Origin of the sequence: Aeromonas sp. YN13HZO-058, assembly GCF_001921245.1 — a bacterium.
GTDB classification, from domain to species: domain Bacteria; phylum Pseudomonadota; class Gammaproteobacteria; order Enterobacterales; family Aeromonadaceae; genus Aeromonas; species Aeromonas allosaccharophila.
This window is the reverse complement of the sequence record NZ_MQSY01000064.1, coordinates 56,956-109,509: the sequence shown is the minus strand read 5'-3', so window position 1 is coordinate 109,509 and position 52,554 is coordinate 56,956. Positions and strand designations below refer to the sequence as shown.

Genomic DNA, 52,554 nt, shown 5'->3' with positions numbered 1-52,554 from the left:
GGTGACTCATGCTGAACCTTATCCCTGATGCCAAGTGGGACTCATGATCTCACATCAGGGACTTGTTCGCACCTTCCCAAGGGGTTGGCATCATCACGATGCCAACCCCTTGGTCGTTTTTGGCGACAATGAATCTAGCCTGCCAACCAGCGGTGATGACCCTCTCCTTTCTGCATTCAGAGCATGCACGCTCTCTGATAGACTGCTTCTCTTTGGCTTGTCCTTGATGGCCGAGCCCTGCGCCGTCTTGCAAAGGAGTGTTGGATGTCCGGTTGTTCCTGGTGGGATAGATCCACCGGTTTTGCACTGCTGACTATTGTGCTGTGGGCCTCGTTGGCGGCGCTGACGTCACGGGTCACCAGCGTGTCACCACTGGTGCTGGTCGGGCTGGTGCTGTTTTTCTGCGGGGTCGGGGCCTTGCCGTTCTGGCGCCAATGGCGCGCTCGCCCCATTACCTGGCTGGTGACGGTTACGGCCTTGCTGCTCTACCATCTGCTGCTTTTTATGAGCTTTCGCCATGCCCCGGTGCTGGAGGCAAACCTCATCAACTACCTCTGGCCGCTCTGCATCATTCTGCTCACCCCGCTGTTGCTGCCCGGCCATCCACTCCATGCCCGTCACCTGCTGGCTGGTGCCTTTGGTCTGGCGGGCTCCATCCTAGTGATGGTCAACGGCGAGCTGCAACTGCAGCAGGCCTATCTGCCGGGATACCTGCTGGCGCTGGGCGCGGCTGTCGTCTGGGGAGCCTATTCGGTGCTGTCACGCCGTCTACCCCCAGCCCCCGCCGTGGTCACTGCGGCAGCCTGCCTGCCCGCAGGTTTGTTGGCGCTGCTGCTCGCTCGTCTGCTCGAAGGGCCTCTGCCGCTCGCGCAGATCCCCACCAGTGACTGGTGGCTGATCATCGGGCTGGCACTGGGGCCCATGGGGGCCGCCTTTGTCACCTGGTATCTGGCGCTGCGGGATGGAGACCCACGGCGGATTGGGGCGCTGGCCTACCTGACACCGCTGCTGAGCACCTTGCTGCTGGTGTTGCTCAATGGAGAAACGCTGACCTCGCGCCATCTGCTGGCTGGCGCCCTGATCATGGGGGGCGCCCTGCTCGGTATGCTGGGCCCACGCAACAACGCGCAGGCATCCCCAGCCAGTTAACTCGGCAAAATGGGGCCACCTGACCCACGCTGTCATAAAAACGCCACCATCCCTGGTTAGGCTCGGGCCATGCTCCCCCATGGTCTGTGCTGACAGGAATCACCCCGTGAAAATCGCCCATTACGCCACCCTCTCCTCTCTGGTTCTGTTACTGGTCGCGGGAGGACAGGCGCTGGCCCTCTACCACGGCTGGCAACAGCTTGCACGAACCAATCAGGCCCAGCATCAGCACGAAACGCTGCAACAACGGGTGACCGTGACCCTGCAAAACAGTCTGCGGGACTACCTCAACAGCGGCGATCCGCAGCAACTGACCGCGGCAGAGAAGATCCGCCAGCAAGCACTCTCCTCGCTGGCCGCTCAGGATGATGCCGTGGCGGCCCCGCTCAGGCTGCAACTCGAACAGATGGCACAGCGTATCGCACACGACTATCAGGCCGCAGGCAAGCTCTCGGGCAACAGCCAACTGCTGCTGCAAAATGCAGAGAGTGAGCTGGACAGCCAGGCCATGGCGCTGATCCGCTATGGGGAGCAAGGCGCCAGCAGCGAACACGCTGCCGTAGCGCAGCAATATCGCAACGGTGCGACCGAAATCCTGGCGGGCCTGCCTCGCCTCGCCCATTTGCGCCAAAGCTATATGGAGCAGGGCAACGAGAAGCTGCTCGAGGGGATCCGCTTCGAGCTAGAGGCGCTGCAAAAACAGGCGCAAGCGCTGCAAGCTCTGCCACTGCTCGGCCTTTATGAAGAGGCGCCCGCCGATGAGTTCACGCTAGGGGAGCCGGTGCGCAAGGAGCTGGGAGATCAACCGCGCAGCGAATTGCGCTCGCTGCTGGGCCGCTATCCGCAGGAGCTGGCCAACAGCCGCACGGCGCTGCAACAGCAACAGGCTGGCCGCCAGGCCGTGCAACAAGACATCATGGCGATGTTGCAAGCGACCAGGCAGATGGGGGAGCAACTTGCCCGCAAGCGGCAAGCTGTCAATCAGGAGTTGGCCACCATCCTCGGCACGCTGGCGCTCTGTCTGGTGGTGGTCGCCCTGCTGTTTGCGCTGGTGCAACGACGCTGGCTGCTCGCCCCCTTGTTGCGACTGCGCCGTGCCTTTATGCAGCTCGATCAGACAGGGCAGGCCGAGCCGTTGCCTGCCGGGCGCGATCGCAACGAGCTGGCCGATATCGTTGCCAGCTACAACCGGCTGATCGGCCGCCTGCAACTGGATCAGCAACAGAAAGAGGGGCAGCTGTCAGCGGTATCCCTCAGCCTGCAAGGAATGGTCAGCCAGGTTGACGAGATCCACCACAGCACCCGCACCACCGAACAGGTGGTCGACGAGAGCGGTCAGATGATGGATGAGCTGAACCAGCTGGCCGGAGAGGTCCATCAGGTCGCCGCCGACATCGCCCGGCATGCCCACCATAACGAACAAGCGATGAGCCAGAGCGAAGATCTGGTGGGTAGTATGCTGCACGCCACTCATCAGACCGGACTGGCAATTGATGAGAGCGATGAGGCGCTGCAAGCCCTCACCCGCTCGGTTGCCGATGTGACGGCCATTGTCGATGTGATCGGTCATATCGCTCAGCAGACCAACCTGCTGGCCCTCAACGCCGCCATTGAAGCGGCCCGCGCGGGGGAGCAGGGGCGCGGCTTTGCCGTGGTCGCCGATGAAGTGCGCCACCTCTCGGCCAATACCCAGCAATCCCTCAACCAGATCACCGATATTCTGGGGCGTCTGACCCAATCCGGTGAACAGCTTGGCACCGTGCTGAACCGGATCACCAGCGAGTCAAGCCGCCAGCGGGCACAGGCGGAGCAACTGCGCCAGACCACCCGGGCGGTACGGGAGATCGCCCGCAACACCGCAGTCATCGCCCTGCAGGGGGCCGACAACGCCAAAAGTCAGGAGCACAAGCTGGCCAGTTTTGCTGATCTGATCGCCCGTATCCATCAGCATGCCCGGCAGGTGAGTCAGCTCTCGGTGCAGGTTTCGTCCCATATCCATCATCAGGCGCAGCAGATCCCCCGCATCCTCGGCCAGCAAGGCTGACCTTGCTTCTTATCGCCCACTTCCCTGCCAAGCGACTTTCCCTCCCTTGGCGGGAAAGTTTTTTTGCGCCACAAAATTATCTGTTACCTGCCGGTTAACTGCGCCCTTCCCCGCTGCAGTATGAAAACCCGCACTGGCGCTGGTCGCAGCCACAAGAAAACGCTTTCATTACCGTGATACCTGCCACGAGGCTGTTTACGACCTTGCCCATGATTATTTGCACTCGGTCATACTTTTGAAACGTTGAGGGAACTTTTCATTGATATTTCGCACCGCGAACGTACTCTTGGAGTTGTCCGATAGCCAAGAATCGGAACATAAAAAAACAACATGTGATGATCAGGACTGCGAACTACAGATGTGCCAAGACATCCGGGTTTGCAGGTAACCAAGACAAGATTTTTTGCCCTTCGGGGTTTTGATTGCAATGCCAATACCGAGCGGTAGGCCTGATGCCAACTGCCGGAAAAAAAAGCTAAGTCCATAAAATCAGGAGCAATAAAAATGGAAAAAGTGATCTTCAAGCGCGCCGCTTTGAGTGCCGCTGTGGTAGCCGCTCTGGTCGCCCCCGGCATGGCATTGGCTGCTCAGGACATGATGAGCCCAACCTACGGCAAATCCTATGAGGCCTTTGCCGATGATGCCAAACTGAGCGGTGGCCTGTTCTACTTCCAGCGTGAGCGTGACCGCAAACAAGGTGCAGGTGACGGTCAGTACCACACCAATCTAAGCCACTCCACAGCTCAAGCTGCTCTGAACTTTAACTCTGGTTATGCGTGGGACACGATCGGTGTTGATGTAGGCGGTTTTGCAGCGGCTAACCTTGCTGTTGACGAAAGTAACCCTGTTAACGAAGAGAACGAGTTCTCTTTCTGGGGTAACAGCTGGTCACAAGGTGATGGCCATTCTGAAAATGGCGCCAGCCTCTCCAATGCTGCACTGAAACTGAAATTCATGGACGGTGCAATCACAGCCAAAGGTGGCCTGACCCAGCTTTATGTCCCGGGTGTAATGGGCGTTAACTGGTCTTATCAGCCGGGTACCTATCGTGGTGGCCAAATTGAAGGCAACTTCGGCGGTCTCTACCTGACCTATGCTATCGCAGATGAATACAAAGCCCCTTGGTTTAAAGACACCAATGGTTTCTCCAAAGCCGGTAACTACGCGGGTGCAGCTAATCAATACTCTGACGAAAATCAAATCGATTACATCCATGCTCTAGCCGCACGTTACACCTTCGAGAATGGTACTGCTGTGACTGGTTCCTTCGGTCAGTCCGAAGGCTACATGGACAGCTACCACTTCAAACTGGCTCACAAGTTTGACGTATTGGGCGGCCTCTCCACCAGCTATCAGTTCTACGGTTCTGACACCGACAATAATGACTACGATGGTCTGGCATGGCAACAAGCGCTGACTGCGGCTTGGAACTACGCCCAGTACGGTTTCCGTCTGGAAGGTATGTGGACCAAGGCAGAAGGCGACATGGGTAACTACCTGCCCCGTCTGACAAAAGGCTACGGCAACTCCCAGGGTGCCAACGAAATTTGGTGGGACTCCCGCTCCGACTGGAACGAAAACAACGAGAAAGCGCTGTTCTTCGGCGTGACTCGCTCGCTGGATGACTTGGTAGGTGCGCCTGGCTGGTCTGTCGGTGTATCCGGTGCCTACGGTTGGGATGCCGAAGATGGTTATAGCACCGTCACTGGTGGTAAAGAGTGGGCCGCCAACTTTGATGTTATGTACACCGTACAAGATGGCAAGCTGAAAGGCACCCTGTTCAAACTGCACTACACCGATTACAACAACGAACAGGACGAAAAGGGAAGCTGGTACTACCCGAACATGTTCACCTCCGAGCATGACGTCAAGTTCCACATCATCATGCCGTTTACCATCATGTAATCAGGCAATACGATGTCAGCAAACCGGGCCACTTGGCCCGGTTTTCTTTTTTCCGGTTAGCAGGCTAACATGCGAGCCGGATAAGGGTTTTATCCGCTCACCAGCCCGCACGCATCTGTCAGCAGTCACAAGGACGCCATCATGCCCCGTTTTGTTCTGATCACCGGTTGTTCCAGCGGAATTGGCCTCGCCGCCGCACAGGCGCTGGGGCAGCACGGTTTTACCGTGATCGCCTCGGCGCGCAAGGCGGAAGATGTGGCCCGCTTGCAGCAACAGGGATTGCTGGCGGTACAGCTGGATCTGGCGGATCCCGCCTCCATAGAGCTGGGTGCCAGTGCGGCGCTCCATCTGGCGGGCGGGCGCCTCTATGGCCTGTTCAACAATGGCGCTTATGGCCAACCCGGGGCGCTGGAAGATCTGCCCACCGAGGCGCTCAGGGAGCAATTCAATACCAACCTGTTTGGCTGGCACCATCTGATCCGTCAGGTGCTGCCGCCGATGCTGGAGGCCAAAGAGGGCCGGATAGTGCAGAACAGCTCGGTACTGGGGCTGGTTGCCATGAAGTATCGCGGCGCCTACAACGCCAGCAAGTTTGCGCTGGAAGGCTATAGCGATACCCTGCGCCTCGAACTGGCGGGAAGCGGGGTACACATCAGCCTGATTGAACCGGGCCCCATCGATACCCGTTTTCGTGCCAATGCCCGCAGCGCCTTCTTGCGCCACATCGATCCGGCCCAGAGCCGCCATCAGTCGGCCTACCGCCAGACCCTGACGCGGCTGGAAAAAGAGGGGGCCACCAGCGGCTTTACCCTCTCCAGCGAAGCCTGCATCCCGCCGCTGCTCCATGCGCTGACCCACGCCCATCCCAAGGCGCGCTATCCGGTGACCACTCCGACCCGGCTGTTTGCCTTCCTGCGACGGGTATTGCCCACTCGCTGGCTCGACAAACTGCTGGCCAAATCGGCCTGATCCGGTGATTGACGACAAGCATCCTGCCGCCCGGATTGGGTTAGCTGTATAGCGGCGTGATCCAATCCGCCAACCTTGTTTATCCCGCTCTTCAATAGTGCTCACTGTTGCTGTAGTAGGCACTCTTGACCAGGGGGATCACCTGCACCACCACATAGGTCTGCTCCCCCAGTACCTGCTTCAGATGGCGCGTAATAAGGCGCGCGGCGGCATCCTGCATCTCCTGCGGCCGTTCGAACCAGTGCAACTCGACAAACGGAAATCCCGCCTCTGGCTCACCGTTACGGATCCAGCAACTCTCCACCCGCTCCATGGTGACAAACTCCGGCTTGCCGCCGGTCAGCTCGCAAAGCTCGGCCAGCAGCGGGACGCTCACCTGTTGCAGGGTATCGAGCGTCACGGCGCGAAAACGAAGATGGGGCATGGCAAACCTCTTGGTTATCTGAAATGAGGACTTATCATAGGAGCTATTGTCAGCAAGAGAAGTCACCCGGCGCATATTAAGGATCCCCAATGAGATTTCATCGCACCCTCTTTGCCTTCCTGCTCTGCCTGCTGCTACCGCTGCACGCTTTTGCCGATCCCGCCTTCTATCGGGTGAGCAAGGGCAACCAGCAACACTGGCTGCAGGGCTCCATCCATGCGGGCAAGCCAGCCCTCTATCCGCTGCCCGAGCCGGTCGAGCGCGCCTGGATGCAGAGCCGAGCACTGGTGATGGAGGTGGACATGAACAGCATCACGCCGGATCAGTGGCAACAGACCGGCTCCCTCACCCAACTGGTGGATGGCAAACCGCTCAAGGATCATCTGCCTTCCGAGCTCTATCAACGCACCCTGATGGCGGGCGCCCGCTATGGCATCGACGAGGCGACCCTCGCCACCCTGCGCCCCTGGTTTGCGGCCATTACCCTGACTCAGGCCGCCATGGCCCGCTCCGACTTCAAGAGTGAACTAGGGATAGACCAGCACTTTGCCACCCGGGCCGCCAGAGAGGGCAAACCGGTGGTGGGCTTTGAAACCCTGCTGGAGCAGCTCGGTTATCTGGCCAGCGTGGGTGACAACCAGACCCTGATGCTCGCCAGCACCCTGGATGAGCTACCGATGCTGGAGAGTGGGTTCGCCGCCGTGATGAAGGCGTGGCAGCAGGGAGATGAGGCGACGCTTATTAATCTGCTCAAGGAGGAGATGGCGCCCCCCGCGCTACAGAGCTGGATGGAGCAGACCCTGCTGGCCGAGCGCAACCACAACTGGCTGAAAAAATGGTCCACCCTGCCCAACGAGAGCTTTATCGTGGTAGGCGCCCTGCACCTTTACGGCGAACAGGGGTTGCTGGCGTTGCTGGAGCAGCAAGGGTGGCGCATTACCCCGCTCACCACACCGGGCCCTGTGCAGGCTCGGTAGCAAGGAGTCCAGTGAGAACGATCACAGATCGTGCTGGTCATTAAACAACCTGCAAGGGAGTTGATCGGGATCATCCCGGACGGGGCAAAGAGGTATTTATCATGCCTGTCATCAACCGGGTGACAGGAGCAATAAAATGGACTTTTGGCTGGACCTGATGTTTGGCAACAGCGTGGGATTGATGTCGATGCTGGTGATTATCGGCACCTTCTTGCTCATCAGCTCTTACGCGGCCTACTTCATCTACAAGGTAATGCACTCGCAACCGCCTCATTCACAGCAACCCCATTCTCAACAGCCCAAAGAGGGAAAATAATCCTCTGACCACAGGCGGCAGCTCACACTGACCGCCTGTGCTGTTTTATTGTTCGCGACTGTGATTCCCGGGCCAGACGGCACCAGTGCCCATACGTTGCCCCCTCTTATCCCCTTCCCCCTTTCCCCGTTTTCCGTGCCGGTTGCGGCCGTTATAATGGCCGCCACTTTTTCTTATGGGGAGCCTGCCGTGTCTCATAACGACGAACTCTCGCTATTTATGAATGAAGTGGCCGACGTGCGGCCCATTCGCAGCGACAACATCCATCCCCATGCGGCCAAATCCGTCCCGACCGAGGCGCAGCTCGCTCGCCGTCAGGCTGCCACCGCCGAGCAACTCGCCCTCGACCACCTCACCATGGAGGCCATCGAGATGCGCGATCCGCACGAGATCGTCGGCTTCAAGCGTGATGGGGTGCAGGAGGGGGTCTACAAGAAGCTGCGGCTCGGCAAATACGAGCTTCAGGCCAGCCTGGACTTGCACCAGAAAACCCTCAACGAAGCGCGCCAGACGCTGGTGCAGTTCATTGCGGATTGTGAAGTCCGGGATATCCGCTGCCTGCTTATCCTGCACGGCAAGGGGGAGCGCAGCACCCCGCGCGCCCTGCTGAAAAGCTATGTCAGCGCCTGGTTGCCGCAACTGCCCGCCGTCATGGCGATCCACAGCGCCGAGCGTCGCCACGGCGGCAGCGGTGCCCTCTACGTGCTGCTGCGCAAAAGCGAACGCAAAAAAGCGGAAAACCGCGAACGGCACCAGAAGCGGCTCGGCTAACCCGCCTCTCGCCCCCACGCCTTTGGCCCGCCTGCGTGAAGGTGGTCAACGATGCGGCGGCGGTGTTAGCATCGAACGGCCCCGATCATGCCAGGTACGGGGCGGCATACCATCAGGGACGATAACAAGGACAATCCCATGTCATATCAAAAGCTTGAACAACATCAGCAGCAGATCCACCGCTTTAGCCACCTCGCCGCCATCTGCGGCTGGGATCAGGCGGCCATGATGCCGGAAGGGGGCAACGATGCTCGCGCCGAAGCGATGGCCGAACTCGGTCTGCTGATCCACCAGAAGCGCACAGCTCCCGAGCTCGGCGACTGGATAGCCAAGGCCGAGAGCGAGCCGCTCGATGAAGTGCAACGCGCCAACCTCGGCGAGATCAAGCGCCAGTGGCAAGATGCCAGCCTGCTGCCCGGTGAGCTGGTCGAAGCGCTGTCGCTGGCCGGCAGCAAGTGCGAGCACGCCTGGCGCAGCCAGCGCAAGAACAACGACTGGGCCGGTTTTGCCCCCAATCTCGAGGAGGTGGTGAAACTCTCCCGTGACGTGGCTCAGTTGCGAGCCGATGCGCTTGGCGTGCGCCCCTACGACGCCATGCTGGCGCTCTATGAGCCGGGCATGACCAGCGCACGGCTCGATCAGATTTTCGGCGATCTCACCAGCTGGCTGCCGAACCTTATTCAAACCGTGAGCGAACAGCAAAAGGGCGATGCACTGCTGCTGCCGCAAGGCCCCTTCCCCATCCCGAGCCAACAGGCGCTCGGTCAGGAGGTAATGGGACTGCTCGGCTTTGATTTCGCCCACGGTCGCCTCGATGTGAGCAGTCACCCCTTCTGTGGCGGCGTGCCGACCGATGTGCGGATCACCACCCGCTATAACGAGCAGGAGTTTGTCTCCAGTCTGATGGGCATAGTGCACGAGACTGGTCACGCCCGTTACGAGCAGGGGCTGCCGCGCCATCTGCTGGGTCAGCCGGTGGCCGAGGCGCGCTCCATGGCAATCCACGAGAGCCAGAGCCTGTTTTGCGAGATGCAGCTGGGCCATCATCCGGCCTTCCTCACACTGCTGGCGCCACGCATTCGTCACCACTTCGACGAGCAGGCGGCGTTTGCGCCGGACAATCTGGCTAGGCTCTACAGCCGGGTCGAGCCGGGCTTTATCCGGGTCGATGCGGACGAGGTGACCTATCCGGCCCACGTTATCCTGCGCTACGAGCTGGAGCGTGATCTGGTGGAAGGGAAGATCGAGGTGGCCGACATCCCCGAGCTGTGGGACGCCAAGATGCAGCAGTGGCTGGGGCTCTCCACCAAGGGCAACTACCGCAATGGCTGCATGCAGGATATTCACTGGACCGACGGCTCGTTTGGCTACTTCCCGAGTTACACCCTGGGCGCCATGTATGCCGCCCAGCTGCGCTTTGCGCTCGAAAAAGAGCTGGGCACCATGGGTGAGGTGATCGCGGCGGGCCGTCTGCCGGAGATCTTCGGCTGGCTCGGACGCAACATCTGGTCACAAGGGAGCCTGCACAGCACCGACGAGCTGGTGCGCCGTGCCACCGGTGAAGCGCTCAACCCGCACTGGCTGCGCCAGCATCTGGAACAGCGCTACCTGAAGTAATGAGCGCAGTAAGCTAACAGCAGAACGGGGCCCTTTTTAGTTGACCACTACAGGGCCCCGTTTTTATGGCGGTTCATTTTTATGGCGGTGCATGGCACAGCACGCCCCACCACCATGCTGTAAAAAGAGAGGATTCAGAGGGGATCAGGGGAACCCAGCAACTCGCGCAGTTGCAGGATATTGCCTTCAGGATCGAAGGCGTTACGCACCACAAAGCCGGGCCCATTCCACTGCTGTGGCAGCAGGCCGCCGCCGAGATCCGCCGCCTTCGCTTCTGCCCAGGCAAGGCTGGGGACAGTGAAGAACAGCTTGATGGCCCCCTCTTCCCGCAGTTCTGGCGGGCGGTTGATAACGACCTGCTCGGCATAGGGCACTGGAATGGCGTGGATCAGCAGCTGGATATCGCTGTTTTCCAGCACCACCAGCTGCTCATCCTGACTGCAGACCACCATCTGCAGCAATGTACGGTAAAACTGGGTCAGCAGGCCCGGATCCTTGGCATAGATCAGGGCACCGGCACGAGCGGGGCCTGGCATGGAGCACTCCTCAATAGTGAACGGCTGGGTGGACAGATCTCCACCTTCTCACAGTTGCGCGCCCCGTTCGATCCTTTTTAGCGGCTCGCCAGCCTCACTGCACAAAGTGCCACTGCCGCAGTGCCAGTGTCGGCGGCGGCCCCTGATCCTCACCCATATCCGCCATGCCCAGCGCCTCGTCATAATGCACCCCGCCCGCACCGCTCTCGGTCAGATGCTTGGCGCGCACTGCCCCGTACAGACCGCCACTCCCGGCGATCTTCATCTCGGTGAGCGGAGCATAGAGGGCGGCATAGAGCGGGGTATTGCCTGACAGCTTGACTCCATCCTTGCCACTGTATGCGGAATAGATGGAAATCGCCGGATTACCTGCCGGTGTCAGCCCCTGCTTGCCTGCCGTGACCTCGGCTCCAGCCCCGAGATCGATCTTACCGCTGACGATCAGGGTCAGGCTGCTGCCCGGCTCGACCGTCAACTGGTTACTGCCACCCATGGTGAAATCCTTGCCGATCAGCAGCACCACATCCCCCTTGATGGTGAGCTTGGCATCCGACCCCATATTGAGGCTATCGAGCTGATACACGGTCTGCTCCTTGCCAAACAGCTCCCCCTTACCGGGTAGCGGCAGCCCGGGCTTGTTCTGGTTACTGCTGGTGACCGAGCCGGTGGAGGGATCCGTAGTCAGCACCATCTGCTGGGTGGCCCCCAGCGTCAACGGGCCATTCGGTGGCAAATTGGCCAGCTTGGGAGAGTTGGGCAGCGCGGCCACATTGAGCGGGTCACACACCTGCCCGGCTACCGGTGGCAGCTTGGGATGGGTGCGGTATTGGGGGTCCAGATACTTCTGGTTCGCCTGATCGTTGAAACTGCCCGCACCACCATAACTGAGCTTGCCACTGTCGATGCTGGTGCCCCAGTCCATGGAGACATTGCCATTGACCGCCACCTGGCCACCGATGCGCCCCCCTTTCAGAGTCAAACTGCCGCCCCCTTTCACATTACCGGAGACCCGGACAATCTTGTCCGAAGAGGGAGAGATAATGACGTCGCTCCCGGCATTCACGTTGCCGGAGATAGGGGAAGATCCGTTCAGGGTCACCGAGCCGGTCGCCCGCACATCGCCCCAGATGGGGGAGTGACCATCAAGCACCACATTGGCCTTGTCGCTAACGGTCGCCACCTTGGCATTCTGGTTGATATTGGTGCCGCCATATTTACCCTTACGCGAGTCATAGCTATCGATAAGACCGCTGCCGGAGAGGCTCAGCCCTTCACACGCCACCACCGAGTCCTGAAAGATGAGATTGCCGGGTTCGCGCTTGAGGGCAAACAGCGCGTTGAGGCTGGCATTTCCCTCCAGATAGCGGCCATGGCTCTGCAGCGCCAGCTTGCTGTCGGCTTCAGTATCAAGCTGCTCGATGCTGAAGCGGCTACCCGCCATCGCCCCTTCGCCCTTGCCCGGCACCTTCTGCACCAGCCGATCCCACTCGATGCGCGGTTCGGCGCCAAGCGCCTGATGCAGGGCGCGATAGCTCTCATTCATGCCCTGCTCGGCACTCAGCTGCGCATTGATCTTCTTGTGAAAATTGCCGCTCAGGCGAGTCTGCAACTGGTTCTCCTGAATGCTGGTAAACACCAACAGACTCGACAGCAGGCTCACCACCAGCACCACCAGCAATACGGCTCCCCGCTGCCTCTTCAATCCCTTGTTCATCCTGCTCCCCCAGTTGTGGCGTTGGCACCGGATGTGGCCAGCGCGGCCGCCCAGACCGCCTTGCGACGGGCCACCTGCACCTCTACCCCCGGCTCCAGATAGCCGGGCAGCCCTTCGGGCAAGATGCGGATATTGACCAGCGTCCCCTGCTGGCCGAATTCAAGATCCTGAAGATGCGCCAGCAACAGGCGCGCGCCGTCCCCGTCATCGCAACTGAGTACCGGCGGCGTGAAGCGGTATTGCTCGGTAAAATCGGCGGTTTTCTGGTTGCCAAGGCAGGAGAGCACCTGACTGCCCCCCTCCACCTTGAAGACGAGCGTCAGGCGATCAGGGGTGACGGCAATCAGTTGATCCGCCTGCTTGATGCTGTTGGTAAAGGTCAGCGTGGCAAAGCGCAGCACTTCGTTTGCCTGCTCCAGCGCCTTGCTCTGCTCGACCGTACTCTTGATGGGCACGTACCCGGCAAATATCGCCAGTATCAGCATCAGGCCGAGCACCATGGAGATCATCAGCTCGACGAGACTGACGCCTCGCTGTCGGGAAGGAATGCTCAGCATAGGGGGGGAAATCCTGCGTTCAACTCTACCCGCTTGGCACCGGAGACTCGCTTATCCTGCCACTCGATAGCGACCACAAAGTTATCGCTGTAGCGGTTCGGCAGCACCAGCCGGTGGCCATCATGCAGGGTGAAACGGGCGAGAAAATCGGCCTGGGTGAACCGTTCCGGCTTGCGCTGCACTTCGCACAGCGAGCTCCAGATCTGCTCCACGCTGTTGCTCGCCTCGATCGTGGCCAGCGTGCTCTGCAGGCTGTAGTGCGCCTGCTGCAACGAGACCATCTGCCCCTTGGCGAGACCGAGAAACACCATCACCGCCAACACCATGGAGACCATGATCTCCACCAGATTGAAACCCTGCTGGCGAGCAGGCGCGGCGTGTCTCATGAGCAGCTCCCTTGCAACAGCTGACCGCTCGGCGCCACACAGAGCACGCGCTGATCACCGAGTCGATTGGCCAGAGTGATCTCGGTGTGGCGGCTGCTGCCGGTTGGCGCGATCCGGATCGGCTCAAACGGCTTGATCACCACGCCGCCAGCGGGTGCTGCCGCCTGACGCAGCAACTTGCTATCAACCATCACCTCCCAACCGCCACTCTCGGTGCCCTGCAGCACCACCGGCAGAGTCAGCTTGACCGCCTCGCTACGGGCAAAACGGTAGGCAGAAGCGAGCTCGATAGCAGAGCGATCGAGCCGCTCGGCCGCGAGGCGCTGACTCATGGAGGGCACCGCAACCAGCAGCAAGATGGCGGCAATGCCGACCGTGACCATCAACTCAATCAGGGTAAATCCGCGCACGTTCATCTTATGATCCCCAGCAGTCATGACGGTTGGCCGCGCGATAACCGGTGTGATCGAGCGTCAGAGTGCCGCACTCATCCTGTTGTCGCGTCGTAGGAATGGCTTTGAGCAGATAGTCGCCAGCGTCTTGCTGGCTGTAGCTGAACTGGTAGAAATCCGTGCTGGAAGGGGGGTCAAACGTGTCTGGATAACGGCCCTGTTGGGTATAGATACGCTCGAGGGCGAGCGCCTGCTCCAGCAGTTGCTGCTGCGCTTCATAACGACGTCCCTGTTGCAGATACCCCTGATATGCAGGTAGCGCGATGGCCGCGAGAATGCTGACAACCGTCATGGCGATCAGCAATTCGATCAGACTAAACCCCCGGCAATGGGGCCATGCCGTACAGTCGTTCACTTATCATCCTTGGCAAGTGTTGTTGTTATTGGTCGGCCGCTGGCCGTAAAGAGCGCGACTTAATAATCACTAAAAATTAACTGACTCGATTGAACAACACAAAACCGTTCATCTCAATGGGAAAAAGATAATTATGTGATCTGTTATCAATTTTTAATCAGCTTGCAACACCACTAATCTCGCAAGGAAAATAAAGTTGAGTCAATCCCCCTGCCGAGTCGCTCCGGGTGAAACGACGGGGTAGCCGATTTTTGCTATCCCTGTCCGTTTCTGGCTAGTCACGGCCCCCGCGTCCCCTTACTCTCTTGCCATCTGTTCCAGCAAAATATCCCAGCAAAGGCGCCATGCAATGAATGCAAAGCCAAGCCCAGAGTCGTCACACGATGAGCGGATCAACGCCCTCAGCCGCGAACAGTGCCACGCCGCACGGCTCGCCCGCGATGCGCGCTTCGATGGCCGCTTCTTTACCGGCGTGATCTCGACCGGCATCTACTGCCGGCCAGTCTGCCCGGCACGGCCACCGCACGAGCACAATGTGCGCTACTTCCAAAGCGCCGCTGCCGCCGAGCAATATGGGCTGCGCCCCTGTCTGCGCTGCCGGCCGGAGCTGGCCCCCGCCGCCCGTGGCGATCTGCCGGGTGAGCTGGCACGTCTGCTGGCGCACATCGATCGTGGTGAGCTGGCTGATGGCACGCTCGCCGAACTGGCTGCAGAGGCCGGAATAAGCGAACGCACGCTTCGCCGCCAGTTCGAGCAGCACCTCGGCGCCTCACCAAAACAGGTAGAGCAGACGCGCCGCCTGTTGCTCGCAAAACGGCTGCTGACCGAAACCGGGCTGCCCATCACCGACATCGCGTTTACCGCCGGTTTTGCCAGCATCCGCCGCTTCAACGATGCCTGGCTGAACGCCTATGGGATGGCCCCACGCACCTTGCGCCAGCAGGAGGACTGTAACGAGACGGCTGACGACAGTGTTTCGGAGCCGCGCGGCGCAACCCTGACGCTGCAACTGCCCTACCGCCCCCCTTATGACGTGGCGGCCATGCTGGCGTTCTACCGGCTGCGGGCGATCCCCGGGCTGGAACGGGTGGATGGCGAGGTGTATGAGCGGCGCTACCGGGTCGGCGATCAGGTCGCGCTGGTGCGCATCGCGCAGGGCAAGGGGCATAGCCTGCAGCTCACCGTCCATGACCTGCCGCTCGCGGCGCTGCCCGATCTGCTGTATCGGGTGCGCCGGATGTGGGATCTCGATGCCGATATGCAGCGGATCGGCGATCGGCTCGGTCAGGATCCGCTGCTAGCCCGTTTGCAGGCGCGCTGGCCGGGCGTGCGGCTGCCCGCCGGCTGGGATGAGTACGAGGTGATGCTGCGCGCCATCGTCGGCCAGCAGGTATCGGTCAAGGGGGCCATCACCCTGCTCGGGCGACTGGTAGCCCGCACCGGGGCGCAATTCGGAGTGGCGCAACTGCCGACCCCCGCCCAGTTGTGCGAACTCGATCTCGACGGTATCGGCATGCCCGGCAGCCGCCTTCGCACCCTGCGGGGAATGGCCGAGGCGCTAGCCAGCGGCGAACTGACCCTCACGACAGCCAGTGACGAGCAGTTGCTGGCGCTACCGGGCATAGGGCCGTGGACAGTCTCTTACTGGCGGCTGCGCTGCGGGCTGGATACCGACGCCTTCCCTGCCTCCGATCTGGTGCTGCAAAAGGCACTGGGAGGCGGTGCCAAGCTGCCGGTGAAGGAGGTGTTGGCGCAAAGCGCGGCGTGGCAGCCGTGGCGCAGCTATGCGGCCAGCTGGCTGTGGCATGCCATGAGTGAAGCGCCCAATTTGCTGCTCCATGCCACCAGCAACGAACAACAGCCAGATACCCGACAACAGGAGAGAACCCCATGATCCGCTACAATATCCTGCCGACCCGCTGCGGCGATCTGCTGGTCGCCATCAATGAATCTGGTCTGGTACACGTAGACTTTGTGGCGGGCCTGCGGGCACTGCCCGATATGAGTGGCTGGCAACAAGAGCGCGAGGCTCTGGCCCCATTCCTCGCCGAATTTGACGCCTATTTTGCCGGTCGCTTGCAGCGTTTCTCCCTGCCCCTTGCCGCTCGCGGCACTGCTTTTCAACAAGCGGTGTGGCAAGCGCTGTGCGACATCCCCTACGGCGAAACGCGCAGCTACAGCGATATTGCCCGCGCTATCGGCAAACCCGATGCAGTGCGGGCAGTGGGCGCGGCGAATGGCCGCAATCCGCTCTCGATCATCGTCCCCTGCCATCGGGTGATCGGCCAAAACGGCAGCCTGACCGGCTATGCGGGGGGATTGGAGATCAAAAAGATGTTGCTGGATCTGGAAAATAGCCAGCGTAATGCCACAACAAGCCACGCTACCTGAATATCACACGTTATATGCTATACCTCGTCATAAATGATAATTGAGAGCACATGGCGCAACGTTAAATAACAAAACAGGTATGATAGCCTTCACATTAAGGTAATGGCGCAACATCCAACAACCATGCCCCAACGAAAACACAACAATTGAAATGGAAATTTCCTTTCCGTTCCAGATTATCAAGTGTGATTGCCATTCATTTTTACCCTCTGCTCAATTAGTATTATGCTGACCACAAACCACTTTTAATGACCGTTAGCGAATCCATATTGAATGAATAAAAATGACCGACAACGCCTGATCAAAACGCGCCTGATAATTGATAAAGAAGTCAGTGTAAAAGCGTTGGCCGGTACTTTTTCTGTGACCGAAAGAACGATCCGCAATGATTTACAAGCGCTAGCTGACAAGCGTCTTTGCGAAATGTTCTATGGCGGTGCCAGATTGATCAAACATGATGAAGACATCTATTTTGAATCAACATCCATCAACAATATATCGACTCTGCTTGAGGCTCCCTCCACCACCAAGGCCAGGAGTTACCCTGCGGTAAGCAGGGCCAATGAAACCTCTCCAGAGATTTATATATTGGGATCATTCAATATTGACATTGTATTAGAAGTAAATGAATTTCCAAAAGTTGGGGAAAGTGTGCTGGCACACTCTACTAAATATTATGGTGGTGGCAAGGGAGCAAACCAGGCAATTGCGGCTGCAAAAATAAATGATCAGGTCCACCTGACCATCAAGGTAGGTCAGGACCTGTTTGCCGATAGAGCCAAAAACTACCTGGCGAATGCCAATATTGCCTCATTGAATATTCTTGAGGATGCAGAGCACCCAACGGGTAATGCCATCATTCTGGTATCACAACCCTCTGGCGAAAATAAAATTGCAATTAACTTGGGTGCCAACAGCCACATCACAGTGGATGATATCATTCATGATCTCGATTATATTCGTGACTGTCGCGTTTTTTTGACCCAACTGGAAAACAACTTCAACATCATGTCACTTGCAATAACTTATGCAAAGAAAAGTGGTGCGACGACCATTCTCAACCCGACGCCATATAATGATAGCGTGAAGAAAATATTGCCTTTTGTCGACATCATCACCCCCAATGAGATTGAGGCATCTGATTTGTCTGGCATTGTTATCAATGATCATGAATCAGCCAGACTGGCGGCAGAAAGAATATATAAGCTGGGGGTTAAACATGTCATCATCACGCTGGGTGATAAAGGGTGCCACTATTTTAACGGGAACCGCCACTTTCATTTGGCTGGGCACAAGGCAGCCGTAATTGATAGCAGCGGGGCCGGCGACTCATTTAATGGATCGCTTGCTGCCTCTATCGCCAATGGTAAATCGATTGAAGATGCACTGATTTTTGCCAATGCGTTCGCTTCATTGAAAGTCGAACGTCGTGGAGCATCAAATATGCCAGACACATCTCTGGTTGAAGCAAGGTTATCCACAAATAATTTGTAACAACACACTGCAACCAAATTAACTGCCAATCTATTTACACTATTACTGACAGAGGTATTTATGTTAGTCATCCACTCGTACTCCATTGCGATTATCATGTGTATTATTACCATGATATGTTGGGGCTCTTGGGCCAACACCACCAAGCTGGTTGATGAAAAGAAATGGCCATTCCAGTTATATTATTGGGACTATTCAATCGGCATCCTGTTGTTTACCTTGCTGCTGGCGTTCACGTTAGGCTCGTCCGGTGATGAAGGTCGCCACTTTATAGCCGATTTACAGCAAGCTGATTGGCAAAACTTTGGCCTGGCCATCCTCGGTGGCATCATTTTCAACCTGGGTAATATCTTGCTGGTGGCCGCTATTGCGCTGGCGGGAATGGCTGTTGCGTTCCCGGTTGGCGTCGGGATTGCACTGGTACTTGGCGTTATCGTCAATTATCTGGCCGTACCGGTTGGCGAACCTTATGTGCTCTTTATCGGCGTAGCCTGTGTCACCGTTGCGATTATCTTGACTGCTATTGCTTACGGCCGTCTCAAGCAGCAGCAGAGCGCAAAAATGCGTGGTTTGATCACTGCCATCATTGCCGGTGTGGTCATGGGCTGGTTCTATCGCTTTGTCGCAGCCTCTATGGCCGCTGATTTCTCTGCACCGGCAGCCGGTTTGCTCACTCCGTATTCCGCGCTGGTCTTCTTTGCCATTGGTGTACTCCTCTCCAGTTTTGTCTGGAATACCATCATGATGAAGAAGCCCATCTCTGGCCCGGTTATTAATGGTAGCGATTACTTCAAAGGGACCGTTAAAGAGCATGCGGTCGGTATTCTCGGTGGCATTATCTGGAGTATTGGCATGAGTTTCAGCATTTTGGCCTCTGGCCCGGCTGGCTACGCTATTTCCTATGGCCTCGGTCAGGGTGCAACCATGATTGCCGTTATTTGGGGTGTCTTTGTCTGGCGTGAATTTGCCAGCGCACCAGCCGGAACCAACAAGCTCATCAACGCTATGTTTGCTTTCTATATTTTTGGCATTGCTCTGATCATCGCCGCGAATAGCATTTAATACAGGATAACTATCATGTTGAATAATAAAATTGTCGTTCTGGGTAGTACCAATCAGGATCTGGTTAACAAATCCAGCCATCTGCCAAAAAAAGGCGAGACCATCATCGGCTATGAGTTTTTCAGCGCTCGCGGTGGCAAAGGCGCCAACCAGGCAGTAGCCGTCAGCAACATGGGCGGTAAACTCAGTTTTATCTCCTGCCTGGGTAAAGATGATTTTGCCAACCAGTTGATCGCGGATTATCAGCAATCCGGTATGGATACCAGCAAAATGGTTCAACTGGACGATGTGGCCACCGGCTTGGCCCTTATCATGGTCGATGAGCAGGGCTGCAACTGCATCAGTGTTGCCCCCAACGCCAATGCCATGCTGACCAAAGAATTTGTAACCGAGCAACTCGATAGCCTGCGCCAGGCAGACTACCTGCTGATGCAGCTGGAAACGCCGATTGATGGGGTGGAGCTGGCAGCCAAAGAGGCCCACCAGGCCAATACCTATGTGATTATCAACCCGGCACCCGCCAAACCCTTGAGTGATGATGTCTATCCCTATATCGACCTTATCACCCCCAACGAGACAGAAACCGAGATCCTGACCGGCATCAAGGTGACTGATCACGCCAGCGCAGAAGCGGCCGCCACCCTGTTGCAGCAAAAAGGGGTCAAGAATGTGATCATCACGCTGGGTGAGAAGGGGGCGTATCTGCAAAGTGCCGATGGCATCAAGGAGATCATTGCGGGCTTCCGGGTCGATGCCAAAGATACCACCGCTGCTGGCGATACCTTCAATGGCGCATTAACCGTTGCGCTGAGTGAAGGGAAATCCTTGCGTGATGCCGTGCTCTTTGCCCACCGTGCCAGTGCCATCTCGGTCAGCCGCATGGGGGCGCAAAGCTCCATTCCGAACAGGGAAGAGGTCGAACAGTTCAACCATTAATGCCACAAACAAAAGCCCCGGAGTCATGCTCCGGGGCTTTTTATTTCTTCCTGACCCGCTCTGATTTAACAGAACTGCGGTTTGGAAATCACCTCTTCAAACTCCCCATCACCTGCATTTCGCAGCGGTTGCAGTCAAAACGCAGGCGGAAGGTGTCTTTACCCATCTTGAGCTCCAGCGGCTCGGCCTTGAGACCGGGCACCTCTTTCGGGCAGAGGTTCTGGCTGTAACGGATGCAGTGCTTGGTGATCATCAACACCACTTCACCCTCCTCCTTGTTCGCCTCGTAGGCGGGGGCAATACGCTCCACCCCGTGTTCGCGGAAGAACTGCTCGGCGGCGCTGTTCAGTACGTTGCCAAGATAGGAGAGACGGTGCTGGGGATAACTGATATCCCGCAGGGCGATGCGTCGCTCGGGACGCTGGTAGCTGGCCACGCGCGCGGCCTCCAGCGCGGCGATTCCGTCCCGACGCAAGCCGTTGAGCTGTGATGCGGCGATAAATAGCGGGTGAGTGAATGCCAACTCAATCTTGCGCGCCACAAACAGGGTATTGCCGAGTTTGCCGAGCTGGTCACGCGCCTGTTGCAACGCCCGCTCCGAGTTGTCGGCAGGCTGTTTGTCACAGGGAAGCGTCACCGCGGCACTAATGCCCTGCTCATCGGTAAGCGTGAGGCTCACGCCCTCATCGCACTCTGCCAGCACCATATCGACCCGGATGCGGCGATCCGCGCTCGCCTTTTCCAACATCTTGCTGAACGCCTGATCGTGGTTACGGTAGATTTCGGTGCCCACTTTCAACCCCGGCATGCGTTCTGACAGGAGTAACTGCTTACCTTCGACCTTGTTGAGGCGCATCCCCACCAGCTCGTTGTTCGGCTTGAAGAAGCCGAGACCGTCGCCGTTGTTGAGGCTGACCTGCTTGCCGTCGATCTCGATACCGTCACGCGTCACCTTGGTGACACGCCCCAGCGGCTCGCCCACATATTTCGGACTCTTGGTGGAGTCGATCCCTTGCTGACGACCATTGAGGAAGTAGTCGGTGCTACCGCGGTTGAAGCTCTTTTTCGGATCCGGCTCGAAGCTGTAGCTGCAACGACCTGCCGAGGCGGGCACCAGATCGGTGCGGCTGTCGAGAATGGCGTCGAGCTTTTTGCGGTACCAGGCGGTGACGTTCTTGACGTAGTCGAGCCCCTTGAGGCGCCCTTCAATCTTGAAGGAGCGGATCCCCGCCTCGATCAAGGCCTCCAGGTTGTCGGTCTGATCCATATCCTTGAGCGACAGCAGGTGGCTGTCGGCCACCAACACTTCACCATCCGGCTTTTGCAGCGAGCAGGGCAGACGGCAGAGCTGAGCACACTCACCGCGGTTGGCACTGCGGCCGGTACGGGCGTGGCTGATGTTGCACTGGCCGCTGTAGGAGACGCAGAGCGCGCCGTGGATAAAAAACTCCAGCTGCACATTGGTCGCCGCACTGATCTCGCGGATCTGCGCCAGCGACAACTCGCGAGCGAGCACCACCTGAGAGAAACCCACATCCTGCAGAAACTTCACCTTCTCCGGTGTGCGGTTGTCGGTTTGGGTACTGGCATGGAGCGCGATGGGAGGCAAGTCGAGCGCCAGCAGTCCCATATCCTGCACGATCAGCGCATCGGCACCGGCTTCGTAAATCTGGTGGGTCAGCCGTCGGGCCTGCTCCAGCTCGTGATCGTGCAGCAAGGTATTGAAGGCGACAAAGACCTGGGCACCGAAACGGTGGGCGTGACGCGCCAGCGCTTCGATATCCTCGAGGGAGTTGCCCGCCGCACTGCGGGCGCCAAAGGCCGGGCCCCCCATATAGACGGCATCGGCACCATGGTTGATGGCTTCGATGCCGTAGGCGAGGTTCTTGGCCGGAGCCAGCAGCTCCAACCGGTTGTTATAGCTTAACGGGTGCTTGTTCTGGTGCATGGTCTCGGGATCAGGGCGGACAGCAAATGGGCGCTACTCTAGCCCATTCACCACCCGCCTGCCTTGATCCCGCTTAAGGTATCCCAAAAATGCAGGATTAGAGAACCACCTTGATTGCCAGCAACAGATCGCCCACGAGAGGACTAAAGCACCACCTTCAAGGCCAACCCAAGCAGCACCAGACCGCTCACCTTGTCGATCACGAAGGATTTGGCTTTGAGCCACGCCAGTACGGGCCCACGCGAGAGCACCAGCGCCACCAGCACGTACCAGACGGCGTCGATCCCGCCAGCGGTGAGCATCATGATGCCCCCTTCGCTCCAGCCGGTATCGGCTCGCACAAACTGGCTGAACAGGGCGATAAAGAAGACCGCCAGCTGGGGATTGAGGAAAGCCACCATAAAACCTTCAAAGGCGCCTTGCCGACCACGCAGCTGGTGCACCTCTTCACTCGCTTCACCACTGACTGGTTTTGCCAGCAAGGCTTTCACCCCGAGCCAGGCAAGAAATGCGGCGCCGCCGTAGCGGATCAGATCAAACAGGATCGGGGTCTGGGTGATCAGAATGGAGAGGCCAAGCGCGGTCACCAGCGCATAGATACCGACTCCGAAGCCGTGACCGAGCGCGGTGGCGACGCCGTGACCCTGCCCGCCCTGCACCGTGTTGCGGATGATCAGCGCCAGACTCGGCCCCGGGCTGATGGCGCCCATCACGCAGATTGCGGCCAGTGCCAGCCAACTCGTCAGTTCCATGCTTTTCCTCTTTTGTGCTCGATATGATGACCTGCACTCAGGGTACGGGCTGAGCCATTATGCCAGTAGTGAAAGTTATGAATAGAACCCATAACTGATGGCTATAGCACCACACAACTGACTGGGGCTAATCACCAAGATCGAGCTGCTTGCGACTCTCGCCGACGGTGCGTTGCAGGTGATCCCGCAGGAAGGGGTAGGCCAGCTCGCGAAACCAGCGGTGGGCTGAATCCTGATGGTGACGCTGGTGCCACAGCAGATGATACTGCTGGTCGCGGGTAGCAAAGGGCAGATCGACAAAGGTGAGCCCATGACCGCAGGAGAGCTGCCAGGCGATATGAGCCGGGGTGGTCATCAGGCAATCGGTGCGCAGCAACACCTCCACCGCCGCCTGAAAGAAGGGAACTCTGGCAAACCAGCGCCGACTCAGTCCCTGCGGCGCCAGCACCTGCTCCACCGGGCTGTCCTTGTCACCACCGCCACTCACCTGCAGGTGAGGCCAGGCGAGATAGTCATCGAGACTCAGCGCCTTGCCTGCCAGCGGATGGTGACGTCCCATCAGCACCGCCAGCCGATCTTCCCCCTGATGCAGACCACGGATCTGATCCGGTACCTGCTCGGTGATGGTGGAGACCAAATCGAGCTCGGACTGCCACAGCTGCGGCAGCTGACGCTTGTCCCACAGGCTGTACTCCAGCGCCGCCAACGGCGCCTCGTTGGCGAGCGCGGCGCAGATATCGGGCAGAATATGTTGGGCAACGTAATCAGAAGAAGCGAGCCGAAATACCCGCTCGCAGCGGCTCGGGTCAAACCCGGGCGCTTCGTAGAGCCGCTCCAGCGCACCGAGAGAATCCGCCAGCTGGGCAGCCAGCAGTTCGGCACGCGGCGTCAGCAGCCAGCGTTGCCCCTCCCGCACCAGCAACTCATCGTCAAACTCGCTACGCAACTGGGCAAGCTGCTTGCTGATGGAGGGTTGGCTCAGGTGCAGCAGCTCGGCGGCGCGGCTGATATTACGGGTCTCCAGCAGCACCTTGAGGGTCGGCAGCAAGTTGAGATTGACTCTGAGCAAGGGATACCCTCATCGGTGGCGAAACGCCTATCTTAGGGCAGACGAGCCCCGCGTTTTAAGCAAAATTTCCTGCCATGTTCAGCACGTTGCAGCCCTTTGCGGCCAGCTGACGCAGCTGCTCGCCCTGCACATAACCATGACCACAAGATGACAGTGGTTGTCTCGTACGGCATAATTGCACGATTTTCCGCCCGCGGGCGATCCACTTTGAGAAGCGGTAACAAGATGAAATACGCCAATATCACCGGCTGGGGCAAATGCCTGCCTCCCTCCGTGCTGACCAACGATGACCTCAGCACCATCATGGATACGTCAGACGAGTGGATCTATCCGCGCACCGGCATCAAGGCTCGCCGGATCTCCCATGTCAGCACTTCGGATCTCGCTACCCTGGCCGGTCGCCGCGCGCTCGCTTGCGCCGGTCTGGAAGCCAGCGATCTCGATGGCATCATCCTGGCAACCGCCACCCCGGACAACCTGCTGCCAAGCGCCGCCTCTGCGGTGCAGAAGAAGCTCGGGGCCGTCAACGCCGCCGTGTTTGACCTCAACGCTGCCTGTACCGGTTTTGTCTACTCCCTCTCCGTCGCGACCTCGCTGGTGCAGACCGGCATGATGAAGAAGGTGCTGGTGATTGGCGCCGAACGCCTCACCTATCTGCTGGACTGGGCACGCCGCGATACCGCCGTGCTGTTTGGCGATGGCGCCGGTGCCGTGGTGATCGAGGCAAGCGAGCAGGAGTGTGGCCTGATTGCCAACAAGCTCGGCTGTGACAGCGAAGCGCGGGAGATCCTGCACGTACCGAACTTCGGTACCGATCGGGTGCGTTTTGCCGATGTCGACGGCCTGTTCACCTTCAACTTCGAAGGCCCGGAGATCTTCAAACGCGCTGTGCGCGGCATGGGTGAAGCCACCAGCACTGTATTGGCGCAGGCCGGTATTGCGCCGGAGCAGGTCGACCTGATCGTCCCCCATCAGGCCAACATCCGCATCATCGAGACCCTCGCCAAGCGGATGAACGCGCCGATGGAAAAGGTAATGGTCAACATCGAAAACTACGGCAACACCTCCGCAGCCACCGTGCCCATCGCCCTGTGCGAAGCGCTGGAGCAGGGCCGCGTCAAGCCGAACTCCTATCTGCTCACCGCAGCCTTCGGTGCCGGTCTGACCTGGGGTGCCGCCATCATCAAGTGGGGTGATCGTGTTACCCCTATCAGTAAGTGCGAGGCTGAACTGCCCCCGTGCGACAAGAGCGCGCTGGAGCTGATTGCCCACGCCGTCGAAGGTTGCCAGAAGGCCCACGCCAACGAGGCCTGATCCTCATCAGGAGCCTGAACCGTCAGGCTCCTACTCTTCTTTTTTTCCCCCACCTCTCTCTGCTCCCCCTTCGCAATGCTCTCGATACAGCAATCGCTGATACAAACAAATCCGATTTGCAGCCAATTTATTTTTTTCCGCTAACCTTATTGTGCCAACTATAAATAAAGAAAAGAGCTTCAAGGGGCACCATGACTGTTGCAGTCCCGCTTCTTTACCTCTTACCAAATAATTGCACAGGGATAAGCTACGTATGGCACAACACAAAAGTGGCGTGAACACACCGCTTTGGGAACCGGTTTGCTGGATTTGCTGCATCGGGCTCGGTCTGCTGAGCTGCCTGTTGCTACAACTCGCCGATGCGCTGTCACCTCTCTACCTGCTGCTCAATGTGCTGGTTGCCATTGCCGCAGCCCTCTGGACATCGAGTCACTTCCATCAGCACATACACCGCAATCGTACCGAACAGATAGAACCCGCCGCTACGAATGCCATCGCCCATTCCATCGTCGGGCTGGAACAGGTGTGCGAGAAGGCGCTGCCCATCTGGTCCCAACAGATTGAAAACTCTCGTCAACAAACCGAAGCGGCGATGATTGACCTGACCCAGCGCTTCAGCGGGCTTGCCAACAAGCTGGAAGAGGCGGTCAATGCCTCCCATCTGGCAGCCGGCGAACTGGGTGATGCCAATTCCCGTGGCATGGCCGGCGTCTTGAGCGAGAGCCAGCGGCAACTCAATGAGGTGGTTGCCATCCTGCATTCCGCCCAGGCCAATCGGGACGCCATGCTGGGTGAGATAAAAAGCCTCACCACCTACACCATAGAGCTCAACACCATGGCCATGGATGTGGCCAAGATCGCCTCCCAGACCAACCTGTTGGCCCTAAACGCCGCCATTGAAGCGGCACGGGCAGGGGAAGCCGGTCGTGGCTTTGCTGTGGTAGCTGATGAAGTGCGTAACCTCTCCCGCCTCTCCAGCGAAACAGCCCAGAAGATGACCGACAAGGTAGACACCATCAATACCGCTATCGGTCGCGCCTTCCAGATTGCCGAAAATGCTGCCGCACGGGATCACGCCTCGGCGCTCAATTCGGAGCAGACCATTGAACAGGTGCTGGCTCGTTTTCGCCATGCCACCGACAGCCTGGCGGAATCCGCCTCCCTGTTGCAAAACGAGAGCACCGATATCCATCGCGAAATCTCCAGCGTCATTGTCTCGCTGCAATTTCAAGACCGGGTCAGCCAGATCCTCAGCCACGTCAGACAAAACATGGAGAGCCTCTCCAGCCACCTGATCGCTTCGGAGCAACACAGCAATTCATCTGGACCAATCCAGATCGATGCCAATCGCTGGCTGGCAGAGATGGAGCTCTCATACGCCACCGACGAGCAGCGCAATATTCACCATGGTCGCACCACCCGTTCTACCAAAGCGCAACCAAGCAGCGCCGACATCACATTTTTCTAGGAGATAGATATGGGCAAAACGATCCTGATCGTGGATGACTCGGCAACCATTCGCCAAGTCGTGGGCATGACCCTCAAGGGAGCCGGTTATGAGGTCATGGAAGCCTCTGACGGCAAAGATGCGCTCAACAAACTTGATGGCAAGAAGATCAACCTGATCATCAGTGACGTCAACATGCCGAACATGGATGGCATTACCTTCGTCAAAGAGGCCAAAAAGCTGGCCAGCTATAAATTCACCCCCATCATCATGCTGACCACCGAATCGCAAGACAGCAAGAAGCAGGAAGGACAAGCCGCAGGAGCCAAAGCCTGGGTGGTGAAGCCCTTCCAGCCCGAGCAGATGCTGGCCGCTGTCGCCAAACTCATCATGCCGTGATCCGAAGCGCATCATGCAACTACAGAGCGAGCGGCTCGACAACAAGGTGGTGGTGACCCTGCCGGACGAGATCACCATCTATACAGTCAGCGAGCTGAAAGAGGCCCTTTCGCCCTTATTGCATCAGGGGCTCGAACTGGAGCTGAATCTGGCGGCGGTATCCGAGATAGACAGCGCCGGGCTGCAACTGCTGCTGGCGGCAAAGAAAACCGCACTGCAGCAAGGTTCCTCCCTGGCGCTGGTCTGGCATAGCCATGTTGTGCTTGAACTGCTGGAGCTGTGCCAGCTCTCGGCCTTTTTTGGCGACCCCACCCTCATCACCCATGGCGAACGGCCCTGAGCCAGCATGACAAGGAGTCACCGTGAGCATCGATCTTGATCAGGCTTTACAAACCTATATCGCCGAGGCACGCGAATTGCTCGAAGAGATGGAGTCAGCGCTGCTCTCACTGGAGGCTGACCCTGACAATAGCGAGCTGATTGGCGCTATCTTCCGTGCAGCTCACACCATCAAGGGGTCGGCTGGCCTGTTCGGTCTGCAGCCCATCGTCGGGTTTACCCATATCGTCGAGGATCTGCTCGACCAGATCCGCAATCAGCAGCTCACCGTCACCTCCCCTCTTATCAAGGATCTGCTGGAGAGCAGTGATCACATCCAGACGCTCATCAGTGTCGTTGCGGAACAGGGCAGCATGTTAAGCGATGGTGATGCCAACCAGGATGAACGGCTGAGGCTCGCCCTCACCCGTCATCAGTGCGTCCCCCATGCCACGCTGCCAGATACGGTGCATAAGCCGGAACCCAGGATCGAAAAAGAGGGGGGCATTACCAGCTCAGCCTCCTTGTGGCATATCTCCCTGCGTTTTGGTCCCGATGTACTGCGCAACGGCATGGATCCCGCCGCATTTCTGCGCTATCTCGGCACACTCGGAACCCTCTGCTCGGTGGAGACCATCCATCAGGCGCTACCGGATTGGGAGCAATTCGATCCTGAGAATTGCTACCTCGGCTACGAGATAGACTTCGACTCGCAGGCAGACAAGACGGCCATCAGCGATGTCTTTGAATTTGTCCGAGATGACTGCCAGATCACCATTTTGCCGCCCCACAGCAAGATCGCCGAGTTCATCAACCTGATCGAGTCGCTACCGGAAGACAACGCCATGCTGGGCCAGTTGCTGGTCAACACCGGCGCACTGACCGCAGAGGAGTTGGCCAACGGTCTGCAGGCACAACAAGCCACCCCGGCTGAACAAGCGCCCAAACTCGGGGAGATCCTGATTGCGCAGGGAGCAGTCAATGAAGCCGTGGTCGATGCAGCCCTGAAAAAACAGAACCAGACCAAGGAGAGCAAGAGTAAAGAGGGTCGTTACGTCAGGGTACATGCCGACAAGCTGGACGATCTGATCAATCTGGTCGGGGAGCTGGTGGTCGCCAGTTCAGGGGCCAATCTGCTGGCCCAACGCACCCGAGAAAGCCAGCTGCAGGAAGCTACTTCGGTCATTGCCATGCTGGTGGAAGAGATCCGTGACAGCGCGCTGCGCCTGCGCATGGTGCCTATCGGCGATACCTTCAACCGCTTCCAGCGGGTGGTGCGCGATGTCAGTCAGGAGCTGAACAAAGATATCACTCTGGTGATCTCCGGAGCCGAGACCGAACTGGACAAGTCGGTAGTAGAGAAGATCGGCGATCCGCTGATGCATCTGGTCAGAAACTCGATGGATCACGGCATCGAATCGGCAGAACAACGGCTGCTGGCAGGCAAATCCCCCCGCGGCACCCTGAATCTCAACGCCTATCACGACTCCAACAATATCGTCATCGAGATTCGGGATGACGGCGCCGGTCTCAACAAAGCCAGGATCCAGCAAAAAGCCATCGAACGCGGTCTGATCAGCGCAACCACCACGCTGACGGATCAGGAGATATACAACCTGATCTTCGAGCCGGGGTTCTCCACCGCCGAGTCGATCACCAACCTCTCCGGTCGCGGGGTGGGCATGGATGTCGTCAAACGCAACATCACTGCCCTGCGTGGTACGGTCGATCTCGACAGCATCCCGGGAAAAGGCACCCGTGTGCAGATCCGCCTGCCGCTTACCCTCGCCATCATCGACGGCTTCCTGGTGCGAGTCTGCGACACCCACTACGTCATTCCGCTCGATATGGTGATCGAGTGCGTTGAATTGACCCAGAGTTCACTGGCAGACACCCAGGGGCGCAATTACATCAATTTGCGTGGAGAGGTGCTGCCCTTTATCCGCCTGCAACACTACTTCGATACCAATGGCAGCAAGGGGCGGCGCGAGAACATTGTCGTGGTCAGCCACGCAGGCAAAAAATCCGGACTGGTGGTGGATGAACTGCTGGGAGAATTCCAGACCGTCATCAAACCGTTGGGGAAATTGTTCCAGCGCCTGCAGGGCATCAGTGGCTCAACCATTCTGGGGGGAGGAGAGGTCGCCCTGATCCTCGACATTCCCTCACTCATCCAGCACGCGATCACCCTGGAATCCTGTCAGCTCAACAACTGACGGTGTCGCGCAACCAACCTCAATCCAGCCTCAACTGAGGGGGCCATCATGTTTAAAAACTCCACCATCAAATTGCGCCTCATCGTGCTGCTCTGCCTGCTCTGCCTGCTGCTGCTGGCCGTTGGCGGCCTCGGGTTATACAACATGCAGAGCAGCAATACCGGGCTACAGCGCGTGTACAACGACAGGGTGGTTCCCCTCAAGCAGCTGAAGACCATCTCCGACAGCTATGCCGTCTCGATCATCGACAACCTCAACAAGGCTAATGCGGGGCTGATCCCGGCAGAAGAGGCGTTGAATCAGATAAAACAGGCCCAGCAGACCATCAAGAGCGAGTGGCAGCACTACCAATCCACCACTCTCACCCCGGAGGAGCAGCGCTTGTCAGCCGAGGCGAGCACCCTGTTCAACGCGGCCGATACCGATATTGGCAAGCTGGAGAAATTCCTCGCCACCCAGCACGGCATGATTGCCGGCATGCTGAACAATTTTGACGGCACCCTCTATGGCTCCATCGACCCGATAGGCAACAAGATCACCGAGCTGGTGAACCTGCAGCTCAATGTGGCCAAGTCGGAATATACCGCGGCGCAATCCTGGTATGACGTGATGCTGATAACCATGGCGGTGGTTATCGCGGTCGGCATCGTGCTCGCCGCCTGGTTTGGCACCCTGCTGATCAAGAGCATCATCACTCCCATTGAGCAGGCCCTGCGTGTGGCCAATAGTCTGGCCGATGGCAATCTGGATGTATCGATCAAGATAGAGTCCAATGATGAAGCGGGTCAGCTCTTGATGGCGATGGACAACATGGTCAAGAAGCTGGGGGCCTTGATCACGGATATCGAGACCCTGGTCACCGCCGCCGTCGAGCAAGGAGACTTCAGCCACAAGATTGCACTGGAGGATCGCCAGGGCTACATCAAACGGGTATCCGAGCTGCTGAATCGCCTCTCCCATGTCACGGATACCAGCCTGGAAGATGTGATGCGCATCGCCACCGCACTCTCCAAGGGGGATCTGACCCAGCGGATCGATGAACCCTACCCCGGTATTTTTGGCCAGACCAAAGATGGCCTCAACCAGACCATCACTGCGCTAACCAATATCATCGAAGAGGTTCGTAACGCCGCCGACAACCTGACCAATGCCTCCAATCAGGTGAGCAATACGGCGCAGGCATTGAGTCAGGCCACCAGCGAGCAGGCGGCCAGTGTGGAGGAGACCAGCGCATCTATCGAACAGATGAGCGCCAGCATCAACCAGAACACCGAGAACGCCAGGATCACCGACAGCATGGCCAGTAACTCGGTGCTGGAGGCCACAGAAGGGGGTCAATCCGTGCAACAGACGGTGACGGCCATGCAGCAAATCGCCAGGAAAGTCAGCATCATCGATGACATCGCCTACCAGACCAACCTGCTGGCCCTCAATGCGGCCATCGAGGCGGCTCGCGCCGGAGAGCATGGCAAAGGCTTCGCGGTAGTTGCCGCCGAGGTGAGGAAACTGGCGGAACGCAGCCAGATCGCGGCGCAAGAGATTGGCGAACTCTCCTCCGACAGCGTCAGCAAGGCAGAGCGGGCCGGCAGCCTGCTGGAGAAGATCGTCCCCTCCATTCGTAAAACCTCTGATCTGGTACAAGAGATTAATGCGGCTTCCGGGGAACAGGCCAGCGCGGCCAACCAGATCAGCCTGGCCATGAGCCAGCTCAATCAGGTCACGCAGCAAAATGCAGCCAGTAGCGAGGAGCTCGCTGCCACGGCGGAAGAGATGAGCTCGCAAGCCAGTGAACTGCAACAAACCATGGCCTTTTTTGCACTGGAAAAACGCCCCCAGGTTAATGCCAGAGTTCATGAGGCCAACCACAAGGGGGTACCTCCCAGAGGCAGTTTCATCGCACCGCCACAACGGGCCAGCCAGCCCAATCAACCATCATCCCATGCCATTGATGAAGCGGATTTTGTCCGTTTCTAACCGGAGGCGACCATGCATACACCCACCGACATCACGGTGCCATCAGCGGCCGCTGACGAGAGCAGTGGCGATGCTCAGTACCTGACATTTCTGATCAACAACGAGATGTTCGCCATCAATATTCTGGGGGTCAAAGAGATCATCGAATACGGCAATATCACTCCGATCCCGATGATGCCCGGTTTTATTCGCGGCGTAATCAATCTCAGAGGAGCGGTCGTGTCGGTCGTCGACTTGAACGCCCGCTTTGGCAATGCCCCGTCGCTCATCACTCGCCGAAGTTGCATCGTCATCATTGAGGGGATGGCCCCACAGGGCGATGAACCTGTGGGTCAGGATATAGGCGTCGTGGTGGATTCCGTATCGGAAGTGCTGGGTATCCCACAAGCAGATATCGAGCCCCCGCCCAGTTTTGGTGCCCGCATCCGGGCCGACTTTATCAGCGGCATGGGTAAGGTCAACGGCAAATTCGTCATCCTCATCGATACCGAAAAAGTGTTGTCACTCGATGAGATGGCTCAACTCAGTGAACTGGCCCAGCCACAGGCAAGGTTGCCACAAAGCAACCTGCAACCCTCCTGAACAGGCCCCCATACTCCACGACATGCAGCATAAGGAAACGCTCATGACCCACTCACTCTTTGGCAAACTATTCGGAAGCCGCGCGGCCGAAGCAAGACAGCAGGCCCAACTACTCAATGCTATCGGGCAATTACAGCGCACCATTGAAGACGATCAGGCTCCGGCTGCAATCGAACTTTCCGGACTGGATAGCCCGCTGCGTGAAGTGGCCGTCGCGGTCAACGACGTGATTGCCCTGTTGAGCGGCAAGCTGGAGCAAAGCCGGCACGAGATCAGGAATAGCCAGGTGCTGCTTCATGAAAACCGGCTGGTTCGCAAGGCACTCGACTGCGCCAGCACCAACGTGATGATCGCCGATACCGACCTCGACATTATCTACATGAACGAGGCGGTGACCGGCATGCTCAATCAGGCTGAAAGCGACATCAAAAAAGAGCTCTACAGCTTCAATGCCAATCAGCTGATGGGCGCCAATATCGACAGCTTTCATAAAAATCCCGGCCATCAGCGCGCCATGCTGGCCAAACTCAACAGCACCTACCGCACCCAGATCCAGCTGGGGGGACGCACCTTCTCCCTGATTGCCAATCCGGTCTTCAACGATAGCGGCGAGCGACTAGGCTCCGTGGTCGAGTGGGCAGACCGTACCAAGGAGGTGATGATAGAGAAAGAGATGTCCGACATCGTGCAGGCCGTGATCAATGGCGAGCTGCACCGCCGGATGGAGCTGACGGGTAAAAGCGGCTTCTTTCAGGCAATGGGGGAAGGGATAAACCAGATTGCCGAAGTGATCGACAGTACCCTCAACGATGTTATCCGGGTCGTACAGTGTCTGGCGAAAGGGGATCTGACCCAACAGATAGAGGCTGATTATCCCGGTATTTTTGGCACCACCAAAGATTCGCTAAACACCACTATCGCCTCGCTGACCAAGATTGTCACCGAAGTGCGTGGCGCCTCTGACAATCTCTCCAGTGCCGCCGAGCAAGTCAGCGCGACTGCCCAGTCGATCAGCCAATCCAGCAGTGAACAGGCCTCCAGCATGGAAGAGACCAGCGCCTCCATCGAGCAGATGAGCGCCAGCATCAACCAGAATACCGACAACGCCCAGGTCACCGATGGCATGGCCAGCAAGGCAGCCAAAGAAGCCGTCGAGGGAGGGGAAGCGGTCAAACTGACCGTCGATGCCATGAAACAGATCGCCAGACGGATTGGCATCATCGACGATATTGCCTACCAGACCAATCTGCTGGCGCTCAACGCCGCCATCGAAGCGGCGCGCGCCGGCGATCACGGCAAGGGCTTTGCCGTAGTGGCGGCGGAGGTGCGCAAACTGGCCGAACGCAGCCAGGTTGCAGCACAGGAGATTGGCGAACTGGCGTCAAGCAGCGTCGAGATGGCGGAAAAAGCCGGTCGTCTGCTCGATCAGATGGTGCCCTCCATCAACAAGACCTCGGACCTGGTGCAGGAGATCAGCGCCGCCTCCAATGAACAGTCCACCGGCGTCAGCCAGATCAACCTGGCCATGAATCAGTTGAGTCAGGTTACCCAGCAAAATGCCTCTTGCAGCGAAGAGCTGGCTGCCACAGCGGAAGAGATGAGCAGCCAGGCCGAGCAACTGCAGCTGGCCATGGAATTCTTTACCCTGGAGGCCCACACCAAAGAAGGCAAAGCCACCTCGCACCTTCACCCCACTACCCGAGGGCGCTTTATGAACGAGAACAATGCCAACAGTCGGGAGCGGGCCTCCACCACACAACGCCCCATCAACGACGGCGATTTTGTCCGGTTCTAGTCACGGGAGAGGCATTGCCTCTCCCGCATCCGACAACACAGGTAGAGGGACAGGGTTTTGTATCAAACCCAGCTGCATGATGACGAGTTCTCCCGCTTCCAACGCTGGCTTCATCAAACGGCGGGGATAGAGCTGTCTCCAGCCAAGAAGGCGCTGGTTGCCAGCCGCTTGGCAAAACGGCTCTGCCACTATGAGCTGGACAGCTATGACGACTACTTCCAGCTCATCATGAACGATCGCAGCAGCGAACTGCAGCTGGCGCTCGATCTGCTCACCACCAACGAAACCTACTTTTTCAGAGAGCCAAAACACTTCGAGTTTCTGACCCGGGAGGTGCTTGCACACTTCCCGAGTGAACGCACCTTGCGGATCTGGAGCGCAGCCAGTTCATCCGGAGAGGAGCCCTACAGTCTGGCCATGACCCTCGCGGAGAAACGTGGCCCCCTCAACTGGGAGATCCTGGCCTCCGATATCTCGTCCCGGGTGCTGGAACAGGCGACGAGCGGCCGTTACCCCATCGAGCGGGCGCACAACATTCCCCTGCCCTTTTTAATGAAATACTGCCTCAAGGGTGTTGGCCTGCAGGAGGGGATCTTCATCATCGATCGCAAGTTACGGGACAAGGTGCAGTTTATGCAGATCAACCTCAATCAGGATCTGCCGGACATCGGCTTGTTTGACGTCATCTTTATCAGAAACGTGATGATCTACTTCAACAAGGAGACCAAGGGGCAAGTGTTGCAGCGGCTGGTGCCCAAACTCAAACCCGGTGGCTATCTGCTGGTCAGCCATGCAGAGAGTTTGCATGGCTTGCATCATGGACTGCAGCTGGTATCTCCCTCCATTTACCAGAAGAGATAAATCATGGCTCGGGAGGTGATTCTGCAACCCGGTGAACTCTTCTTTGGCAAGGAGGATGTTGTCCTCAAAACCGTGCTGGGCTCCTGCATTGCCATCACCCTGTGGCATCCGGAACAAAAGATGGGCGGTATGTGCCACTACATGCTGCCAACTCGAGGGCGGCCAACCACCCTGTTGGATGGCCGCTATGCCGATGAAGCCATCACCTTGCTATTACAAGCTATTGCGCAATATCCACCCCCTCTCGACGAATACGAGATCAAATTGTTCGGAGGCGGCAATATGTTCGACCAGCCACACTACGCCAAACGCGATAACAATGTGGCCACCAGAAATATTGAGGCAGCCTGGCAGCTGACCCGACACCTTGGGCTCGATATCAAAGCCCACCATCTTGGCCATAGCGGCCACCGAAGCCTGATTTTTGAACTCAGTAACGGTAGTGTCTGGCTCCGCCATCATCGTCTGCCACATCAACGGGAGTCGCGAGAATGAAGCAGATCCGGGTCATGCTGGTGGATGATTCCGCCGTGGTCAGACAGGTATTGCAAGCGGTGCTGGATCAGGAGCCCGATATCCGGGTGATCGCCACAGCATCGGATCCCCTGTTTGCGCAGGAAAAACTGAAGAAAGAGTGGCCTGACGTCATCGTGCTCGATGTGGAGATGCCCCGTATGGATGGCATCACCTTTCTCACCAAGATCATGGCGGAGCACCCGACGCCAGTGGTGATCTGCTCCTCCCTCACCGAAAAGGGGGCCGAGACCACCTTGCAGGCGATGGCTGCCGGCGCGGTGGACATCATCACCAAGCCGACCATGGGGATAAAAAGCTTTCTGCAAGAATCTGCCCACGACTTGGCTATGGCGGTACGTGCTGCGGCCCAGGCTAACCTCAAGCGCGTGGGCAAGCCCCCCTCTGTGCCAGTCAGCGCCAAGCTGAACGCCGATGCCATGCTGGCACCCAATCAGCACGCCATGGCACAAACCACCGAGCGGCTCATCGCCATCGGTACCTCGACCGGTGGCACCCAGGCCCTTGAGGCAGTACTGACGGCCCTGCCCCGGGTCAGCCCCGGCATTGTCATCGTGCAGCACATGCCGGAGAAATTTACCGCCATGTTTGCCGAACGGCTGAACGGGGTCTGCCAGATAGAAGTGCGTGAGGCGAGAAACAATGACCGGGTGATCCCCGGGCTGGCGCTGATTGCCCCTGGCGGCAAACATATGCTGCTCAAGCGCAGCGGTGCCTACTATCACGTCGAGGTGGTCGACGGGCCGCTCATCAACCGCCATCGTCCCTCGGTGGATGTGCTGTTTCGCTCTGTCGCCAAATATGCCGGCAAGAACGCCACCGGTATCATCATGACCGGCATGGGGGATGATGGCGCACGGGGATTGCGCGAGATGCTGGAGGCTGGTGCCAACACCTATGCCCAGGATGAGGCATCCTGCGTGGTGTTCGGCATGCCCAAGGAGGCGATCAAGCTGGGGGCTGCTCGCCATGTGCTTCCCTTGCAAGAGATGCAGTACGCCATCCTCGGCAGGTAATCATATATCCCCTTATTACACATAAAAAAAGTCCGGCTCCCCAAGGGGAGCCGGACTTTTTACATCAACCGGCACAGGTCCGGTATCAGGCGAGCAGATTACTCCGCAGCAGGCGCTTCTTCAGCGGCCGGAGCAGCCTCAGCAGGTGCAGCCGCTTCGGTCGGGGCGTTCGCTTCCTTGATGGAGAGACGTACGCGGCCCTGACGATCCACTTCCAGTACCTTCACCTTGACCACGTCACCGATGGTCAGGTGGTCAGCCACGTTCTGTACGCGAGCGTCGGTGATCTGGGAGATGTGTACCAGACCATCTTTGCCCGGCAGGATGTTGACGAATGCACCGAAATCGGCCAGACGGACAACTTTACCTTCATAGATGCGGTTCACTTCGATCTCGGCGGTGATGGCCTCGATGCGACGGATCGCTTCCATGGCGGCTTCGTTGGCCACGGCGGAGATACGTACAGTACCGTCATCATCCAGCTCGATGTTGGTGCCGGTCTCTTCGGTCAGCGCACGGATCACGGAACCACCCTTACCAATCACATCCTTGATCTTCTCGGGATTGATCTTGATGGTGTGGATACGCGGTGCGAAATCGGAGATCTGGGCACGCGGAGCCTGGATAGCTTCATCCATCACTTTCAGGATGTGCAGACGAGCGCCACGAGCTTGCTTCAGCGCAATCTCCATGATCTCTTTGGTGATGCCTTCGATCTTGATGTCCATCTGCAGCGCGGTGATACCTTCGGTAGTACCGGCCACTTTGAAGTCCATGTCGCCCAGGTGATCTTCGTCACCCAGGATGTCGGACAGCACCACGAAACCTTCTTCTTCCTTCACCAGACCCATAGCGATACCGGCAACGGAGGCCTTGATCGGCACACCCGCGTCCATCAGCGCCAGGGAGGAACCACAGACAGAGGCCATGGAGGAGGAACCGTTGGATTCGGTGATTTCAGACACCACGCGCACCACGTACGGGAACTCGGCGGCGCTCGGCATCACCGCAGCAACGCCGCGCTTGGCCAGACGGCCGTGACCGATTTCACGACGCTTCGGGCTACCCATCATGCCGGTCTCACCGACGCAGTATGGCGGGAAGTTGTAGTGCAGCATGAAGCGATCGGCACGGTTGCCGGTCAGCTCGTCGATGTTCTGCGCGTCACGCTCGGTACCCAGAGTGGCAACCACGATGGCCTGAGTTTCACCACGGGTGAACAGGGCAGAGCCGTGAGCACGGGGCAGAATGCCGGTACCTACGCTCAGGGCGCGGATCATTTCCGGATCGCGACCATCGATACGCGGCTCGCCACGTACTACGCGACCACGAACGATGCGGCTTTCCAGGCTGTGGAACTCTTCGCCGATCTTCTTGGCATCTTCTTCCACGCCGGACGCAATAACTTGCTCAACCACACGGCCCTTGATGGCAGCGATGGTTTCATAACGTACAGCCTTCTCGGTGATGCGGTAGGCTTCACCCAGCTCGGCAGTCGCCAGCTCGGCAACCTTGGCTTTCAGCGCTTCGTTGACGGCAGGCGGAGTCCAGTCCCACGGCTTGGTGCCGACGGCAGCGGCAAACTCGTTGATCGCATTGATCACAGTCTGCATCTGGTCGTGACCAAATACCACGGCGCCCAGCATCACCTCTTCGGAGAGGATGGCCGCTTCGGACTCAACCATCAGTACTGCGTTGGCAGTACCGGCAACCACCAGATCCAGATCGCTCTGCGGCAGTTCGGTGGTGGTCGGGTTCAGCACATACTGACCGTTCATGTAACCCACGCGGGCTGCCGCAATCGGGCCGCCAAACGGGATACCGGAGATGGCCAGTGCAGCAGAGGCACCGATCATGGCAACGATGTCGGGGGATACGGCCGGATTCACGGACATAACGGTCGCAACGACCTGAACCTCATTGAGGAAGCCTTCCGGGAACAGCGGGCGAATAGGACGGTCGATCAGACGGGAGATAAGGGTCTCGCCTTCGCTCGGACGGCCTTCACGACGGAAGAAACCACCCGGGATACGACCAGCAGCATAGGTACGCTCCTGATAGTTGACGGTCAGCGGGAAGAAATCACGGCCGTGATCGGCCTCTTTCTTGCCAACTACGGTCACAAATACGCAGGTATCGTCCATGCTGACCATTACGGCCGCAGTGGCTTGACGGGCCATCACACCGGTTTCCAGAGTGACGGTGTGTTGACCGTACTGGAATGACTTTACAATAGGATTCACGTGAATTTCCTTTTTACAATTTGGCTCTTTAAATTCGCGCACAAGTATACTTGATTCGATGCAAAAGGTAAGCGGCGACGCGAATTCTGTGAGGCAGGCAACGGCTTGAAGAGCAATAAAAAAAGGGGAACCTGATGGTTCCCCTTTTTCGCGAAATCTGATGGTCGATTAACGACGCAGACCCAGCTTGGCGATCAGAGCAGCGTAACGCTGAACGTCTTTACGCTTCAGGTAGTCCAGCAGCTTACGACGCTGGGAAACCATGCGCAGCAGACCGCGACGACCGTGGTGGTCCTTGGAGTGCTCTTTGAAGTGACCTTGCAGATGGTTGATCTGGGCAGTCAGCAGGGCAACTTGCACTTCGGGGGAGCCAGTGTCGTTGGCGCAACGAGCGTTGTCAGCAACGATGGAAGCTTTGATCTCAGCATTTAGAGACATGGTATTACTCCGGTAGAGTGTTTAAAGGTTCACAGCCAATCTCTAATTCAGCCGTGAAATGAGGGCGGTATCATAATCGTCCCCGCCCCTTTACGCAATGATAAAGACGCGCGCAGGCAAAGTGATACCGATACCGCCCGAGGAGGATCACTCCTCGTTGTTATCGTCGTGATAACGCACCAGTCGCTTGGGCGCGACGCGGCCATCATCATCAATCTCGCCAACCCCGATGAACTCGCGCTCCGGGCCGACCGTCATGCGAACCTGACCGCTTTGCGGCGCACCGGCCACCTGCACAGCCTGGCCCTGATTCACATAGGCAGCCACAACGGCCAGCATGTTCACCTCTGGCAGGGAAGCCACGGCGGTGTCCATCGGCAGCAACAGCGGATCCAGCTGCTCACGCGGCGGGATGCTCTCGGCCTTGGCCTGCTCGAAGATGCACTCGAGTTGCTCAAGCGTCAGCATCCGATCATACGGATAGCTGGCAACCTGGGTACGACGCAGTTGGGAGACGTGAGCACCACAACCCAGCACTTCACCCAGATCATCCACCAGAGAGCGGATGTAGGTGCCCTTGCTGCAGTGCACTTCGAGGCGCACTTCATCACCTTCAAAGCTCAGCAGTTTGAGCTCGAATACGGTGATGGGACGGGCTTCGCGCTCAATCTCGATGCCTTCGCGGGCATATTCGTAGAGCGGACGACCGTTGTGCTTGAGCGCCGAGTACATGGATGGCACCTGCATGATCGGACCGCGGAACTGGTCCAGCGCCTCGATCAGGGTACCGACTGCCACGTTCACCGGACGGGTGGAGACCACCTCGCCATCGGAGTCGCTGGTGTTGGTGCGCTCGCCCAGCTTGGCGGTCACCTCATAGCGCTTGTCCGCTTCCAGCAGATACTGGGAGAACTTGGTGGCCTCGCCGAGGCAGATCGGCAGCATGCCGGTTGCCAACGGGTCCAGTGCGCCGGTGTGACCGGCCTTGGCTGCGTTGTAGATGCGCTTGACCTTCTGCAACACATCGTTGGAGGTCAGGCCGGTCGGCTTGTCCAGCAGCAGAATGCCGTGCACATCACGGCCCTTGAAACGACGTCTTCGGGTCATCTCAGGCTTTATCCTCAGTCGTATCATCCGGTGCGGATTCAGCTTCTTCGTCACGGCCGGATTCGGCCATGCGACGCTTGTCTTCACGCACAGTGTTGGTCACCAGGTTGGAGAGACGCATCCCCTCGACTAGGGTCTGGTCGTAGTAGAAACGCAGCTCGGGCACCACGCGCAGACGCATGGCGCTGCCCAGTAGGCTACGGATATATCCAGCTGCTTCGGTCAGACCCAGCAAGCCTTCCTTGATGCGCTCGGCATCATTTTCCAGCTGCAAGAAGGTGACGTAAATCTTGGCATAGTTGAGGTCACGGGACACTTCCACATCGGAAACGGTCACCATGCCGATACGCGGGTCTTTCACCTCGCGCTGCAGGATCAGCGCGATTTCACGCTGGATCTGCTGTCCGACCCGACGGGTCCGGCTGAATTCTCTGGCCATATTCTATCCTGCGATAAAAGGGGGCCGCGGCCCCCTATTTTGTCTGACTCTTGGCTTACAGAGTCCGTTGAATTTCAACAGTCTCGTAAACTTCGATCTGGTCGCCTTCGCGCACGTCGTTGTAGTTCTTGACCGCGATACCACACTCGTAGCCATTACGAACTTCGTTGACGTCATCCTTGAAGCGGCGCAGGGATTCCAGCTCGCCTTCATAGATAACCACGTTGTCACGCAGAACGCGGATACGGTTGGAACGCTTGACCACACCTTCGGTGACCATACAGCCGGCAACGGCGCCGAACTTCGGAGACTTGAAGACGCTACGCACTTCAGCCAGACCGATGATCTCCTGACGATACTCAGGGGCCAGCTTGCCGCTCATGGCCTGCTTCACTTCGTCGATCAGGTCATAGATGACTGAGTAGTAACGCAGATCCAGGCTCTCGGATTCGATGACCTTGCGCGCAGAAGCGTCGGCACGGACGTTAAAGCCCACCAGGATGGCGCTGGAAGCAGCTGCCAGGGTCGCGTCGGTTTCGGTGATACCACCTACGCCGGAACCCACGATCTTCACCTTCACTTCGTCGGTGGAGAGTTTGACCAGCGCATCGCAGATCGCTTCCACAGAACCTTGTACGTCGGCCTTGATCACCACGTTCACTTCGGACACTTCGCCCTCGGTCATGTTGGCGAACATGTTTTCCAGCTTGGCCTTCTGCTGGCGAGCCAGCTTGACTTCGCGGAACTTGCCCTGACGGTAGAGCGCCACTTCACGGGCTTTCTTCTCGTCACGGACAACGGTGGCTTCATCACCGGCAGAGGGAACACCGGACAGACCGAGGATTTCCACTGGCAGGGACGGACCCGCTTCCTTGATCTCGCGACCCAGTTCGTCACGCATAGCGCGAACACGGCCGTACTCGAGACCACACAGCACGATGTCACCCTGACGCAGGGTACCTTCTTGTACCAGTACGGTAGCAACCGGACCACGACCTTTATCCAGGAAGGATTCGATCACCACGCCGTTGGCCATGCCATCGACTACCGCTTTCAGTTCCAGCACTTCAGACTGGATCAGGATGGCTTCCAGCAGATCGTCGATGCCTTCGCCAGACTTGGCGGATACGTGCACGAACTGGCAGTCTCCACCCCAATCTTCGGACATGACGTTGTAACGGGCCAGCTCGGTCTTGACGCGATCCGGATCCGCTTCCGGCTTGTCGATCTTGTTGACCGCAACAACCAGCGGCACAGCGGCTGCCTTGGCGTGCTGGATTGCTTCGATGGTTTGCGGCATGACGCCGTCATCGGCAGCAACAACCAGTACCACGATATCGGTCGCCTTGGCACCACGAGCACGCATGGAGGTAAACGCCGCGTGACCCGGAGTATCCAGGAAGGTGATCATGCCACTGTCGGTTTCGACGTGGTAAGCACCGATATGCTGGGTAATACCACCGGCTTCGCCAGCAGCAACCTTGGCTTTACGAATGTAGTCGAGCAGCGAGGTCTTACCGTGGTCAACGTGACCCATGATGGTCACGACCGGTGCGCGCGGCTTGGCTTCGGAGGTCTCGTCACGATCGGACAGTACCGCCTCTTCCAGCTCGTTCTCACGACGCAGCACAACCTTGTGACCCATCTCCTCGGCGACCAGCTGAGCGGTCTCCTGGTCGATCACCTGGTTGATGGTGGCCATGGCACCCATCTTCATCATCGCCTTGATGACTTCAACGCCCTTGACGGCCATCTTGTTGGCCAGCTCGGCCACAGTGATGGTCTCGCCGATGACGACGTCGCGGTTCACCACGGCAGCCGGCTTGTTGAAGCCGTGCTTCATGGCGTTCGGCATGGCGACCTTGCCACGCTTGCCTTTACGGGCACGCGGGTTGCGAGAGTCGCGGTCATCTTCACGACGACCAGCCTTTTTCGGGGCTTTGACCGCTGCGGCAGCGGTACGACGACTGGTCTCTTCCTTCCGATCCAACTCGTCTTCTGCGGCTTGCGCATGCTTGTTGGTGGTCAGGTGGTAGTCGCTGCTCTCTTTGGCGCGAGCGGCCTCTTCTTCAGCCCAACGGGCCGAGTTCTGTTCCGCCATGAGACGAGCCTCTTCGGCTTTCTTCGCGGCGAGTTCTTCAGCTTTTTGCAAAGCTGTTTGTTCCTGTTGGCGCTTCAGTTCTTCTGCTTCGCGCTTGGCCATCTTTTCTGCCTCTTGCTGAGCTGTGCTACTGGCTGCTTTGGCGGGCTGTGGAGCCTGTCGAGCCTTTGATTGTGCCTCGATCCGCGCCTTTTCCTCAGCTTCACGACGAGCTTGCTCAGCCTCACGGCGAGCCTTCTCTTCAGCGTCGAGGCGAGCCTTGTCTTCGGCCTCACGACGAGCTTTTTCTTCTGCTTCCAAACGCGCTGTTTCCTCGGCTTCCGCCTGACGCTGTTCATCTTCCAGCGCCGAGCGTCTTACATAGGTGCGAGACTTGCGCACTTCTACCTGCACTTCCTTGTTCTTGCCGCCAGACCCCTGAACACTGATGGTGCTCTTGGTCTTGCGCTGCAAGGTCATGCGGGCAGGAGCGGCGACCTCGTCACCTCCATGCTGTTTCTTCAGGTGTGCCAGCAGAGCCTGTTTCTCAGACTCGCTAACCATGTCGTCGGCCTTGCTCTTGCTGATACCGGCATCGACAAACTGCTGGAGAAGACGATCAACCGGTGTGTCGATGTCAGTGGCAAGTTGTTTGACTGATACTTCTGCCATTCATTTTCCTCCGTTTGATCTTACTCGGACTGCTCTTCTCCGAACCAACAGATATTGCGAGCAGCCATAATGAGCTCACCTGCCTTCTCGGCAGTCAGCCCTTCAATATCAGCAAGGTCATCGATACCTTGCTCAGCCAAATCTTCCAGGGTGCCCACGCCACGGCCCGCCAGAGCGTAAGCCAGTTCGCGGCTCAGACCGTTCAGATTGAGCAGCTCTTCGGACGGCTCGACGCCATCGAAAGACTCTTCTTTGGCCAGCGCCTTGGTGGTCAGGGCATCTTTGGCGCGCTTGCGCAGCTCTTCGACCATGTCTTCATCCAGACCGTCGATAGCCAGCAGCTCGTTGACCGGAACAAAAGCGATCTCTTCCAGAGTAGAGAAGCCCTCTTCCATCAGCAGACCGGCGAAATCGTCGTCGATGTCCAGGGTGCTGGTGAACAGGTTCATGATGCGGTCGTTTTCGGCCTGGTGCTTGGCACGCATGTCCTCAACGGTCATCACGTTCAGCTCCCAACCGGTCAGCTGGGAGGCCAGACGCACGTTCTGACCATTGCGACCGATGGCCTGCGCCAGGTTGGCAGCTTCCACGGCGATATCCATGGTGTGGTTGTCTTCATCAACGATGATGGAGGCCACATCGGCAGGCGCCATGGCATTGATCACGTACTGGGCCGGGTTGTCATCGTACAGCACGATGTCGGCACGCTCACCGCTCAGCTCGGCGGAGACAGCTTGCACACGGGCACCACGCATACCGATACAGGCACCGATCGGGTCGATACGACGATCGTTGGTCTTCACCGCGATCTTGGCGCGGGAACCCGGGTCACGGGCAGCGCCCATGATTTCGATCATCTCTTCACCGATTTCCGGTACTTCGATACGGAACAGTTCTTTCAGGAAGTCCGGGCTGGAACGGCTGACAAACAGCTGGGAACCACGGGCTTCCGGACGAACTGCGTAGAGCAGGCCACGGACACGGTCGCCCGGGCGGAAGGTTTCACGCGGCAGCATGTCATCACGGAAGATCACGGCTTCAGCATTGCTGCCCAGATCCAGGATGACGTTGTCGCGGTTGCTCTTCTTGACCACACCACTGATGATGGTGCCTTCTTTATCTTTAAACTGATCAACTACTTGTGAACGCTCGGCTTCGCGCACTTTCTGCACGATAACCTGCTTGGCGGTCTGGGTAGTGATACGGTCGAAGGTCACAGAGTCGATCTGGTCTTCAACATACTCACCGATCTGGATTTCCGGCTGATCAATCTGCGCCGCTTCCAGGGTGATTTCAGCGTAAGGGTTCTCCATCGCGGCTTGATCCGCAATGACGACCCAGCGGCGATAAGTGTCGTAGTCACCGGTCTTGCGATCGATCTCGACCCGAACTTCAATCTCGCCTTCATATTTCTTCTTGGTCGCAGTCGCCAGCGCGGTTTCCAGAGCCTGGAAAATCTTCTCGCGGGGTACCGCCTTCTCGTTGGATACTGCGTCAACGACCAGCAAAATCTCTTTATTCATATCCGATAGCCTCGTTAACCAAAGTTCGGCACTATGTTCGCTTTTTGGATATTGGTGAAAGCCAACACGTCGTCCTTACCATCTACTGTCAGGGTGATCATGTCGCCTTGCACAGCTTTGATTACGCCTTTGAACTTGCGGCGGTTATTTGTTGCCATCCGAAGCGTTACCGCCGCCTCTTGGCCAACGTATTTTTCGAAATGGGCAACCTTGAACAGCGGACGATCCATGCCGGGGGAGGATACCTCGAGGTAGTACTCCTCGGTGATGGGATCTTCGACGTCCATGATGGCGCCAACCTGATGGCTGACCTCAGCACAGTTCTCGACAGTCACACCCTGCTCGCCGTCGATATAGACACGCAAGGTGGAGTGTTTACCCGCACGGATAAACTCAATACCCCAAAGTTCAAAACCCAAGGCAACGACCGGAGCCTCGAGCAGATCGGTCAAACGTTGTTCCAACGTAGCCAAAGTCACCCTCCGAAAAACAAAAAAAGGGCATAAAGCCCAGATAGAGATCGATACAGAGTAAATTGCACATAACAAAAAGCCCCGATGTCAAATCGGGGCTTGGCGCTTTACCCTGATTGTCGCCTCGCAGCGACCGCCTTCCTGAGCGTAGGAAATGCGTGAAATTTGGTTGCGGGGGCCGGATTTGAACCGACGACCTTCGGGTTATGAGCCCGACGAGCTACCATGCTGCTCCACCCCGCGTCCGAAATCGTGCGAGATTATAGCCATTTCAATCTATTCATACAAGAGTGACTGGCTATAATACACTCGGTTACCCGAGCTCACTACTTAATTGGTGCCGTGGGCGGGACTCGAACCCGCACACCCTAGAGCACTACCCCCTCAAGATAGCGTGTCTACCAATTCCACCACCACGGCAAAACTCACTTACTGGGGAACGTCAGTATCTTTGTTCACTGGCGCTTTGGTCTGCTCAACCTGTTGGGTTTGTTGCATATTTTCCCACTCACTACCCTGTTTTACCTTGTTGCTGGACATAGATCCGAGCACCAGGCTGATAACGAAAAACAGAGTAGCCAAAATTGCTGTTGTTCGGGTCAGGAAACTGCCTGAACCACCGGAGCCGAATACTGTGTTCGATGCCCCTGCGCCGAAGGAGGCGCCCATATCAGCCCCTTTACCTTGCTGAATCATCACCAGACCAATCAAAGCCAGTGACACCAACAGATAAACGACTAAAAGAATCTCGTACATTTAACTTGCACCCTTTGCCGCTTCAACAATTCCTAAAAACGCATCGCTATCGAGGCTTGCTCCGCCAATCAGTCCGCCATCAATGTCGGGCTGGGCAAACAAATCTCTCGCATTGGTCGGCGTTACGCTCCCACCATAGATGATTCTAACTTTCTCACCTATTACCGGAGTATCCTCCGCCAAGCGACCACGTATAAAGGAATGAACCTCTTGTGCCTGCTCGGGTGTGGCGCATTTACCTGTACCTACAGCCCAAATCGGCTCGTAGGCGATGATAGCATTATCGAAAGCCATCGCGCCATTTTTCTCTATGACGATATCCAGTTCTTCGGCGATCACCTCGAAGGCTCTTCTCGCCTGCCTCGCTGCACCTGACTCACCTAAACAGAGGATGGGAATCAAGCCTGCCGCTCTGGCTGCCGCAAACTTCTCTGCGACGATAAAACTGGTCTCACCAAAGAGACGCCTGCGCTCGGAGTGCCCTACCAATACGTAACGACACCCTGCCTCAACCAGCATCTGACACGAGATTTCTCCTGTGTAAGCGCCAGTGTCGTGCTGACTCACATTCTGAGCCCCCAACTTTATTACTTTCTGCTCATTGAGCAGTGAAGCGGTAAAGTCGAGATGCACATGGGAAGGACAGAGAACCACATCTACTTTTCCGTCAACGCCGTTCAGACACTGACTCGTAAACTGCTCTAACTGCGACCTACTACCGTGCAACTTCCAGTTGGCTGCTACAAACGGCTTGCGATGTCCCATCGGCAACTCCCTTGCGAAAGCGGGGCTGATAATATCCAGAGGATGCTCAGCTGACAAGTGCTATTTTTAAATTTTCGAATCGTTTGAACAAGATACAACCAGGGCGGCTAAAAAGCCGCCCTGGTTGTTCATTAAAACGCCGATTCGACCTGTTTGGCGATGCGTTGAGCCATGTCACGCACCTGCGGTTCATGCTCACCTTCTACCATGACCCGGATCAGCGGTTCGGTACCGGATTTACGCAACAGCACGCGGCCACGACCCGCCAGCTCCTGTTCCACCTTGGCAACCTCATCCATGACAGCATCAGCAGCCAGCGGATCCTTGCCTTCGGCAAAGCGAACATTGACCAGTACCTGCGGGAACTTGCTCATGCCGGAGCGCAGCTTGGCCAGCGGCATCTCGGCACTGCGCATGGCGGTAAGCACCTGCAAGGCGGCCACGATGCCATCACCCGTGGTGGTCTGATCCAGACAGATAATGTGGCCGGAGTTCTCGCCACCGATGCGCCAGCCCTTCTCTTCCATCATCTCCAGCACGTAGCGGTCACCCACCTTGGCACGGGCAAACGGAATGCCCAGGGTCTGCAGTGCCAGCTCCAGGCCCATGTTGGCCATCAGGGTGCCGACGACACCGCCTTTGAGGCGACCATTACGCAGGGCATCGCGCGCGATGATATAGAGCACTTCGTCACCGTCGATGAGATAGCCGGTATGGTCAACCATGATAAGACGGTCACCATCACCATCGAAGGCCACCCCCAAATCTGCCTTGCACTCCTGCACCTTGGCAACCAGCGCCTCGGGCGCAGTCGAACCGACACCATCGTTGATGTTGAGGCCATCCGGGGCACAACCCATGGTGATCACGTCGGCACCCAGCTCGCGGAAAACCGACGGCGCAATGTGGTAAGTGGCTCCGTGGCCACAGTCGACCACCATTTTCACCCCATCCAGATTCATGTGGGAGGGGAAGGTGCTCTTGCAAAATTCGATATAGCGACCGGCGGCATCGTCAATGCGCACCGCTTTGCCAAGCTCGGCAGACTCGACGCACTTGAGCTCGTGATCCAGCTCGGCTTCGATAGCCAGCTCGACATCATCGGGCAGCTTGGTGCCGTCGGCGGAGAAGAACTTGATGCCGTTGTCATAGAAGGGGTTATGAGAAGCGCTGATGACGATGCCGGCTTCGGCACGGAAGGTGCGAGTCAGATAAGCCACCGCCGGTGTTGGCATCGGCCCCATCAGAATTGCCTTGAGGCCCGCCGCGGAGAGCCCCGCTTCCAGCGCAGACTCCAGCATATAGCCAGAGATGCGGGTATCTTTACCAATCAGCACCTTTTTGGTGCCCTTCTTGGAGAGCACCTTGCCGGCAGCCCAACCTAATTTCATCACGAAATCAGGAGTGATCGGGAATTCGCCAACCTTGCCGCGCACACCATCGGTACCGAAATACTTTCTTGCCATTGTCTGTTCTCTTTATTATCTGGAAATAAAATCTTGTCCCGTCATTGCCAGCCAACCGACGCGCAATGCGTCCATGGTCTCCCGTACATCGTGTACCCTGATGATGCGAGCCCCATGCTGCATGCCGATAAGGGCGCATGCCAGACTGCCCGCCAGACGCTCATCCACCGGACGGCCCAGCAGGTTGCCTATCATAGACTTTCGCGACATCCCCACCAATAGCGGCAAGTCATAATCAAGCAGTTCCTTTTGAGCCGCCAACAGCTGATAGTTGTGTGCAAGGGTCTTGCCAAAGCCATATCCCGGATCCAGCAACAGGTCTTCACGACGGATCCCGACTGCCAGACAAGCCGCAATGCGTTCATCAAAAAAGGCGCGCACCTCCCCGATCAGATCGTCATAGTGGGGCTCGACCTGCATGGTTCGCGGCTGCCCCTGCATATGCATCAGGCAAACAGGAACAGCAGCCTCTGCCGCTGCCTGCAGTGCTCCCGGCTCTTGCAGCGCCCGCACATCGTTGATCAGATGGGCACCCGCCTTGCAACCCTCCCGCATCACTGCCGCTTTGGAAGTATCGAGGGAGATCATCACGTCCAGCTCACGGACCATCTGTTCCACGACAGGAATGACCCTGTCCAGCTCCTCCTGCTCGCTCACATCGGGCGCACCAGGACGGGTTGACTCGCCACCGATGTCGATGAGGGTCGCACCGTCAGAGACCATCTGCCGCGCATGGGCCATCGCCCGTTCAAACTGGTTGAAATTGCCGCCATCGGAGAAGGAGTCGGGCGTTACATTGAGGATCCCCATCACATGGGGACGATCGAGGGAGAGGCTAAGGCCCTTGCTGGTTAACTGCATTTTCACGTCCATCTAATAAAGAAAAACCCCGGGCAAGCCCGGGGTTTGGAGAGTCACGATTATTTGGCCGGAGCGTCGTTGGCTTTGTCGATAGTGACATCCGCCACCTGAGCAGCCTCATCTGCTGGCTTGGCCTCGGCAGCCACGGTGGAACCGCCTTGCGGGGTATCACCGTGCTCGTCATGCCAGTTGCTCGGAGCACGAACCTCGCGACGCGCCATCAGATCATCGATCTGTTTGGCGTCGATGGTCTCGTACTTCATCAGCGCATCTTTCATGCTGTGCAACACGTCCATGTTATCCAGCAGGATCTGCTTGGAACGGGCGTAGTTGCGGTCGATGACCTGCTTGACCTCGGCATCGATAACGCGAGCGGTATCGTCGGACATATGCTTGGCCTTGGCCATGCTGCGACCGAGGAACACTTCACCATCTTCTTCCGCGTAGAGCATTGGGCCGAGACGCTCGGACATACCCCACTGAGTGACCATCTTGCGTGCAATCTCGGTCGCCCGCTCGATGTCGTTGGAAGCGCCAGTCGATACCTTCTCGGCACCGTAGATCAGCTCTTCCGCCAGACGACCACCGTACAGGCTGGAGATCATGGACTCCAGGTGCTGCTTGGAGTGGCTCCAGCGATCCTGCTCCGGCAGATACATGGTCACACCCAGTGCACGACCGCGCGGAATGATAGAGACCTTGTACACAGGGTCATGATCCGGCACCAGACGACCAATGATGGCGTGACCGGCTTCATGATACGCAGTCATCTCTTTTTCGGACTCTTTCATCACCATGGAGCGACGTTCTGCACCCATCATGATCTTGTCCTTGGCCTTCTCGAACTCAGCCATGGAGACCACTCGGCGGCTCTCACGGGCAGAGAAGAGGGCTGCTTCGTTGACCAGGTTGGCCAAATCCGCACCGGAGAAACCGGGGGTACCACGGGCAATCAGCGCCGGATTGACGTCATCCGCCAACGGAACTTTGCGCATGTGCACTTTCAGGATCTGCTCACGACCACGGACATCCGGCAGACCGACCACAACCTGACGGTCGAAACGGCCCGGACGCAGCAGAGCCGGATCCAGTACGTCAGGACGGTTGGTGGCAGCAATGACGATGATGCCTTCATTGCCTTCAAAGCCGTCCATCTCGACCAGCATCTGGTTAAGGGTCTGCTCACGTTCATCGTGACCACCACCCAGACCGGCGCCACGCTGGCGACCGACCGCATCAATTTCATCGATGAAGATGATGCAGGGGGAGGATTTCTTGGCCTGTTCGAACATGTCACGCACCCGGGAGGCACCGACACCGACGAACATCTCCACGAAATCGGAACCAGAGATGGTGAAGAACGGTACCTTGGCCTCGCCCGCTATGGCCTTGGCCAGCAGGGTTTTACCTGTACCGGGAGGACCAACCAGCAGCACACCGGTCGGGATCTTGCCACCCAGTTTCTGGAATTTGCTCGGGTCGCGCAGATAGTCGACCAGTTCCTTCACCTCTTCCTTGGCTTCATCGCAACCTGCAACGTCAGCAAAGGTAGTCTTGATCTGATCTTCGCTCATCAGGCGAGCCTTGCTCTTGCCAAACGACATGGCACCTTTGCCACCGCCGCCCTGCATCTGACGCATGAAGAAGACCCAGACACCGATCAGCAGCAGCATCGGGAACCAGGAGATGAAGATAGAGGTCAACAGAGACGGCTCTTCCGGCTTCTCGCCCATCACTTTGACATTGTGATTGAGCATGTCGTTGAGCAGCTGGGGATCCGGCGCAGGGATGATGGTGGTGAATCGTTCACCAGTACGCTTGACGCCATTAATGACCTTACCGTCCATCCGCACTTCACGGATCTGCTCTTGGGTCACCTCTTTAACGAAGCTGGAGTAGTCCAGCTGGCGACTGGTGGTATCGCTGGGGCTGAAGCTATTGAACACCGACATCAAAACGACGGCGATGACCAGCCACAGGATTAAGTTTTTCGCCATGTCACTCAAATCAGTAACCTCGCAGACTGACAGTTAACGATGAAGGTTAGGGTACTACAGTTTAAAACCGGTAGCCACAATGTAGACTTCCCGTGATCTGGCGCGGGATGAGTCTGGTTTACGAATTTTGACGGCGGAGAAAAGTTTACGAATTTCATTGAGATAGGCATCAAAGCCCTCTCCCTGAAACACCTTCACCACGAAACTGCCGTCACTGCGCAATACCTGATTGCACATGTCCAGCGCCAGCTCGACCAGATACATGGCGCGAGCCTGATCCACCTGCTGGGTACCGCTCATGTTGGGCGCCATATCAGACATCACCACATCGACCTTGTCGGGACCCACTCGCTCCAGCAAGGCGCCAAGCACAGTTTCCTCCCGAAAGTCCCCTTGCAGGAAATCGACACCAGCAATGGGATCCATCGGCAAAATGTCACATGCGATGACGCGACCCGAATCACCAACCTGTTCAACCGCGAACTGGGACCAACCACCGGGGGCGGCTCCCAAATCCACTACGGTCATGCCATTTTTCAGCAAGCGATCCTTGCCCTGGATCTCGTCAATCTTGAAAACAGCACGAGAACGCAGGCCCATTTTCTGGGCTTTTTTGACGTATTGATCGTCGAAATGTTCTTTTAACCAGCGAGTTGAACTGGGGGAACGTTTTTTCTGGGTCATGATAATCGACTTTAAAAAACCACAAGGGTTATTAGTATTAAGGGCTAAGTGGGGGTAGAATACGCCCCTTTCAACCCTGACTTATGAAGAAATTGCGATGATTCTCAACAATAAACAGAAACAGTACCTCAAGGGCCTTGCCCATAGCCTCAAGCCTGTCGTCCTGCTGGGTCAGCATGGTCTGACCGAAGGTGTACTGGCCGAGATCGATCTGGCACTGAACCATCACGAGCTGATCAAGGTTAAGGTTGCCTCTGAAGATCGCGAAATGAAACAACTGGTTATGGATGCTATCGTCCGTGAAACCGGTTCAATCAAGGTGCAGAGCATGGGTCATGTGCTGACCATTTATCGTCAAGCCAACGAACCCAAAATCCAGCTGCCCCGCAAGTAAAAGGAAAGAGCATCGCTCTTTCCTTATTCCACTTCTTCCCGAGTCGCTTGCCAAAGTAGTCGCAAAGCCCTTAACCTGCGATGAATACTTCCGGACACGCATTATGGCTCACCATCCCATTCTGACCGACGATGAGCTGGCCATGCTGCGGGACTTGGGGAGCAATCAGGACCCCCATGTTCTGAGTGGTCACCTCGATGCCCCCATGCTTGGCTTGCTGCAAAAAGCCGAACACCTTGTACTCGAAGCTCGCTTCGCATGCCATCAGCTGCGTTTTCCTCTGACATTTACCCAAGGGGAAGACGGCTTTGTCGAGCCTCGGCTATCTGCACCTGTCATCAGGGAGCTGGGATTTGCGCAACCGCGCGCCTGGCGT

General features: G+C 57.6%; 49 protein-coding genes and 2 tRNA genes (1 of these 51 only partly in view). 26 read left to right on the top strand and 25 right to left on the bottom strand.

Going from position 1 to position 52,554, the window contains the following annotated elements; translation table 11 throughout:
- Positions 1-264 precede the first annotated feature (264 nt).
- The 4 genes from BSP75_RS17785 to BSP75_RS17770 all read left to right on the top strand — a co-directional run bounded on the left by BSP75_RS17785 (position 265) and on the right by BSP75_RS17770 (position 6,067).
- Positions 265-1,149 carry a DMT family transporter gene (locus BSP75_RS17785; protein ID WP_075114082.1) on the top strand — a complete coding sequence of 295 codons (885 nt, stop codon included), beginning with the start codon at positions 265-267 and terminating at the stop codon, positions 1,147-1,149.
- A 106-nt stretch (positions 1,150-1,255) separates the two neighbouring features.
- Positions 1,256-3,193, top strand: a complete 1,938-nt coding sequence (locus BSP75_RS17780) for a methyl-accepting chemotaxis protein (RefSeq protein ID WP_075114081.1) — start codon at positions 1,256-1,258, stop codon at positions 3,191-3,193.
- 504 nt (positions 3,194-3,697) lie between these two features.
- Positions 3,698-5,098, top strand: a complete 1,401-nt coding sequence (locus tag BSP75_RS17775; RefSeq protein ID WP_075114080.1) for an OprD family outer membrane porin — start codon at positions 3,698-3,700, stop codon at positions 5,096-5,098.
- A 141-nt stretch (positions 5,099-5,239) separates the two neighbouring features.
- The gene (locus tag BSP75_RS17770; RefSeq protein WP_005343603.1) at positions 5,240-6,067 is read left to right on the top strand and encodes an SDR family oxidoreductase; all 828 of its coding nucleotides are present in this window, start codon (positions 5,240-5,242) and stop codon (positions 6,065-6,067) included.
- A gap of 91 nt (positions 6,068-6,158) precedes the next feature.
- On the opposite strand, the gene BSP75_RS17765 is transcribed toward BSP75_RS17770, so the two are convergent.
- Entirely contained in the window at positions 6,159-6,491 is a 333-nt protein-coding gene (locus BSP75_RS17765) for a DUF1904 family protein (protein WP_075114079.1), read from the bottom strand.
- Positions 6,492-6,580: 89 nt separating this feature from the next.
- Between BSP75_RS17765 and BSP75_RS17760 the strand changes: the two genes are divergently transcribed.
- The 4 genes from BSP75_RS17760 to BSP75_RS17745 all read left to right on the top strand — a co-directional run bounded on the left by BSP75_RS17760 (position 6,581) and on the right by BSP75_RS17745 (position 10,172).
- Positions 6,581-7,468, top strand: coding sequence for a TraB/GumN family protein (locus BSP75_RS17760; RefSeq protein ID WP_075114078.1), 888 nt, complete (start codon positions 6,581-6,583; stop codon positions 7,466-7,468).
- Between the two features lie 136 nt (positions 7,469-7,604).
- Complete coding sequence (locus BSP75_RS17755) at positions 7,605-7,784, top strand: DUF3149 domain-containing protein (RefSeq protein ID WP_005338733.1); 180 nt, start codon at positions 7,605-7,607, stop codon at positions 7,782-7,784.
- Positions 7,785-7,973: 189 nt separating this feature from the next.
- On the top strand, positions 7,974-8,555 hold the full coding sequence (gene smrA, locus BSP75_RS17750; RefSeq protein WP_075114077.1) for a DNA endonuclease SmrA: 582 nt from the start codon (positions 7,974-7,976) through the stop codon (positions 8,553-8,555).
- Positions 8,556-8,693: 138 nt separating this feature from the next.
- On the top strand, positions 8,694-10,172 hold the full coding sequence (locus BSP75_RS17745; RefSeq protein WP_075114076.1) for a carboxypeptidase M32: 1,479 nt from the start codon (positions 8,694-8,696) through the stop codon (positions 10,170-10,172).
- 134 nt (positions 10,173-10,306) lie between these two features.
- On the opposite strand, the gene BSP75_RS17740 is transcribed toward BSP75_RS17745, so the two are convergent.
- The 6 genes from BSP75_RS17740 to BSP75_RS17715 form a co-directional block, all read right to left on the bottom strand.
- Positions 10,307-10,708 (bottom strand): VOC family protein, encoded by a 402-nt coding sequence (locus tag BSP75_RS17740; protein WP_075114075.1) that lies wholly within the window; start codon positions 10,706-10,708, stop codon positions 10,307-10,309.
- A 94-nt stretch (positions 10,709-10,802) separates the two neighbouring features.
- Complete coding sequence (locus tag BSP75_RS17735; RefSeq protein WP_075114074.1) at positions 10,803-12,422, bottom strand: polymer-forming cytoskeletal protein; 1,620 nt, start codon at positions 12,420-12,422, stop codon at positions 10,803-10,805.
- Entirely contained in the window at positions 12,419-12,979 is a 561-nt protein-coding gene (locus BSP75_RS17730) for a prepilin-type N-terminal cleavage/methylation domain-containing protein (RefSeq protein ID WP_075114073.1), read from the bottom strand. The genes BSP75_RS17735 and BSP75_RS17730 overlap by 4 nt, the downstream gene beginning before the upstream one ends.
- Complete coding sequence (locus BSP75_RS17725) at positions 12,973-13,365, bottom strand: prepilin-type N-terminal cleavage/methylation domain-containing protein (RefSeq protein ID WP_075114072.1); 393 nt, start codon at positions 13,363-13,365, stop codon at positions 12,973-12,975. The genes BSP75_RS17730 and BSP75_RS17725 overlap by 7 nt, the downstream gene beginning before the upstream one ends.
- The gene (locus BSP75_RS17720; protein WP_075114071.1) at positions 13,362-13,781 is read right to left on the bottom strand and encodes a GspH/FimT family pseudopilin; all 420 of its coding nucleotides are present in this window, start codon (positions 13,779-13,781) and stop codon (positions 13,362-13,364) included. The genes BSP75_RS17725 and BSP75_RS17720 overlap by 4 nt, the downstream gene beginning before the upstream one ends.
- Before the next feature lies 1 nt (position 13,782).
- Positions 13,783-14,172 carry a type IV pilin protein gene (locus BSP75_RS17715; RefSeq protein ID WP_075114070.1) on the bottom strand — a complete coding sequence of 130 codons (390 nt, stop codon included), beginning with the start codon at positions 14,170-14,172 and terminating at the stop codon, positions 13,783-13,785.
- Positions 14,173-14,521: 349 nt separating this feature from the next.
- Here BSP75_RS17715 and BSP75_RS17710 point away from each other — a divergent pair, with 349 nt between their 5' ends.
- The 5 genes from BSP75_RS17710 (at position 14,522) to rbsK (ending at position 20,055) form a co-directional block, all read left to right on the top strand.
- Positions 14,522-16,066, top strand: a complete 1,545-nt coding sequence (locus tag BSP75_RS17710) for an AlkA N-terminal domain-containing protein (RefSeq protein ID WP_075114069.1) — start codon at positions 14,522-14,524, stop codon at positions 16,064-16,066.
- Entirely contained in the window at positions 16,063-16,563 is a 501-nt protein-coding gene (locus BSP75_RS17705; protein WP_075114068.1) for a methylated-DNA--[protein]-cysteine S-methyltransferase, read from the top strand. The genes BSP75_RS17710 and BSP75_RS17705 overlap by 4 nt, the downstream gene beginning before the upstream one ends.
- A 273-nt stretch (positions 16,564-16,836) precedes the next feature.
- Positions 16,837-18,057, top strand: a complete 1,221-nt coding sequence (locus BSP75_RS17700; RefSeq protein ID WP_075114067.1) for a PfkB family carbohydrate kinase — start codon at positions 16,837-16,839, stop codon at positions 18,055-18,057.
- A 60-nt stretch (positions 18,058-18,117) separates the two neighbouring features.
- A complete protein-coding gene (locus BSP75_RS17695; protein WP_075114066.1) occupies positions 18,118-19,119 on the top strand; it encodes a GRP family sugar transporter in 1,002 nt (333 codons plus the stop codon).
- 15 nt (positions 19,120-19,134) lie between these two features.
- Positions 19,135-20,055 carry a ribokinase gene (gene rbsK / locus BSP75_RS17690; RefSeq protein ID WP_075114065.1) on the top strand — a complete coding sequence of 307 codons (921 nt, stop codon included), beginning with the start codon at positions 19,135-19,137 and terminating at the stop codon, positions 20,053-20,055.
- A gap of 88 nt (positions 20,056-20,143) precedes the next feature.
- On the opposite strand, the gene BSP75_RS17685 is transcribed toward rbsK, so the two are convergent.
- From BSP75_RS17685 to BSP75_RS17675, 3 genes are all read right to left on the bottom strand, one after another.
- Positions 20,144-22,003, bottom strand: coding sequence for a U32 family peptidase (locus tag BSP75_RS17685; protein ID WP_075114064.1), 1,860 nt, complete (start codon positions 22,001-22,003; stop codon positions 20,144-20,146).
- 143 nt (positions 22,004-22,146) lie between these two features.
- The gene (locus BSP75_RS17680; RefSeq protein ID WP_075114063.1) at positions 22,147-22,755 is read right to left on the bottom strand and encodes a LysE family translocator; all 609 of its coding nucleotides are present in this window, start codon (positions 22,753-22,755) and stop codon (positions 22,147-22,149) included.
- 127 nt (positions 22,756-22,882) lie between these two features.
- Positions 22,883-23,824, bottom strand: a complete 942-nt coding sequence (locus BSP75_RS17675) for a LysR family transcriptional regulator (RefSeq protein WP_075114062.1) — start codon at positions 23,822-23,824, stop codon at positions 22,883-22,885.
- Between the two features lie 225 nt (positions 23,825-24,049).
- Between BSP75_RS17675 and BSP75_RS17670 the strand changes: the two genes are divergently transcribed.
- The 11 genes from BSP75_RS17670 (at position 24,050) to BSP75_RS17620 (ending at position 36,280) form a co-directional block, all read left to right on the top strand.
- A complete protein-coding gene (locus tag BSP75_RS17670) occupies positions 24,050-25,138 on the top strand; it encodes a ketoacyl-ACP synthase III (protein ID WP_075114061.1) in 1,089 nt (362 codons plus the stop codon).
- A gap of 253 nt (positions 25,139-25,391) precedes the next feature.
- Complete coding sequence (locus BSP75_RS17665) at positions 25,392-26,606, top strand: methyl-accepting chemotaxis protein (RefSeq protein WP_075114060.1); 1,215 nt, start codon at positions 25,392-25,394, stop codon at positions 26,604-26,606.
- Between the two features lie 9 nt (positions 26,607-26,615).
- Positions 26,616-26,984 carry a response regulator gene (locus BSP75_RS17660; protein ID WP_075114059.1) on the top strand — a complete coding sequence of 123 codons (369 nt, stop codon included), beginning with the start codon at positions 26,616-26,618 and terminating at the stop codon, positions 26,982-26,984.
- A 13-nt stretch (positions 26,985-26,997) separates the two neighbouring features.
- A complete protein-coding gene (locus tag BSP75_RS17655; RefSeq protein WP_075114058.1) occupies positions 26,998-27,324 on the top strand; it encodes an STAS domain-containing protein in 327 nt (108 codons plus the stop codon).
- A gap of 22 nt (positions 27,325-27,346) precedes the next feature.
- Entirely contained in the window at positions 27,347-29,518 is a 2,172-nt protein-coding gene (locus BSP75_RS17650) for a chemotaxis protein CheA (RefSeq protein ID WP_075114057.1), read from the top strand.
- Positions 29,519-29,566: 48 nt separating this feature from the next.
- The gene (locus BSP75_RS17645) at positions 29,567-31,492 is read left to right on the top strand and encodes a methyl-accepting chemotaxis protein (RefSeq protein ID WP_042656721.1); all 1,926 of its coding nucleotides are present in this window, start codon (positions 29,567-29,569) and stop codon (positions 31,490-31,492) included.
- Positions 31,493-31,504: 12 nt separating this feature from the next.
- Positions 31,505-32,074 (top strand): chemotaxis protein CheW, encoded by a 570-nt coding sequence (locus BSP75_RS17640; protein ID WP_075114056.1) that lies wholly within the window; start codon positions 31,505-31,507, stop codon positions 32,072-32,074.
- Between the two features lie 43 nt (positions 32,075-32,117).
- Positions 32,118-33,869 carry a methyl-accepting chemotaxis protein gene (locus tag BSP75_RS17635; protein WP_075114055.1) on the top strand — a complete coding sequence of 584 codons (1,752 nt, stop codon included), beginning with the start codon at positions 32,118-32,120 and terminating at the stop codon, positions 33,867-33,869.
- Between the two features lie 57 nt (positions 33,870-33,926).
- Positions 33,927-34,730 carry a protein-glutamate O-methyltransferase CheR gene (locus tag BSP75_RS17630; protein WP_075114054.1) on the top strand — a complete coding sequence of 268 codons (804 nt, stop codon included), beginning with the start codon at positions 33,927-33,929 and terminating at the stop codon, positions 34,728-34,730.
- A gap of 3 nt (positions 34,731-34,733) precedes the next feature.
- Positions 34,734-35,225 (top strand): chemoreceptor glutamine deamidase CheD, encoded by a 492-nt coding sequence (cheD, locus tag BSP75_RS17625; RefSeq protein ID WP_075114053.1) that lies wholly within the window; start codon positions 34,734-34,736, stop codon positions 35,223-35,225.
- Positions 35,222-36,280: a chemotaxis response regulator protein-glutamate methylesterase gene (locus BSP75_RS17620; protein WP_075114052.1), complete on the top strand. Its 1,059-nt coding sequence runs from the start codon at positions 35,222-35,224 to the stop codon at positions 36,278-36,280. Before cheD ends, BSP75_RS17620 begins: the two co-directional genes overlap by 4 nt.
- Positions 36,281-36,378: 98 nt before the next feature.
- Here the strand turns inward: BSP75_RS17620 and pnp are convergent, their stop codons facing one another.
- From pnp to rlmE, 15 genes are all read right to left on the bottom strand, one after another.
- Entirely contained in the window at positions 36,379-38,523 is a 2,145-nt protein-coding gene (gene pnp, locus BSP75_RS17615; RefSeq protein ID WP_042060109.1) for a polyribonucleotide nucleotidyltransferase, read from the bottom strand.
- A 168-nt stretch (positions 38,524-38,691) separates the two neighbouring features.
- Complete coding sequence (gene rpsO / locus BSP75_RS17610; protein ID WP_005326646.1) at positions 38,692-38,961, bottom strand: 30S ribosomal protein S15; 270 nt, start codon at positions 38,959-38,961, stop codon at positions 38,692-38,694.
- Between the two features lie 147 nt (positions 38,962-39,108).
- Entirely contained in the window at positions 39,109-40,068 is a 960-nt protein-coding gene (gene truB / locus BSP75_RS17605) for a tRNA pseudouridine(55) synthase TruB (protein ID WP_042060107.1), read from the bottom strand.
- Position 40,069: 1 nt separating this feature from the next.
- Positions 40,070-40,507 (bottom strand): 30S ribosome-binding factor RbfA, encoded by a 438-nt coding sequence (gene rbfA, locus BSP75_RS17600; RefSeq protein WP_042060105.1) that lies wholly within the window; start codon positions 40,505-40,507, stop codon positions 40,070-40,072.
- Positions 40,508-40,562: 55 nt separating this feature from the next.
- Entirely contained in the window at positions 40,563-43,259 is a 2,697-nt protein-coding gene (gene infB, locus BSP75_RS17595) for a translation initiation factor IF-2 (RefSeq protein WP_075114051.1), read from the bottom strand.
- Between the two features lie 20 nt (positions 43,260-43,279).
- On the bottom strand, positions 43,280-44,782 hold the full coding sequence (gene nusA, locus BSP75_RS17590) for a transcription termination factor NusA (RefSeq protein WP_005338808.1): 1,503 nt from the start codon (positions 44,780-44,782) through the stop codon (positions 43,280-43,282).
- A gap of 14 nt (positions 44,783-44,796) precedes the next feature.
- Complete coding sequence (gene rimP, locus BSP75_RS17585; RefSeq protein ID WP_042060102.1) at positions 44,797-45,255, bottom strand: ribosome maturation factor RimP; 459 nt, start codon at positions 45,253-45,255, stop codon at positions 44,797-44,799.
- 166 nt (positions 45,256-45,421) lie between these two features.
- Positions 45,422-45,498 (bottom strand) — tRNA-Met (locus BSP75_RS17580).
- A gap of 92 nt (positions 45,499-45,590) precedes the next feature.
- Positions 45,591-45,675, bottom strand: a tRNA-Leu gene (locus BSP75_RS17575).
- Between the two features lie 9 nt (positions 45,676-45,684).
- Positions 45,685-46,011: a preprotein translocase subunit SecG gene (gene secG, locus BSP75_RS17570; protein ID WP_075114050.1), complete on the bottom strand. Its 327-nt coding sequence runs from the start codon at positions 46,009-46,011 to the stop codon at positions 45,685-45,687.
- Positions 46,012-46,776: a triose-phosphate isomerase gene (gene tpiA, locus BSP75_RS17565; RefSeq protein WP_058052387.1), complete on the bottom strand. Its 765-nt coding sequence runs from the start codon at positions 46,774-46,776 to the stop codon at positions 46,012-46,014.
- Between the two features lie 131 nt (positions 46,777-46,907).
- Positions 46,908-48,242 (bottom strand): phosphoglucosamine mutase, encoded by a 1,335-nt coding sequence (gene glmM, locus BSP75_RS17560; RefSeq protein ID WP_075114049.1) that lies wholly within the window; start codon positions 48,240-48,242, stop codon positions 46,908-46,910.
- A gap of 15 nt (positions 48,243-48,257) precedes the next feature.
- On the bottom strand, positions 48,258-49,103 hold the full coding sequence (gene folP, locus BSP75_RS17555) for a dihydropteroate synthase (protein ID WP_075114048.1): 846 nt from the start codon (positions 49,101-49,103) through the stop codon (positions 48,258-48,260).
- A gap of 59 nt (positions 49,104-49,162) precedes the next feature.
- Entirely contained in the window at positions 49,163-51,109 is a 1,947-nt protein-coding gene (gene ftsH / locus BSP75_RS17550; protein WP_075114047.1) for an ATP-dependent zinc metalloprotease FtsH, read from the bottom strand.
- 45 nt (positions 51,110-51,154) lie between these two features.
- Entirely contained in the window at positions 51,155-51,784 is a 630-nt protein-coding gene (gene rlmE, locus BSP75_RS17545) for a 23S rRNA (uridine(2552)-2'-O)-methyltransferase RlmE (protein WP_033137773.1), read from the bottom strand.
- Positions 51,785-51,881: 97 nt separating this feature from the next.
- Here rlmE and yhbY point away from each other — a divergent pair, with 97 nt between their 5' ends.
- Together yhbY and BSP75_RS17535 are read left to right on the top strand one after the other, a co-directional pair.
- A complete protein-coding gene (gene yhbY / locus BSP75_RS17540) occupies positions 51,882-52,178 on the top strand; it encodes a ribosome assembly RNA-binding protein YhbY (RefSeq protein WP_005338829.1) in 297 nt (98 codons plus the stop codon).
- A 103-nt stretch (positions 52,179-52,281) separates the two neighbouring features.
- Positions 52,282-52,554, top strand: the 5' end (the start) of a protein-coding gene (locus BSP75_RS17535) for a PilZ domain-containing protein (RefSeq protein WP_075114046.1). It continues 309 nt past the right edge of the window; the window shows 273 of its 582 coding nt (coding positions 1-273); it begins with the start codon at positions 52,282-52,284; its stop codon lies off the right edge, out of view.

Bases quoted from the DNA above. Each gene is read 5' to 3' on its own strand.
- BSP75_RS17730 (WP_075114073.1), bottom strand. From the start codon at position 12,979: ATGCTGAGCATTCCTTCCCGACAGCGAGGCGTCAGTCTCGTCGAGCTG.
- BSP75_RS17775 (WP_075114080.1), top strand. From the start codon at position 3,698: ATGGAAAAAGTGATCTTCAAGCGCGCCGCTTTGAGTGCCGCTGTGGTA.
- BSP75_RS17755 (WP_005338733.1), top strand. From the start codon at position 7,605: ATGGACTTTTGGCTGGACCTGATGTTTGGCAACAGCGTGGGATTGATG.
- BSP75_RS17680 (WP_075114063.1), bottom strand. From the start codon at position 22,755: ATGGAACTGACGAGTTGGCTGGCACTGGCCGCAATCTGCGTGATGGGC.
- BSP75_RS17705 (WP_075114068.1), top strand. From the start codon at position 16,063: ATGATCCGCTACAATATCCTGCCGACCCGCTGCGGCGATCTGCTGGTC.
- glmM (WP_075114049.1), bottom strand. From the start codon at position 48,242: ATGGCAAGAAAGTATTTCGGTACCGATGGTGTGCGCGGCAAGGTTGGC.
- BSP75_RS17770 (WP_005343603.1), top strand. From the start codon at position 5,240: ATGCCCCGTTTTGTTCTGATCACCGGTTGTTCCAGCGGAATTGGCCTC.
- cheD (WP_075114053.1), top strand. From the start codon at position 34,734: ATGGCTCGGGAGGTGATTCTGCAACCCGGTGAACTCTTCTTTGGCAAG.
- BSP75_RS17645 (WP_042656721.1), top strand. From the start codon at position 29,567: ATGTTTAAAAACTCCACCATCAAATTGCGCCTCATCGTGCTGCTCTGC.
- BSP75_RS17700 (WP_075114067.1), top strand. From the start codon at position 16,837: ATGAATAAAAATGACCGACAACGCCTGATCAAAACGCGCCTGATAATT.
- BSP75_RS17760 (WP_075114078.1), top strand. From the start codon at position 6,581: ATGAGATTTCATCGCACCCTCTTTGCCTTCCTGCTCTGCCTGCTGCTA.
- BSP75_RS17660 (WP_075114059.1), top strand. From the start codon at position 26,616: ATGGGCAAAACGATCCTGATCGTGGATGACTCGGCAACCATTCGCCAA.
- BSP75_RS17725 (WP_075114072.1), bottom strand. From the start codon at position 13,365: ATGAGACACGCCGCGCCTGCTCGCCAGCAGGGTTTCAATCTGGTGGAG.
- BSP75_RS17685 (WP_075114064.1), bottom strand. From the start codon at position 22,003: ATGCACCAGAACAAGCACCCGTTAAGCTATAACAACCGGTTGGAGCTG.
- BSP75_RS17665 (WP_075114060.1), top strand. From the start codon at position 25,392: ATGGCACAACACAAAAGTGGCGTGAACACACCGCTTTGGGAACCGGTT.
- rpsO (WP_005326646.1), bottom strand. From the start codon at position 38,961: ATGTCTCTAAATGCTGAGATCAAAGCTTCCATCGTTGCTGACAACGCT.
- rbsK (WP_075114065.1), top strand. From the start codon at position 19,135: ATGTTGAATAATAAAATTGTCGTTCTGGGTAGTACCAATCAGGATCTG.
- rbfA (WP_042060105.1), bottom strand. From the start codon at position 40,507: ATGGCCAGAGAATTCAGCCGGACCCGTCGGGTCGGACAGCAGATCCAG.
- BSP75_RS17765 (WP_075114079.1), bottom strand. From the start codon at position 6,491: ATGCCCCATCTTCGTTTTCGCGCCGTGACGCTCGATACCCTGCAACAG.
- truB (WP_042060107.1), bottom strand. From the start codon at position 40,068: ATGACCCGAAGACGTCGTTTCAAGGGCCGTGATGTGCACGGCATTCTG.
- yhbY (WP_005338829.1), top strand. From the start codon at position 51,882: ATGATTCTCAACAATAAACAGAAACAGTACCTCAAGGGCCTTGCCCAT.
- tpiA (WP_058052387.1), bottom strand. From the start codon at position 46,776: ATGGGACATCGCAAGCCGTTTGTAGCAGCCAACTGGAAGTTGCACGGT.
- BSP75_RS17745 (WP_075114076.1), top strand. From the start codon at position 8,694: ATGTCATATCAAAAGCTTGAACAACATCAGCAGCAGATCCACCGCTTT.
- secG (WP_075114050.1), bottom strand. From the start codon at position 46,011: ATGTACGAGATTCTTTTAGTCGTTTATCTGTTGGTGTCACTGGCTTTG.
- infB (WP_075114051.1), bottom strand. From the start codon at position 43,259: ATGGCAGAAGTATCAGTCAAACAACTTGCCACTGACATCGACACACCG.
- BSP75_RS17635 (WP_075114055.1), top strand. From the start codon at position 32,118: ATGACCCACTCACTCTTTGGCAAACTATTCGGAAGCCGCGCGGCCGAA.
- BSP75_RS17695 (WP_075114066.1), top strand. From the start codon at position 18,118: ATGTTAGTCATCCACTCGTACTCCATTGCGATTATCATGTGTATTATT.
- BSP75_RS17620 (WP_075114052.1), top strand. From the start codon at position 35,222: ATGAAGCAGATCCGGGTCATGCTGGTGGATGATTCCGCCGTGGTCAGA.
- BSP75_RS17785 (WP_075114082.1), top strand. From the start codon at position 265: ATGTCCGGTTGTTCCTGGTGGGATAGATCCACCGGTTTTGCACTGCTG.
- nusA (WP_005338808.1), bottom strand. From the start codon at position 44,782: ATGAATAAAGAGATTTTGCTGGTCGTTGACGCAGTATCCAACGAGAAG.
- folP (WP_075114048.1), bottom strand. From the start codon at position 49,103: ATGCAGTTAACCAGCAAGGGCCTTAGCCTCTCCCTCGATCGTCCCCAT.
- BSP75_RS17670 (WP_075114061.1), top strand. From the start codon at position 24,050: ATGAAATACGCCAATATCACCGGCTGGGGCAAATGCCTGCCTCCCTCC.
- BSP75_RS17640 (WP_075114056.1), top strand. From the start codon at position 31,505: ATGCATACACCCACCGACATCACGGTGCCATCAGCGGCCGCTGACGAG.
- BSP75_RS17720 (WP_075114071.1), bottom strand. From the start codon at position 13,781: ATGAACGTGCGCGGATTTACCCTGATTGAGTTGATGGTCACGGTCGGC.
- rlmE (WP_033137773.1), bottom strand. From the start codon at position 51,784: ATGACCCAGAAAAAACGTTCCCCCAGTTCAACTCGCTGGTTAAAAGAA.
- BSP75_RS17740 (WP_075114075.1), bottom strand. From the start codon at position 10,708: ATGCCAGGCCCCGCTCGTGCCGGTGCCCTGATCTATGCCAAGGATCCG.
- BSP75_RS17655 (WP_075114058.1), top strand. From the start codon at position 26,998: ATGCAACTACAGAGCGAGCGGCTCGACAACAAGGTGGTGGTGACCCTG.
- BSP75_RS17735 (WP_075114074.1), bottom strand. From the start codon at position 12,422: ATGAACAAGGGATTGAAGAGGCAGCGGGGAGCCGTATTGCTGGTGGTG.
- BSP75_RS17710 (WP_075114069.1), top strand. From the start codon at position 14,522: ATGAATGCAAAGCCAAGCCCAGAGTCGTCACACGATGAGCGGATCAAC.